The organism is Streptomyces kurssanovii (genome assembly GCF_040677245.1).
Lineage (GTDB): Bacteria > Actinomycetota > Actinomycetes > Streptomycetales > Streptomycetaceae > Streptomyces > Streptomyces kurssanovii.
On the sequence record NZ_JBFAQK010000069.1, the window covers coordinates 1 to 40,547 of the forward strand.

General features: G+C 71.1%; 41 protein-coding genes. 21 read left to right on the forward strand and 20 right to left on the reverse strand.

From position 1 onward, the window contains the following. The 3 genes from AB0K36_RS30620 to tkt form a co-directional block, all read right to left on the reverse strand. Positions 1-770 (reverse strand): glucose-6-phosphate dehydrogenase (locus AB0K36_RS30620; RefSeq protein WP_364600480.1); only part of this gene is annotated, 770 nt, incomplete at its 3' end. A gap of 5 nt (positions 771-775) precedes the next feature. Further along, complete coding sequence (tal, locus tag AB0K36_RS30625; RefSeq protein ID WP_189472421.1) at positions 776-1,894, reverse strand: transaldolase; 1,119 nt, start codon at positions 1,892-1,894, stop codon at positions 776-778. A 34-nt stretch (positions 1,895-1,928) separates the two neighbouring features. After that, the gene (gene tkt, locus AB0K36_RS30630) at positions 1,929-4,016 is read right to left on the reverse strand and encodes a transketolase (RefSeq protein WP_364600482.1); all 2,088 of its coding nucleotides are present in this window, start codon (positions 4,014-4,016) and stop codon (positions 1,929-1,931) included. A gap of 340 nt (positions 4,017-4,356) precedes the next feature. On the opposite strand from tkt, the gene AB0K36_RS30635 reads away from it, so the two are divergent. From AB0K36_RS30635 to AB0K36_RS30645, 3 genes are all read left to right on the forward strand, one after another. Next, entirely contained in the window at positions 4,357-5,310 is a 954-nt protein-coding gene (locus AB0K36_RS30635; RefSeq protein WP_435877968.1) for a heme o synthase, read from the forward strand. An 82-nt stretch (positions 5,311-5,392) separates the two neighbouring features. Beyond that, on the forward strand, positions 5,393-5,749 hold the full coding sequence (locus tag AB0K36_RS30640; protein ID WP_364600486.1) for a hypothetical protein: 357 nt from the start codon (positions 5,393-5,395) through the stop codon (positions 5,747-5,749). A gap of 66 nt (positions 5,750-5,815) precedes the next feature. Further along, positions 5,816-6,904 carry an amidohydrolase family protein gene (locus AB0K36_RS30645; protein WP_364600488.1) on the forward strand — a complete coding sequence of 363 codons (1,089 nt, stop codon included), beginning with the start codon at positions 5,816-5,818 and terminating at the stop codon, positions 6,902-6,904. Positions 6,905-7,559: 655 nt separating this feature from the next. Here AB0K36_RS30645 and AB0K36_RS30650 read toward each other — a convergent pair. The 4 genes from AB0K36_RS30650 to AB0K36_RS30665 are packed head-to-tail and all read right to left on the reverse strand — an operon-like array spanning position 7,560 to position 11,502. Continuing rightward, entirely contained in the window at positions 7,560-8,531 is a 972-nt protein-coding gene (locus AB0K36_RS30650; RefSeq protein ID WP_435877969.1) for a COX15/CtaA family protein, read from the reverse strand. A gap of 25 nt (positions 8,532-8,556) precedes the next feature. Beyond that, positions 8,557-9,735, reverse strand: coding sequence for a hypothetical protein (locus tag AB0K36_RS30655; RefSeq protein WP_364600492.1), 1,179 nt, complete (start codon positions 9,733-9,735; stop codon positions 8,557-8,559). A 58-nt stretch (positions 9,736-9,793) separates the two neighbouring features. Next, the gene (locus tag AB0K36_RS30660; RefSeq protein ID WP_364600494.1) at positions 9,794-10,579 is read right to left on the reverse strand and encodes an ABC transporter permease; all 786 of its coding nucleotides are present in this window, start codon (positions 10,577-10,579) and stop codon (positions 9,794-9,796) included. Then, positions 10,576-11,502 carry an ABC transporter ATP-binding protein gene (locus tag AB0K36_RS30665; RefSeq protein WP_364600496.1) on the reverse strand — a complete coding sequence of 309 codons (927 nt, stop codon included), beginning with the start codon at positions 11,500-11,502 and terminating at the stop codon, positions 10,576-10,578. The genes AB0K36_RS30660 and AB0K36_RS30665 overlap by 4 nt, the downstream gene beginning before the upstream one ends. Before the next feature lie 216 nt (positions 11,503-11,718). Here AB0K36_RS30665 and AB0K36_RS30670 point away from each other — a divergent pair, with 216 nt between their 5' ends. The 9 genes from AB0K36_RS30670 (at position 11,719) to AB0K36_RS30710 (ending at position 18,762) form a co-directional block, all read left to right on the forward strand. Continuing rightward, positions 11,719-12,501, forward strand: coding sequence for a helix-turn-helix transcriptional regulator (locus AB0K36_RS30670; RefSeq protein ID WP_364600498.1), 783 nt, complete (start codon positions 11,719-11,721; stop codon positions 12,499-12,501). After that, positions 12,498-13,919, forward strand: coding sequence for a Fe-S cluster assembly protein SufB (gene sufB / locus AB0K36_RS30675; RefSeq protein WP_005319002.1), 1,422 nt, complete (start codon positions 12,498-12,500; stop codon positions 13,917-13,919). Before AB0K36_RS30670 ends, sufB begins: the two co-directional genes overlap by 4 nt. A 62-nt stretch (positions 13,920-13,981) precedes the next feature. After that, positions 13,982-15,178: a Fe-S cluster assembly protein SufD gene (gene sufD / locus AB0K36_RS30680; protein WP_364600500.1), complete on the forward strand. Its 1,197-nt coding sequence runs from the start codon at positions 13,982-13,984 to the stop codon at positions 15,176-15,178. Then, complete coding sequence (locus AB0K36_RS30685) at positions 15,178-15,495, forward strand: non-heme iron oxygenase ferredoxin subunit (protein WP_005319006.1); 318 nt, start codon at positions 15,178-15,180, stop codon at positions 15,493-15,495. Before sufD ends, AB0K36_RS30685 begins: the two co-directional genes overlap by 1 nt. Positions 15,496-15,502: 7 nt before the next feature. Beyond that, the gene (sufC, locus tag AB0K36_RS30690) at positions 15,503-16,270 is read left to right on the forward strand and encodes a Fe-S cluster assembly ATPase SufC (protein WP_159693145.1); all 768 of its coding nucleotides are present in this window, start codon (positions 15,503-15,505) and stop codon (positions 16,268-16,270) included. Further along, the gene (locus tag AB0K36_RS30695; protein ID WP_159693147.1) at positions 16,267-17,523 is read left to right on the forward strand and encodes a cysteine desulfurase; all 1,257 of its coding nucleotides are present in this window, start codon (positions 16,267-16,269) and stop codon (positions 17,521-17,523) included. Before sufC ends, AB0K36_RS30695 begins: the two co-directional genes overlap by 4 nt. Positions 17,524-17,535: 12 nt before the next feature. After that, positions 17,536-18,009, forward strand: coding sequence for a Fe-S cluster assembly sulfur transfer protein SufU (gene sufU, locus AB0K36_RS30700; protein ID WP_005319012.1), 474 nt, complete (start codon positions 17,536-17,538; stop codon positions 18,007-18,009). Continuing rightward, entirely contained in the window at positions 18,006-18,344 is a 339-nt protein-coding gene (locus tag AB0K36_RS30705; RefSeq protein ID WP_005319013.1) for a metal-sulfur cluster assembly factor, read from the forward strand. The genes sufU and AB0K36_RS30705 overlap by 4 nt, the downstream gene beginning before the upstream one ends. A 52-nt stretch (positions 18,345-18,396) precedes the next feature. Continuing rightward, entirely contained in the window at positions 18,397-18,762 is a 366-nt protein-coding gene (locus AB0K36_RS30710) for a VOC family protein (RefSeq protein ID WP_364600504.1), read from the forward strand. Positions 18,763-18,775: 13 nt separating this feature from the next. On the opposite strand, the gene AB0K36_RS30715 is transcribed toward AB0K36_RS30710, so the two are convergent. After that, the gene (locus AB0K36_RS30715) at positions 18,776-19,855 is read right to left on the reverse strand and encodes a DUF7847 domain-containing protein (protein ID WP_364600506.1); all 1,080 of its coding nucleotides are present in this window, start codon (positions 19,853-19,855) and stop codon (positions 18,776-18,778) included. Between the two features lie 142 nt (positions 19,856-19,997). Between AB0K36_RS30715 and dapD the strand changes: the two genes are divergently transcribed. Both dapD and AB0K36_RS30725 read left to right on the forward strand, forming a co-directional pair. Further along, complete coding sequence (dapD, locus tag AB0K36_RS30720) at positions 19,998-20,990, forward strand: 2,3,4,5-tetrahydropyridine-2,6-dicarboxylate N-succinyltransferase (RefSeq protein ID WP_364600508.1); 993 nt, start codon at positions 19,998-20,000, stop codon at positions 20,988-20,990. 124 nt (positions 20,991-21,114) lie between these two features. Continuing rightward, complete coding sequence (locus AB0K36_RS30725) at positions 21,115-21,318, forward strand: hypothetical protein (RefSeq protein ID WP_364600510.1); 204 nt, start codon at positions 21,115-21,117, stop codon at positions 21,316-21,318. On the opposite strand, the gene dapA is transcribed toward AB0K36_RS30725, so the two are convergent. Then, positions 21,303-22,223, reverse strand: a complete 921-nt coding sequence (gene dapA, locus AB0K36_RS30730; protein ID WP_364600512.1) for a 4-hydroxy-tetrahydrodipicolinate synthase — start codon at positions 22,221-22,223, stop codon at positions 21,303-21,305. The genes AB0K36_RS30725 and dapA overlap by 16 nt on opposite strands. A gap of 133 nt (positions 22,224-22,356) precedes the next feature. Between dapA and AB0K36_RS30735 the strand changes: the two genes are divergently transcribed. Then, entirely contained in the window at positions 22,357-22,989 is a 633-nt protein-coding gene (locus tag AB0K36_RS30735) for a DUF4232 domain-containing protein (protein ID WP_364600513.1), read from the forward strand. 27 nt (positions 22,990-23,016) lie between these two features. Here the strand turns inward: AB0K36_RS30735 and AB0K36_RS30740 are convergent, their stop codons facing one another. Continuing rightward, the gene (locus AB0K36_RS30740) at positions 23,017-24,864 is read right to left on the reverse strand and encodes a DUF8508 domain-containing protein (protein WP_364600515.1); all 1,848 of its coding nucleotides are present in this window, start codon (positions 24,862-24,864) and stop codon (positions 23,017-23,019) included. Between the two features lie 287 nt (positions 24,865-25,151). Between AB0K36_RS30740 and AB0K36_RS30745 the strand changes: the two genes are divergently transcribed. The 3 genes from AB0K36_RS30745 (at position 25,152) to AB0K36_RS30755 (ending at position 28,777) form a co-directional block, all read left to right on the forward strand. Beyond that, the gene (locus tag AB0K36_RS30745; protein ID WP_364600517.1) at positions 25,152-26,600 is read left to right on the forward strand and encodes a hypothetical protein; all 1,449 of its coding nucleotides are present in this window, start codon (positions 25,152-25,154) and stop codon (positions 26,598-26,600) included. 347 nt (positions 26,601-26,947) lie between these two features. Next, positions 26,948-28,378, forward strand: coding sequence for an alkaline phosphatase PhoX (locus tag AB0K36_RS30750; protein WP_364600518.1), 1,431 nt, complete (start codon positions 26,948-26,950; stop codon positions 28,376-28,378). 168 nt (positions 28,379-28,546) lie between these two features. Continuing rightward, entirely contained in the window at positions 28,547-28,777 is a 231-nt protein-coding gene (locus AB0K36_RS30755; RefSeq protein WP_037775011.1) for a hypothetical protein, read from the forward strand. A 69-nt stretch (positions 28,778-28,846) separates the two neighbouring features. Here AB0K36_RS30755 and AB0K36_RS30760 read toward each other — a convergent pair whose 3' ends face one another. Genes AB0K36_RS30760 through AB0K36_RS30770 form a run of 3 tightly spaced genes read right to left on the reverse strand, consistent with a single transcriptional unit; the run spans position 28,847 to position 31,201 of the window. Further along, complete coding sequence (locus AB0K36_RS30760) at positions 28,847-30,058, reverse strand: TerD family protein (RefSeq protein ID WP_364600519.1); 1,212 nt, start codon at positions 30,056-30,058, stop codon at positions 28,847-28,849. Between the two features lie 45 nt (positions 30,059-30,103). Then, on the reverse strand, positions 30,104-30,322 hold the full coding sequence (locus tag AB0K36_RS30765; protein ID WP_364600521.1) for a hypothetical protein: 219 nt from the start codon (positions 30,320-30,322) through the stop codon (positions 30,104-30,106). 54 nt (positions 30,323-30,376) lie between these two features. After that, on the reverse strand, positions 30,377-31,201 hold the full coding sequence (locus AB0K36_RS30770; protein ID WP_364600523.1) for an NAD-dependent epimerase/dehydratase family protein: 825 nt from the start codon (positions 31,199-31,201) through the stop codon (positions 30,377-30,379). A 240-nt stretch (positions 31,202-31,441) separates the two neighbouring features. Between AB0K36_RS30770 and AB0K36_RS30775 the strand changes: the two genes are divergently transcribed. Both AB0K36_RS30775 and AB0K36_RS30780 read left to right on the forward strand, forming a co-directional pair. Continuing rightward, positions 31,442-32,386, forward strand: coding sequence for a 5-dehydro-4-deoxyglucarate dehydratase (locus AB0K36_RS30775; RefSeq protein ID WP_364600525.1), 945 nt, complete (start codon positions 31,442-31,444; stop codon positions 32,384-32,386). Next, on the forward strand, positions 32,383-33,519 hold the full coding sequence (locus tag AB0K36_RS30780) for a hypothetical protein (protein ID WP_364600527.1): 1,137 nt from the start codon (positions 32,383-32,385) through the stop codon (positions 33,517-33,519). Before AB0K36_RS30775 ends, AB0K36_RS30780 begins: the two co-directional genes overlap by 4 nt. Positions 33,520-33,540: 21 nt before the next feature. Here the strand turns inward: AB0K36_RS30780 and AB0K36_RS30785 are convergent, their stop codons facing one another. From AB0K36_RS30785 to AB0K36_RS30815, 7 genes are all read right to left on the reverse strand, one after another. Beyond that, the gene (locus tag AB0K36_RS30785) at positions 33,541-33,954 is read right to left on the reverse strand and encodes a hypothetical protein (RefSeq protein WP_364600539.1); all 414 of its coding nucleotides are present in this window, start codon (positions 33,952-33,954) and stop codon (positions 33,541-33,543) included. Between the two features lie 137 nt (positions 33,955-34,091). Then, on the reverse strand, positions 34,092-35,540 hold the full coding sequence (locus tag AB0K36_RS30790; RefSeq protein ID WP_364600529.1) for a peptidoglycan D,D-transpeptidase FtsI family protein: 1,449 nt from the start codon (positions 35,538-35,540) through the stop codon (positions 34,092-34,094). A 93-nt stretch (positions 35,541-35,633) separates the two neighbouring features. Further along, complete coding sequence (locus AB0K36_RS30795) at positions 35,634-36,290, reverse strand: response regulator transcription factor (RefSeq protein ID WP_189472366.1); 657 nt, start codon at positions 36,288-36,290, stop codon at positions 35,634-35,636. Beyond that, positions 36,287-37,552: a sensor histidine kinase gene (locus tag AB0K36_RS30800; RefSeq protein ID WP_364600531.1), complete on the reverse strand. Its 1,266-nt coding sequence runs from the start codon at positions 37,550-37,552 to the stop codon at positions 36,287-36,289. Before AB0K36_RS30800 ends, AB0K36_RS30795 begins: the two co-directional genes overlap by 4 nt. Further along, positions 37,549-38,523, reverse strand: a complete 975-nt coding sequence (locus AB0K36_RS30805) for a hypothetical protein (RefSeq protein ID WP_364600533.1) — start codon at positions 38,521-38,523, stop codon at positions 37,549-37,551. The genes AB0K36_RS30800 and AB0K36_RS30805 overlap by 4 nt, the downstream gene beginning before the upstream one ends. 118 nt (positions 38,524-38,641) lie before the next feature. Further along, positions 38,642-39,109: a GNAT family N-acetyltransferase gene (locus tag AB0K36_RS30810; RefSeq protein ID WP_364600535.1), complete on the reverse strand. Its 468-nt coding sequence runs from the start codon at positions 39,107-39,109 to the stop codon at positions 38,642-38,644. 2 nt (positions 39,110-39,111) lie between these two features. Beyond that, positions 39,112-39,882 (reverse strand): IclR family transcriptional regulator, encoded by a 771-nt coding sequence (locus AB0K36_RS30815; RefSeq protein ID WP_159693189.1) that lies wholly within the window; start codon positions 39,880-39,882, stop codon positions 39,112-39,114. Between the two features lie 127 nt (positions 39,883-40,009). Here AB0K36_RS30815 and AB0K36_RS30820 point away from each other — a divergent pair. After that, on the forward strand, positions 40,010-40,547 hold a 538-nt coding region (locus AB0K36_RS30820; protein WP_364600537.1), incomplete at its 3' end, for an aldehyde dehydrogenase family protein.

The following is a 40,547-nucleotide window of genomic DNA, read 5'->3' on the forward strand; positions in this document are numbered from 1 at the left end:
GCGGCGCCGATGCCGTCGTAGTAGCCGGCCCGGCCGCCGATGCCGATGTCCTCGGCCATCGTGATCTGCACATGGTCGACGTACGACCGGTTCCATATGGGCTCGAAGAGCGTGTTGGCGAACCGCAGCGCCAGGATGTTCTGGACGGTCTCCTTGCCCAGGTAGTGGTCGATGCGGAAGACCTCGTTCGGCGGAAAGACCTCGTGCACCACCTGGTTGAGCTCCTTGGCGGAGACCAGGTCGTGGCCGAACGGCTTCTCGATGACCGCGCGCCGCCAGGAGCCTTCCTTCTGGTCCGCCAGCCCGTGCTTCTTCAGCTGCTGGACGACCTTAGGGAAGAACTTCGGCGGCACGGAGAGGTAGAACGCGAAGTTGCCACCGGTGCCCTGCACCTTGTCGAGGTCCTCGATGGTGGACTTGAGCTGCTCGAACGCGTCGTCGTCGTCGAAGGTGCCCTGGACGAACCGCATCCCCTGGATGAGCTGCTGCCAGACCTCCTCACGGAACGGCGTGCGCGCGTGCTGCTCGACCGCGTCGTGGACCTCCTGCGCGAAGTCCTCGTGGGCCCACTCGCGCCGGGCGAAGCCGATGAGCGAGAAGCCCGGCGGCAGCAGCCCCCGGTTCGCGAGGTCGTAGACGGCTGGCATCAGCTTCTTGCGCGAAAGGTCGCCCGTGACGCCGAAGATGACCAGGCCCGACGGCCCCGCGATACGCGGGAGCCGTCGGTCTGCAGCATCACGGAGCGGGTTGGCTCCGCCAATACCGGACAAGTCGCTCAGCCCTCCGAGGGTGCGAGGCGCTTGAGCTCGGCCTCGGTCGACTTGAGCAGGTCGGTCCAGGACGCTTCGAACTTCTCGACGCCCTCGTCCTCGAGCTGCTGGACGACCTCGTCGTAGGAGATCCCGAGCTTCTCCACGGCCTCGAGCTCCGCGCGGGCCTGCTCGTAGGTGCCACGGACGGTGTCGCCGGTGATCTGCCCGTGGTCGCCGGTCGCGTTCAACGTCGCTTCCGGCATGGTGTTGACGGTGCCGGGGGCGACCAGCTCGTCCACGTACAGGGTGTCCTTGTACGCCTTGTCCTTGACGCCGGTCGAGGCCCACAGCGGGCGCTGCTTGTTGGCCTGCGCCTTGTCGAGGGCGGCCCAGCGGTCGGAGGAGAAGACCTCCTCGTACGCCTCGTAGGCGAGCCGGGCGTTGGCCAGGGCCGCCTTGCCACGGGCCTCCTTGGCCTCGGGGGTGCCCAGCGCGTCCAGCCGCTTGTCGATCTCGGTGTCCACGCGGGACACGAAGAACGAGGCCACCGAGCGGATCTTGGACAGGTCCAGGCCCGCGGCCTTCGCCTTCTCCAGACCGGCCAGGTAGGCGTCCATGACCTCGCGGTAGCGCTCCAGCGAGAAGATCAGCGTGACGTTGACGCTGATGCCGAGGCCGATGACCTCGGTGATCGCCGGCAGACCCGCCTTGGTGGCCGGGATCTTGATGAAGGTGTTCGGACGGTCCACCAGCCAGGCGAGCTGCTTGGCCTCCGCGATGGTCGCCTTGGTGCTGTGCGCGAGACGCGGGTCGACCTCGATGGAGACCCGGCCGTCCTGGCCGCCCGTCGAGTCGAACACGGGGCGCAGCACGTCGGCGGCGTCACGCACGTCCGCCGTCGTGATCATGCGGATGGCTTCCTCGACGGTCACCTTGCGGGCCGCGAGGTCCTCCAGCTGCTGGTCGTAGCCGTGGCCGTCCGAGATGGCCTTCTGGAAGATCGACGGGTTGGTCGTGACACCCACGACGTGCTGCTGGTCGATCAGCTCGGCGAGGTTGCCGGAGGTGATCCGGGTGCGGGACAGGTCGTCCAGCCAGATCGCGACGCCTTCGTCGGAGAGGCGCTTGAGTGCGTCTGTCATGAGAATTGCATCTCCTACTTGTCGTATACCGGCGTCAGCGCGCGGCGGCTTCGATCGATTCCCGCGCTGCGGCGGCCACGGCCTCGGCGGTGAAACCGAACTCGCGGAAGAGGACCTTGCCGTCCGCGGAAGCGCCGAAGTGCTCCAGCGAGACGATGCGTCCGGCGTCACCGACGTAACGGTGCCAGGTCAGACCGATGCCGGCCTCGACCGCGACTCGCGCCTTGAGCGACGGGGGAAGCACCGAGTCCCGGTACCCCTGGTCCTGCTCCTCGAACCACTCGACCGAGGGCATCGAGACCACGCGGGCCGGGATGCCGGCCGCCTGGAGCTGCTCGCGGGCGCCGACGGCCAGCTGGACCTCGGAGCCGGTGCCGATCAGCACCACCTGGGCGTCGCCGCCCTCTGCCTCGAAGAGCACGTAGCCGCCCTTGGCCGCGTCCTCGTTGCACTCGTAGGTCGGCACACCCTGGCGGGTCAGCGCGAGGCCGTGCGGGGCGCCCTTGCCGAACTCCTTGGTGTACCGCTTGAGGATCTCGCGCCAGGCGATCGCGGTCTCGTTGGCGTCGGCCGGGCGCACGATGTTCAGGCCCGGGATGGCGCGCAGCGAGGCCAGGTGCTCCACCGGCTGGTGGGTCGGGCCGTCCTCGCCGAGGCCGATCGAGTCGTGCGTCCACACGTAGGTGACCGGCAGGTGCATCAGGGCGGAGAGCCGTACGGCGTTGCGCATGTAGTCGGAGAACACCAGGAAGGTGCCGCCGTAGACGCGGGTGTTGCCGTGCAGGGCGATGCCGTTCATGACCGCGGCCATCGCGTGCTCGCGGATGCCGAAGTGGATCGTCCGGCCGTACGGGTCGGCCTCCGGCAGCGGGTTGCCCGCGGGGAGGAACGACGACGTCTTGTCGATCGTCGTGTTGTTCGAGCCGGCCAGGTCGGCGGAGCCGCCCCACAGCTCGGGCACGACCGCGCCGAGCGCCTGGAGCACCTTGCCGGACGCGGCACGGGTGGCGACGCCCTTGCCGGTCTCGAACTCCGGCAGCGCGTCCTCCCAGCCCTCGGGAAGCTCGCCCGAACGGATCCGGTCGAACTCGGCGGCGCGCTCCGGGTTGGCCGTACGCCACGCGGCGAACGTCTTCTCCCACTCGCCGCGGGCCTCGCGGCCGCGGTCAAGGGCGCCACGGGTGTGCCCGAGGACCTCGTCGGAGACCTCGAAGCTCTGCTCCGGGTCGAAGCCCAGGACGCGCTTGGTGGCCGCGACCTCCTCGGCGCCCAGCGCCGAGCCGTGCGCGGCCTCCGTGTTCTGAGCGTGCGGGGCGGGCCAGGCGATGATCGAGCGGGCCGCGATGAACGAGGGGCGCTCGGTCTCGGCCTGCGCGGCCTTCAGGGCGTTGTAGAGGCCGACCGGGTCGAGGTCGCCGTTCTCCAGCTGCTGGACGCGCTGGACGTGCCAGCCGTACGCCTCGTAGCGCTGGAGCGTGTCCTCGGAGACGGCCGTCTCCGTGTCGCCCTCGATCGAGATGTGGTTGTCGTCCCACAGCAGGACCAGATTGCCGAGCTTCTGGTGGCCGGCCAGCGAGGAGGCCTCGGCCGAGATGCCCTCCTGGAGGCAGCCGTCGCCGGCGATGCACCAGACCGTGTGGTCGAAGGGGGACGTACCGGGCTCGGCGTCCGGGTCGAACAGGCCGCGCTCGTAGCGGGCGGCCATGGCCATGCCCACGGCGTTGGCGACACCCTGGCCGAGCGGCCCCGTCGTCGTCTCGACGCCCGTGGTGTGCCCGTACTCCGGGTGGCCGGGGGTCTTCGAGCCCCAGGTGCGGAACGCCTTCAGATCGTCCAGCTCCAGGCCGTAGCCCGCCAGGTAGAGCTGGATGTAGAGCGTCAGCGACGAGTGGCCGGCGGACAGGACGAACCGGTCACGGCCGGTCCAGTCGGCGTCCGCGGGGTCGTGCCGCATCAGCTTCTGGAAGAGCACATACGCGGCGGGGGCCAGGCTCATGGCCGTACCCGGATGGCCGTTGCCGACCTTCTGTACGGAATCCATGGCCAGGACGCGGACGGTGTCGACTGCCCGCTGGTCCAACGCGGTCCACTCGAGGTCTGTGGTGGTCGGCTTGGTGCTCACCCTGAGTCAGGGCTCCTCTCCACATGTCGAATCCCGGTGACTGAGGCGTGTACCGGGCGCTGTCGAGCCTACCCTCGCAGCAACGCGCCCCTTTTCGGTCACGCGTCTTTCCCATTGGACACTGTCAGAGTGCGGGCGCCAGGTGTTCTCCGCCTGTCGGCGATGTATACGCCCGGCGTCGCGCCGGCGCTCAACACGAGTCGACCCCCGCGAAGATCGGCGTACGGGCAGCGTCTAGAGTGGCGTGGTACGCGCAAGTCTTACCGGGTCTTCACTCCGACCACCGCCCTTCGGGCGTGGGAGGCACTCCCAGGGACTTGCTGGGATTTCTCTGTCAGGGGTGTGCGTGACGGCCGTCGAGTCCCGACCCGCGGGGGTCGTCTTGGCTACCGGCCCGGGGGGCCATCGGCCGTTCGGGGCCCGCGCCAAGGCGTTCGTGGCACTGACCAAGCCGCGGATCATCGAGCTGCTGCTGATCACCACCGTTCCGGTGATGTTCCTCGCCGAGCAGGGCGTTCCCGACCTGTGGCTCGTGCTCGCCACGTGCCTCGGCGGGTACCTGTCCGCCGGCGGCGCCAACGCGCTCAACATGTACATCGACCGCGACATCGACGCGTTGATGGACCGCACCTCGCAGCGGCCGCTCGTCACCGGCATGGTGTCCCCGCGCGAAGGTCTCGTCTTCGGTCTGACCCTCGCCGTGGTCTCCACGCTCTGGTTCGGGCTGCTGGTCAACTGGCTGTCGGCCGCCCTGTCGCTCGGAGCGCTGCTCTTCTACGTCGTCGTCTACACGATGATCCTCAAGCGCCGCACCGCGCAGAACATCGTCTGGGGCGGCATCGCCGGCTGTATGCCGGTCCTGATCGGCTGGTCCTCCGTCACCAACTCGATGTCCTGGGCCGCCGTCGTCCTCTTCCTCGTCATCTTCTTCTGGACGCCGCCGCACTACTGGCCGCTGTCGATGAAGGTGAAGGACGACTACGCGAGGGTCGGCGTGCCGATGCTCCCGGTCGTCGCGGGCAACAAGGTCGTCGCCCGGCAGATCGTCCTCTACAGCTGGGTGATGGTCGCCGTCTCGCTGCTGCTGACCCCTCTCGGCTACACCGGCTGGTTCTACACCGCGGTCGCGCTCGTCTCCGGCGGCTGGTGGCTGTGGGAGGCGCACGCGCTGCAGAGCAGGGCCAAGGCGGGCGAGACCGGCGGCAAGCTCAAGGAGATGCGCCTCTTCCACTGGTCCATCACCTATGTGTCCCTGCTGTTCGTGGCCGTCGCGGTGGACCCCTTCCTGCGCTGACGGCAGCCGCCGCGCGCAAGGTGGCCGAGGCCACTCGGTTCTGCCGTCGCCAGTCGATCTACCCGCGAGTAGCATGCGGTTCATGGCAGAAACCAAGGTTGAAGAGACCGCGTCCTCACCGGCCGCCGACGCCCGCGCCGAGCGCAAGGCCGCGAAGCTCGCCAAGCAGATCAAGGCCTTCGCGGGCGCGCACGGCGGTGCCGAGGGCCAGCTCGCCTACATCGGCCAGATGGGCACCCGGATCGTGCTCGTCGGCGAGGACGGCGCCTGGGGAGACCTCGTGGCACCGAACAACGCCGTCGCCGTCAGCGCCGCGGAGAAGTCCGGGATCACGCTGCACGAGTCGTTCGACGGCGACTTCGCCGCCAAGGTCCGCACCGGCCCGTACGAGTGGAGCCGCATGGCCGGCATCCAGGTCGGCGGCCCTTCCAACGCCTGACCAACACCTCACGCGGTGCTCACCCGTTAGGACTGTGGAAGCACGGTCCTAGACAGGGAGCTCCCGATGATCGACGCCGCGTCGTCAGTGCGTCTGGTCGACCAGTACTGCCACGGGGTGCTCCGCACGGAACTGGGCCTCGGCACCTTCGAGACGTACCTGGGCCCCGCCGCCGGAGCCCCGCCGGCCTCCGGCACCACCTTCTTCGACACCCAGACAGGGTTCGCGGTCCGGCGCTGGTGCCCGCCGCTCCTGGGGCTCGAACCGCACTGCCCGCCCGCCCACTACCTGGCCCGCCGTCGCGAGCTCGGAGTGGTCGAGGCGGGCAGACGCCTTCTGCGGGGCACCGGGATCGCCACCTACCTCGTGGACACCGGCCTGCCCGGGGACCTCGCGGGCCCCGCCGAACTCGCCGCGGCCGGGGCGGCCCAGGCACGCGAGATCGTCCGCCTCGAACTGCTCGCCGAACAGGTGGCGGACACCTCGGGAACCGTCGAATCCTTCCTCGCGAACCTCGCGGAGGCCGTCCACGGGGCAGCCGGTTCGGCCGTCGCCTTCACCACCGTCGCCGCCGGGCGGCTGGCGGACCGGCCGGAGCCACCCGGTCCCGGCGAGGTGCGTGGAGCGGCCGGCCGCTGGCTCGCCGGCCGCCGGGTGGGCGACCGCCTCACCGATCCGGTCCTGCTGAGGCACCTGCTGTGGGCCTCCCTCGCCACCGGCCTGCCGCTGCAGCTGCACATCGGCGTACGGGACCCGATGCCGCTCGCCGGCTTCGCCGCGGCGACCGCAGGCCTCGGCACGGACCTGGTCCTGCTGCACGGCTACCCCCACCATCGCAGCGCCGCGCAGCTCGCCGGCGCGTACCCGCACGTCTACGCCGACCTCGGCCCCGCCCTCGCGCAGACCGGGGCGAGGGCGGCGGCGGTCCTGGCGGAGATCCTCGAACTCGCGCCCTTCGGCAAGCTCCTCTTCTCCAGCGGCGCGCGGGGCCTGCCGGAGCTTCATGTCGTCGGAGCGCGGTCCTTCCGCGACGCGCTCGGCCGGGTGCTCGGCGGCTGGGTCGCGGACGGCGCGTGGTCGCGGGGCGACGCGGAGCGGGTGGCGACGATGCTGGCGGCGGGGAACGCGGGGCGGGTGTACGGCCTGCGCGCCTGACGCCGTGCCTGTCCCCTCCCCGCCCCTTCCCGCTGTACCGATGTGCGGCTCCACCGCGTGGGGGCTCCGCCCGGACCCGTTCACCGGAACCGGGCTCCACCCGGACCCGTCCTCCGCGTCCGGGCTCCACCCGGCCGTCCTCCGGGCCCGGGCTCTGCCGTGACCCGGCACCGCCCTGCGCACGGGCCCGGACCCGGCACCGCGCTGCGCACGGGGTTCGGGGGCTCCTCCCCCTACGCCTGGCGGCGTGGGGGGACCCCCACCGGACCCCCGCGCCTCAAACTCCCCCTACGCCCTGACGGGCGTGGGAGGGACCCTCAGTGAGGCTGGATTTGCCCGGCAACGCCGGAGCCGCCGGCGGGTGCCATCCCCCCGACGCCGACGCCGACGCCGCCGCCGGCGAGGCTGATTCCTGGCGGCGAAAGCTCCGCCGCCAGGGCAGGGCTGGAGTGCCGCGCAGCGGCATTTCAGCCCGCCCGGGGGCACCTCCCACGCCCGCCAGGCCGTAGGGAGAGATTGAGGGCACCGCGCGAAGCGCGGTACTCCGCCCGCAGGGCGGTACGGGGCCCGAGGCCTGCCCGACACGCGGCGGGGCCGCGTGTCGGCACAGCGGGAAGGGGCGGGGAGGGGAACAGCTCCGCGCAGCGGCGGGGCGTCAGGCCGAGGTCAGGGCGTCCGCGTCCCGCGGCGTCGTGGTCGGCAGCGGCAGTGCTTCCCGCTCCCGCAGGCTCAGCGCCAGCCTCAGCACGGCGATCCACATCAGGGAGGAGCCGAGCATGTGCGCGCCGACCAGCAGCTCAGGCACCCCGGTGAAGTACTGGACGTAGCCGAGCACGCCCTGGAGCAGCACCACCAGCAGCAGGTCACGCGCGCGGGCGCGGGTGTCGTCGGGGGCGTCGACCACGCGCAGGACGAGCCACATCGCGACGGCCAGCGCACAGACCACCCACGCGGCGATCGCGTGGACGTGCGCGGCGGCGGCCCAGTCCCACGGCATGCGCGGGACGTCGCTGCTGTCGCCCGCGTGCTTGCCGGAGCCGGTCACCGTGGTGCCGAGGGCGATCAGGACCGCGGAGACCGCGACGATCGCCCAGGACAGCTTGCGGACCGGCCTCGGGACCCGCGGCCGCGGCGCGCCGTCGCCTTCCCGGGTGCGCACCCACGTCACGGTCGCGACCGTGAGCAGCGCGTTGGCCAGCAGGAAGTGGCCGGCCACGGTCCACGGGTTGAGGCCCGCCCACACCGTGACGCCGCCGATGACGGCGTTCCCCATGACGATCCAGAACTGTGCCCAGGCCAGCCTCGTCAGACCGCGCCGCCGCGGCTTCACGGCGCGCACCGCGATGATCGCCCAGCCGACGGCCGCCGACAGGACGTACGTCAGCATCCGGTTGCCGAACTCGATCGCGCCGTGGATGCCCTGCTCAGGCGTGGCGAAGAGGCTGTCGTCCGTGCACTTGGGCCACGTGTCGCAGCCCAGGCCGGAGCCGGTGAGCCGTACGGCGCCGCCGGTGACGATGATGACGACGGTCATCACGATGGCTGAGAGCGCGGCGCGCCGCAGGATTTTGGGCGACGGTGTCCAGCGCTGGGCGATATGGGCGAGGGGGGTCTGCACGGCCCCTATCGTAAGCGGGCCCTTGTGCACGGTTTCACGAGGGGTCGGCGGAGGGCACGGGGGAGGGGGACGGCGGGGGCGTCGACGCCTTCGTCGACGGCCCCGTGGACGAAGGCGCCGACGTCATGCGGAAGCGGGAGCCGTCGAGGTGGCCCTCCTCGTCCCACCACAGTGCGAAACGCCAGCACGTGGGCCCGGGCGGCGCGTCGGGCGAGTGGAGGAAGGCGTCCGTCAGGTCCGCGGCCACCGCCTCCGCCGTGCAGTCGGTGACGGCGTCCATGCCGCGCCAGGGGTACGCCAGCGACTCCCAGGAGCCGTCGGCCCGGAGCACGTCGAACCGCCACACGGCCCGCCAGGAGTTGGCGCGCAGGATCCTGTCCACCTCGGCCCGGTCCAGTCCGAGGCCCTGCGCGACCGCCTCCGGCGCCACGCCGTCGATCCGTGCGGACAGGACCGCGAGCGGCAGCAGCCGCCGCGGGAGCAGTTCACGTTTGTGCAGCTGGGTGAGACCGCCCTCGAACGGGCAGCGGCGCAGGCGGCGTTCGAGCTGGTCACCGAGGTGCTCGAGCATCGCGGCGTGGGCGCGCTCCGCCGGGTCGGGCGGCTGCCAGAGCGCGTGGAACTCCCGTTCCGCCCGTACGGCCCATTCCGCCGCGTCCACCGGCCTGCCGAGTTCCTCGAGGCGGTCGCCGAGGAAGACGTGCGCCTGGGCGAGGCCCTCGCGGTTGACCGGGTCGGAGAGATCGAGCCGCTCCCACACGGCGATCGCCCGGTGGGTGGCCTCCACCGCGGCGAGTCCGGCCAGGCGGTCCTCGGCGCACGGCTGTTCGCCGTGCGGCCGGAAGGCGTAGCGGGGCAGGCCCAGTTCGTCGCTGAGCGGCTCGGCGAGGTACACCGACTGGCTGATCAGCGCCCGCGCGTACCAGCGGGCGTGCTCGTCGTCGTGGCGGGCTGGCTCGGCGCAGTACCGGACGGCCTTCTCGACGGCGCTCAGCGCGTCGGCGCGCCGGCCGGTGTCGAAGTGGTGCCGGGCCAGGTCCGCGTACCGCAGGCTCAGCCGTGCGGAGAGGGCGAGGTCGCCCTCGGCGTGCGGGACGAGGGCGGAGATCAGCTCGGTGAGCATCCGCATCCGCGTCCCGGACGAGGACACGGGCCTGCCGGTCCTGACCTTCGCCCACTCCGCGTCCAGCCGCAGCGCGGCAGCTCGCTCCATCCAGGCCTCCCACCGTGCGCTCCGTGCGGGTCTCGGCAGGGTCGGCCCGGCGCGCGTGTCACTCCCAGCGGAAGGTCCGGGCGGCCGCGCCCAGTCCGAGCACCGCCCAGAGGGCGAGGATGCCCAGATTGCCCCACGGCATGCCCGCTCCGTGTCCCAGGACGTCACGAAGTCCGTCGGAGAGCGCGGAGATGGGCAGCAGACCCAGCACCGACGCGACGCCGTCGGGGAACCTGTCCAGCGGCACGATCACCCCGCCGCCGACGAGCAGCAGCAGGAAGACGAGATTGGCCGCCGCGAGGGTCACCTCGGCCTTGAGCGTGCCGGCCATGAGCAGGCCGAGGCCGGAGAAGGCGGCGGTGCCGAGGACGAGGAGCAGCAGCACGGCGAGCGGGCCGCCCTGCGGCGACCAGCCGAGCGCCAACGCGATGACGGTCAGCAGGACCACCTGGAGGATCTCCGTGACCAGGACGGAGAGCGTCTTGGCGGTCATCAGGGCCCAGCGGGGGATCGGTGAGGCCCCGAGCCGCTTGAGCACGCCGTAGCGGCGCTCGAACCCGGTGGCGATGGCCTGGCCGGTGAAGGCGGTGGACATCACGGCCAGCGCGAGGACACCGGGGGCGAGGAAGTCGACGGCCCGTCCCTCCCCGCCACTCGTCTCCGTCGGCACGGCGACGATGTCGACGGTGGAGAACAGCACGAGCAGCAGTGACGGGATGACGACGGTGAGCAGCAGCTGCTCACCGTTGCGCAGCAGCATCTTCGTCTCGAAGGCGGCCTGCGAGACGATCATGCGGCCCAGCGGTGCGGCGCCCGGCGCCGGTGTGTACGTGCCGGCGCTCATCCGCGCAGCTCCTTGCCCGTCAGCTCGAGGAACACGTCCTCGAGGGTGTGCCGCTCCACCGAGATGCCGTGCGGCAGTACGCCGTGCTGGGCGCACCATGAGGTGACCGTCGCCAGTAGCTGCGGATCGACCTCGCCGGTGATCCGGTACTCGCCCGGGGTGAGCTCCGCCGCCGCCGAGCCGTCGGGCAGCGCCTTCAGCAGGGAGCCGACGTCGAGGCCCGGGCGCCCGGTGAAGCGCAGGGTGTTCTCCGCGCCGCCGCGGCACAGCTCCTCCGCACTGCCCTGGGCGACCACCCGGCCGGCGTCGATGATCGCGATGTGGTCGGCGAGTTCCTCGGCCTCGTCCATGAAGTGCGTGGTCAGCACGGTGGTGACGCCGTCGGCGCGCAGTTCGCGGACGAGCTCCCAGGTGGCGCGGCGGGCCTGCGGGTCGAGACCGGCGGTGGGTTCGTCGAGGAAGACCAGCTCGGGGCGGCCGACGACGGCCATGGCGAGCGCGAGGCGCTGCTGCTGGCCGCCGGAGAGCCGCCGGTACGTCGTGCGGCCGCAGCCGCCGAGGCCGAGGCGTTCGATCAGGGCGTCCACGTCCAGAGGGCGGGCGTGCAGGGAGGCCATGTGGCGGAGCATCTCGTCGGCCCGGGCACCGGAGTACACACCACCCGACTGGAGCATCACGCCGATGCGGGGCCGCAGCCGGGCGGCGTCGGCGACCGGGTCGAGGCCGAGGACCCGCACGGTGCCGGCGTCGGCGCGGCGGTAGCCCTCGCAGGTCTCGATCGTGGTGGTCTTGCCGGCCCCGTTGGGACCGAGGACGGCGGTCACGGAGCCCGGTGCGACATCGAGGTCCAGGCCGTCCACGGCGGCCTTGGGTCCGTACCGCTTGACCAGGCCCCGGATCCGGACGGCAGGCTCGCTCAGCATGCCGGGAAGTCTAGGCGGGGGCCGGACGTCACCGGCCCGCGGGTCCCGGGGCGCCCGTCCGCACGGGCCGGCGGCCCAGGGGCCCTCACCAGGGCTTCAGTCCTCCGGTTGATCATTTCCGCAGGTCAGCTTAGGTATGCCTAAGTGATGTACGGCACCGGGTGGTGATCGGGACGCCGCTTGTCACTCTCTGAGGAATTACGCAACAATGGCGTTGTGAAAAACGTCGGCGAGGCTCCCCAGGAGGAACTCGCGACCGGTGAGCGTTCGACGCGCAACCGTGTCGCGCGCTCCATCCTGGACCACGGACCGTCCACCGTGGCCGATCTCGCAGGGCGTCTGGGGCTGACCCAGGCAGCCGTCCGCCGGCACCTCGACTCCCTCGTCGCGGAGAACGTCGTGGAGGCGCGCGAGCAGCGTGTCTACGGCGCTCGCACCCGCGGCAGGCCCGCCAAGGTGTTCGCCCTGACCGACTGCGGCCGGGACGCCTTCGACCAGTCGTACGACACGCTGGCCGTCGACGCCCTGAAATGGATCGAGGAGAACGCCGGAGGAGAGGCGGCCGTCGCCGCCTTCGCCCGGGACCGGATCGAGGCGCAGGCCGTGGCCTACCGCGCGGCCGTGGAGGCCGCGGCGCCCGAGGAGCGTACGGAAGCGCTGGCCAAGGCCCTGAGCGCCGACGGGTACGCTGCTACGGCCCGCAGCGCGCCGGTCGGCGAGCAGCTCTGCCAGCACCACTGCCCGGTCGCCCACGCGGCCGAGAAGTATCCGCAGCTGTGCGAGGCGGAGACCGAGGTCTTCTCGCGGCTCCTCGGGACACACGTGCAGCGGCTCGCCACCATCGCCCACGGCGACGGTGTCTGCACCACGTTCATCCCTCGAGGGGCGCCCCAGGGCGGCACCTCGCCGCCACCGGGCGACCCGCCAGGTGACAGCACCACACAGACCCGCACCACACCATCAGCTTCTGCAAGCACGGCCGGGAGGAACCCCGCATGACTCTCCCCACGGAGACTGCCCACCCCGAACTCGAGGGTCTGGGTAAGTACGAATTCGGCTGGGCCGACTCCGACGCGGCGGGTGCCGCGGCCAAGCGCGGTCTCTCCGAGGACGTCGTCCGCGACATCTCCGCGAAGAAGAACGAGCCGGAGTGGATGCTGAAGCTGCGGCTGAAGGGTCTGCGCCTCTTCGACAAGAAGCCCATGCCCAGCTGGGGCTCCGACCTCTCCGGCATCGACTTCGACAACATCAAGTACTTCGTGCGCTCCACCGAGGCCCAGGCCGCCTCGTGGGAGGAGCTGCCCGAGGACATCAAGAACACCTACGACAAGCTCGGCATCCCGGAGGCGGAGAAGCAGCGCCTGGTCGCCGGTGTCGCCGCGCAGTACGAGTCCGAGGTCGTCTACCACCAGATCCGCGAGGACCTGGAGGAGCAGGGCGTCATCTTCCTCGACACGGACACCGCGCTGAAGGAGCACCCGGAGCTCTTCCAGGAGTACTTCGGCACCGTCATCCCGGTCGGCGACAACAAGTTCGCGTCGCTGAACACCGCCGTGTGGTCCGGCGGGTCGTTCATCTACGTCCCCAAGGGCGTCCACGTGGACATCCCGCTGCAGGCCTACTTCCGTATCAACACGGAGAACATGGGCCAGTTCGAGCGGACGCTGATCATCGTCGACGAGGACGCCTACGTCCACTACGTCGAGGGCTGCACCGCCCCGATCTACTCCTCGGACTCGCTGCACAGCGCCGTGGTCGAGATCATCGTCAAGAAGGGCGGCCGCTGCCGCTACACGACCATCCAGAACTGGTCGAACAACGTCTACAACCTGGTCACCAAGCGCGCCGTGGCGTACGAGGGCGCGACCATGGAGTGGGTCGACGGCAACATCGGCTCCAAGGTGACCATGAAGTACCCGGCCGTCTACCTGATGGGCGAGCACGCCAAGGGCGAGACCCTGTCCATCGCCTTCGCGGGCGAGGGCCAGCACCAGGACGCCGGCGCCAAGATGGTCCACATGGCCCCGAACACCTCGTCCAACATCGTCTCCAAGTCGGTGGCGCGAGGCGGCGGCCGTACGTCCTACCGCGGTCTGATCGAGATCGGCGAGGGCGCGCCGGGCGCGAAGTCCAACGTGCTCTGCGACGCGCTGCTCGTCGACACGATCTCCCGCTCGGACACCTACCCGTACGTCGACGTCCGCGAGGACGACGTCTCCATGGGTCACGAGGCGACCGTCTCCAAGGTCTCCGAGGACCAGCTCTTCTACCTGATGAGCCGCGGCATGACCGAGTTCGAGGCGATGGCGATGATCGTGCGCGGCTTCGTCGAGCCGATCGCCAAGGAACTCCCCATGGAGTACGCGCTGGAGCTCAACCGGCTGATCGAGCTGCAGATGGAGGGCTCGGTGGGCTGACGCCTCCCGGGACCGCAAGCAGCGACCGACTTCTGACGTAGGAAGAGAGCAAGACGACAGCCATGGCTGAGGCTCAGAACATCCCGGTGGGCTCCACCACCGCCGGCTCGATCGCGGTGGCCGCCGAGTCGACCGTCGCCACCCGTATGAGTGCGCCCCCGTCCTTCGACGTGGCGGACTTCCCGGTCCCGCACGGCCGCGAGGAGGAGTGGCGGTTCACGCCGCTGGAGCGCCTCGCCGGTCTGCACGACGGCACCGCCGTCGCGACCGGCACGGGGATCAAGGTCGACATCGACGCCCCCGAAGGCGTCACCGTCGAGACGGTAGGCCGCGACGACGCGCGGCTCGGCAAGGCGGGCACCCCGGTGGACCGGGTCGCCGCCCAGGCGTACTCGTCCTTCGAGCAGGCCACGGTCGTGACCGTGCCGAAGGAGACGCAGCTCGCCGAGCCGATCCGCATCGCGGTGCACGGCGAGGGCGGCACGGCCTTCGGCCACCAGGTCGTCGAGCTCGGCGCCTTCGCGGAGGCGGTCGTGGTCATCGACCACACCGGCGACGCCGTGCTCGCGGCGAACGTCGACTACGTCCTGGGCGACGGGGCCAAGCTGACCGTCGTCCTGGTCCAGGACTGGGACGACAAGGCCGTCCACATCGCCCAGCACAACGCGCTGGTCGGCCGGGACGCCTCCTTCAAGTCGGTCGTGGTCACCTTCGGCGGCGACGTCGTGCGGCTCCACCCGCGGGTCTCCTACGCCGGCACCGGCGGTGAGGCCGAGCTCTTCGGTCTGTACTTCACCGACAAGGGCCAGCACCAGGAGCACCGCCTCCTCGTCGACCACAACAAGCCGCACTGCAAGTCCAACGCCGTCTACAAGGGCGCGCTGCAGGGCGACGACGCGCACGCGGTGTGGATCGGCGACGTGCTCATCCGCGCCGTCGCCGAGGGCACCGACACCTACGAGATGAACCGCAACCTGGTCCTCACGGACGGTGCGCGGGTCGACTCGGTGCCGAACCTCGAGATCGAGACCGGCGAGATCGCCGGCGCCGGTCACGCGTCGGCCACCGGCCGCTTCGACGACGAGCAGCTGTTCTACCTGATGGCCCGCGGCATCCCGGAGGCCGAGGCCCGGCGCCTGGTCGTCCGAGGCTTCTTCGCCGAGCTGGTCCAGCAGATCGGTCTGCCGGACGTCGAGGAGCGCCTGCTCGCCAAGATCGACGCCGAGCTGGAGGCGTCGGTACTGGAGGCGTCCGCCTGATGGCCTTCGTCAAAGCCTGTGCGCTGAGCGAGCTGGAGGAGGACACCCCCAAGCGGGTGGAACTCGACGGCACGCCGGTGTCCGTGGTGCGGACGGAGGGTGAGGTGTTCGCCATCCACGACATCTGCTCGCACGCCAACGTCTCCCTCTCGGAGGGCGAGGTGGAGGACTGCCAGATCGAGTGCTGGTTGCACGGCAGCGCCTTCGACCTCCGTACCGGCAAGCCGTCGGGCCTTCCCGCGACGCGCCCCGTCCCCGTATACCCCGTCAAGATCGAAGGGGACGATGTGCTCGTCTCCGTCACCCAGGAGTCCTGAGTCACCCATGGCAACGCTTGAAATCCGCGACCTGCACGTTTCCGTCGAGGCCGACAACGCCACGAAGGAGATCCTCAAGGGCGTCGACCTGACCGTGAAGCAGGGCGAGACCCACGCCATCATGGGCCCCAACGGCTCCGGCAAGTCGACCCTCGCCTACTCGCTGGCAGGCCACCCCAAGTACACGATCACCAGCGGCACCGTCACCCTGGACGGCGAGGACGTCCTGGAGATGAGCGTCGACGAGCGCGCCCGCGCCGGCGTCTTCCTCGCCATGCAGTACCCGGTCGAGATCCCCGGCGTCTCGGTCTCCAACTTCCTGCGCACCTCCGCCACCGCCATCCGCGGCGAGGCCCCCAAGCTGCGTACCTGGGTGAAGGAGGTCAAGGAGGCCATGGAGCGCCTCAACATGGACCCCGCCTTCGCCGAGCGCAACGTCAACGAGGGCTTCTCCGGCGGTGAGAAGAAGCGCCACGAGATCCTCCAGCTCGAGCTGCTCAAGCCGAAGATCGCGGTCCTCGACGAGACCGACTCCGGCCTGGACGTCGACGCGCTGCGGATCGTCTCCGAGGGCGTCAACCGCGTCCGCGAGAGCGGCGAGGTCGGCACCCTGCTGATCACGCACTACACGCGCATCCTGCGCTACATCAAGCCCGACCACGTGCACGTCTTCGCGAACGGCCGCATCGTCGAGTCGGGCGGCCCCGAGCTCGCCGACAAGCTGGAGAACGAGGGCTACGAGGCATACACCACCAAGGGAGGCGTCACCGCGTGATCACACTGCCGGGCCTCCTGGACACAGAGGCGATCCGTAAGGACTTCCCGATCCTCGATCGGGTGCTCCACGACGGCAAGAAGCTCGTCTACCTGGACAACGCGGCGACCTCCCAGACGCCGCGCCAGGTGATCGACGTACTCAGCGAGTACTACGAGCAGCACAACGCCAACGTCCACCGCGGCGTGCACGTGCTCGCCGAGGAGGCCACGGCGCTGTACGAGGGCGCCCGCGACAAGGTCGCCGCCTTCATCAACGCGCCGAGCCGTGACGAGGTGATCTTCACCAAGAACGCCTCGGAGTCGCTCAACCTCGTCGCCAACATGCTGGGCTGGGCCGACGAGCCCTACCGCGTGGACAGCGACACCGAGGTCGTCATCACGGAGATGGAGCACCACTCCAACATCGTCCCGTGGCAGCTGCTGTCGCAGCGCACGGGCGCGAAGCTGAAGTGGTTCGGCCTCACCGACGACGGCAGGCTCGACCTGTCGAACATCGAAGAGGTCATCACCGAGAAGACGAAGATCGTCTCCTTCACGCTGGTCTCCAACATCATGGGCACGGTCAACCCGGTCGAGGCGATCGTCCGCCGGGCGCAGGACGTCGGCGCGCTGGTGCTGATCGACGCCTCGCAGGCCGCTCCGCACATGGTGCTGGACGTGCAGGCGCTGCAGGCCGACTTCGTGGCCTTCACCGGCCACAAGATGTGCGGCCCGACCGGTATCGGTGTGCTGTGGGGCCGGCAGGAGCTCCTGGAGGACCTGCCGCCGTTCCTGGGCGGCGGCGAGATGATCGAGACCGTCTCGATGCACTCGTCCACCTACGCTCCCGCGCCGCACAAGTTCGAGGCGGGTACGCCCCCGATCGCCCAGGCCGTCGGTCTCGGCGCGGCCGTGGACTACCTGAGCTCGATCGGCATGGACAAGATCGCCCAGCATGAGCACGCGCTCACCGAGTACGCGGTGAAGCGGCTGCTGGAGGTCCCCGACCTGCGGATCATCGGCCCCGCGACGGCCGAGGACCGCGGTGCGGCGATCTCCTTCACGCTCGGTGACATCCACCCGCACGACGTGGGCCAGGTCCTCGACGAGCAGGGCATCGCGGTGCGCGTGGGCCACCACTGCGCGCGCCCCGTCTGCCTTCGGTACGGAATTCCTGCGACCACGCGGGCGTCGTTCTATCTGTACTCCACGCCGGCAGAGGTCGATGCTCTGGTCGACGGCCTGGAGCACGTCCGTAACTTCTTCGGGTAGAGGCGGCGACTTGTGAAGCTGGATTCGATGTACCAGGACGTCATCCTGGACCACTACAAGCACCCCCACGGGCGGGGCTTGCGGGACGGCGACGCCGAGGTGCACCACGTCAACCCGACGTGCGGCGACGAGATCACCCTCCGTGTGAAGTACGACGGATCGCGTATCGAGGACGTGTCCTACGAGGGCCAGGGCTGTTCCATCAGCCAGGCCAGCGCCTCCGTCCTGAACGAACTTCTGGTCGGCAAGGAGCTCGCGGAGGCGCAGAAGATCCAGGGCACCTTCCTGGAGCTGATGCAGTCCAAGGGGCAGATCGAGCCGGACGACGCGATGGAGGAGGTGCTGGAGGACGCGGTCGCGTTCGCCGGCGTCTCCAAGTACCCCGCCCGTGTGAAATGCGCGCTGCTGAGCTGGATGGCGTGGAAGGACGCGACGGCCCAGGCGATGGGCGAAGACCGCGACAAGGCTGCGAGGAAGACCGCATGAGCGAGAACGAGACGACTCTCACGAAGCCGGCGTCCGAGGAGGAGGTCCGCGAGGCGCTGTACGACGTCGTCGACCCCGAGCTGGGCATCGACGTCGTCAACCTCGGCCTCATCTACGGCATCCACATCGACGACTCCAACGTCGCGACGCTGGACATGACGCTGACCTCGGCGGCCTGTCCGCTGACCGACGTGATCGAGGACCAGGCGAAGGCCGCGACCGACGGCATCGTCAACGAGCTGAAGATCAACTGGGTCTGGATGCCGCCGTGGGGCCCCGACAAGATCACGGACGACGGCCGGGAGCAGCTCCGAGCGCTCGGGTTCAACGTCTGACGCCTCCGGCAACGGACTGCGACGGCCATGCCCGCCAGGCACACTGGCGGGCATGGCCGTTTCTCTGTACCAGATCGCGATCGACTGCCAGGACGCCCCGAAACTCGCCCGCTTCTGGGCGGAGGTGCTCGACTGGCAGATCCTCTACGAGGACCCGGAAGAGATCGTCATCGGCGCCGGGCCGAGCGCGCTGCCCGGCATGGTGTTCCTCACCGTGCCGGAGCGCAAGGCCGCGAAGAACCGGCTCCACCTCGACCTGAGCCCCGACGACCGGGACGCCGAGGTGGAGCGGATCATCGGTCTGGGCGCCCGCAAGGTCGACGTCGGGCAGGGCGAGGACGCCACCTGGGTCGTCCTGGCCGACCCCGAGGACAACGAGTTCTGTGTGCTGAGGCCGAAGAAGACGCTGCTCGACTAGGCCCTGTCCGGGCCTAGTACGCGGCAGGGGGCGCCGTGGCCGCCTCCGCGAGGGACGGGGCGAGGTTCTCGGTGCGGATGCGCCGGTCGACGTAGAGCAGGCTCACCACCAGCTGCGGGAACGCGGCCGTGAGGGCCTGCCCGATCAGCACGGTGACGAGGAAGAAGACCATCGAGGTGATGACGACGGTCAGAGCGGCACCACTCGTCGACACGTCCTCCGTGAAGCCCGGGCCGAGGAGGTTGAGGAACGAGAACGGCAGCTGGATCACGTAGGCCGCCACCGCCGCCATGCCGTAGGCCAGCAGCGATATCCCGAAGATCCGCCACCAGTCGCCGCGGACCAGCCGGGAGGAGCGGGTCAGCGCCGCGACGGCTCCCTGCCCCTCGAAGACGGCGGCGGCCGGCGCGAGGGAGAACTTCACCCAGAGCCATACCGCCAGGGGGCCCGTGGCCAGCGCACCGAGGAAGCCGATCAGGATCAGCCAGCCGAAACCACCGGCGTCCGAGGACAGCGTGATGAGGGTGATGACGGTGGCCACGAAGGCCGTCCCGATCAGCACCATGGGGACCGCCACGATCAGCGAGGTGAGCAGGACGGCGCCGAGCACCGACCAGACCCGTCGCATGCTGCGGCGCCACACCCGGCCGAACGTCGAGGGGTGGCCCAGCACCGCGTCCTGGAGGACTGCGGGGCAGCTCGCGTAGACGAGTGCGTTGGCGACGAGCACCACGAAGAGACCGAAGAGGTAGACCGCTCCGAAGGTGAAGACGACGGGTGCGACGTCGTCCCAGCCGGGCGCGGCATCGGCGTCCAGCACATGCTCGAGCGTGTTCGCGTGCGCCGAGTAGGCGATGCCGATCGCCGCGGCGATGGCCGCGAGCGCCAGACCGTAGGCGGCGAACGCCACGCCGAGCAGCTGCTTCCAGTGCCGGCCGATCGTCGCGAACGCCCCGCCCAGGATGTCGCCGAGACCGAGCGGGCGGAGCGGTACGACGCCCGGCTTGGGCGGCGGCGGCATCCAGCCGCCCCAGCCGGGAGGCCCGGACGGGCCGGCCGGTCCTGGGTACGGCGGCGTGCTTCCGTATGACATCGGTCGTCCCCCCGAATGTTCTGCGTCCATCTGTACGTGTCCTGCCGGCCGGGGCGTCGCCGCGGCCCGGTCGGCACACCGTAGCGCCCGGCAACTGAGACCGGTTGGCCCGGGTGCCACCAGGGCGGTTAGGTTTTCTGTCATGACCGACACGTCTTCCGCACCCCGTACCACCGGCGCCGTCGCCGCCGGCCTCGCCACCGTCACCGACGACGGCGTTGTTCTCGACACCTGGTTCCCCGCCCCCGAGCTCGTCGCCGAACCCGGTCCGGCCGGTACCGAGCGGCTGACCGCGGAGCGGGCCGTGGAGCTCCTCGGCGCCCCCGCCGCGAAGGCCGTCGGCCCCGACGCGCGACGCGGTGTCGAGGTCGTCGCCGTGCGCACCGTCATCGCCTCGCTCGACGACAAGCCGCTGGACGCCCACGACGCCTATCTGCGTCTGCACCTTCTCTCCCACCGGCTCGTGAAGCCGCACGGACAGAGCCTGGAGGGCCTCTTCGGCCTCCTCGCCAACGTCGCGTGGACCAGCCTCGGGCCCGTCGCCGTCGACCAGGTCGAGACCGTGCGGCTGAACGCCCGCGCCGAGGGCCTGCACCTCCAGGTCACCTCGATCGACAAGTTCCCGCGGATGACGGACTACGTCGCACCCAAGGGCGTGCGCATCGCCGACGCGGACCGGGTCCGTCTCGGCGCGCACCTCGCCGAGGGCACCACCGTGATGCACGAGGGCTTCGTCAACTTCAACGCCGGCACCCTCGGCACCTCGATGGTCGAGGGCCGCATCTCCGCCGGCGTCGTCGTCGGCGACGGCTCGGACATCGGCGGCGGCGCCTCCACCATGGGCACGCTGTCCGGCGGCGGCAACGTGATCATCGCCATCGGCGAGCGCTGCCTCATCGGCGCGGAGGCGGGCGTCGGTATCGCGCTCGGCGACGAGTGCGTCGTCGAGGCCGGCCTGTACGTCACGGCCGGCACCCGCGTCACCATGCCCGACGGGCAGATCGTCAAGGCCCGTGAGCTGTCCGGCGCGAGCAACATCCTCTTCCGCCGCAACTCGGTCACCGGCACCGTGGAGGCCCGCCCGAACAACGCGGTCTGGGGCGGCCTCAACGACGTGCTGCACAGCCACAACTGAGCGGTGGTTCCTCGCTCTCGATCGTGTGACTCCGCGTAACTTCGGCCCGCGCAGGCCGATAAGCAGTCCGGATACGCGGAGCCACCCGACCGATCTGCCTGAACGGGCAAGGCGAGGAACCGACATGAAGACCAAGCTGACCACCCTCGGCCTGTGTGCCCTGTTCGCGGCACTGTCCGCGCACGGGGCCGCACACGCCGACGAGACGCACACCGACGCGCACAACGGCCACCGGGTCTCCCTGATCTCGACAGGGCAGATCGACGACCCTCTCGAGGACGTGCTGGAGCACGCCGCGATTCTCGGCAGCACCTACGTCCGCGACTGAGGGACCCCGTCGAGCCGCCGGCCGGTCAGCTCCTCGTACGCCGCCAGCAGCCCGTCGACCGCCCCGCGTGCGGCGGGCTGCAGTGGTTCGCGGACCGGCCCGGCGGGCAGGCCGAGCGCGCCGAGCAGTGCCTTCGCGGTCACCGTGCCCGGCAGGCCGGACGCCATCATCAACTCGACGAGCGGCAGCGTGGCCTGGTGCAGCGCCGTGGCGGCCGCGTTGTCACCGGCGTCGTAGGCGTCCAGGACGGCCCGCAGCTGCGGGGCCGCGACATTGGCCACCGTGGAGACGAACCCCGCGCCGCCCACCGCGTACAGCGGCAGATTGAGCTCCTCGCTCCCCGAGTAGTACGCGAGGCCGCCGCCCGCGATGACCTTCGAGCTGCCGAGCAGGTCGTAGGCGCAGTCCTTGACGGCCACGATCCGCGGATGTTCCGCGAGCCGCAGCATCGTGTCCGGCTCGACGCGGGTGCCCGTGCGGCCGGGGATGTCGTACAGCATCAGCGGGATGCCCACGGCGTCGGCCACCCTCCGGAAGTGCGCGGCCACGGCCTCCTGCGGGGGGCGGCTGTAGTACGGAGTCACCACGAGCAGCCCGGCCGCGCCCGCCGCCTCCGCGGCCCGCGCCAGCTCGACGGTGTGCCGGGTGTCGGGGGTGCCGACGCCCGCGACGACGACGGCCCGGTCGCCGACCGCCTGGACGACCGCCCGCACGAGCGCCGCCTTCTCGTCGTCGGAAGTGGTCGGTGACTCACCGGTCGTGCCGGACAGCACCAGGCCGTCGCAGCCGGCATCGACCAGGCCGGCGGCCAGCCTCTGCGCCCCGTCGGGATCGAGGGCACCGTCGGCGGTGAAGGGCGTGACCATGGCGCACAGGGCGCGGCCGAAGGGGGGAGAGGAGGTCATGCGAGCAGTCTGCGGCGGCCCGGGGCCCGGCTCCAGCGAAATCTGCTTCCGGTAACCGTGAAGCAGCGCTTCAGGGTCGGAAGGGCCTGGCATGATCGGCGGGGGGACGGGGCGGCCCACGGGAGGGGACGGGATGTCGAGGACGATCGGACGGGCGGCGGGCGTGGTGGCCGCTGTGACGGCCGCCGGAGTGCTGGCCGGCTGCGGCGTGACGAGCGACGCCGGTGGGTCCGGGGACCGGGACCACAGGGTGAAGGCCGACCGGCTGGATCCCTCCGCGTTCCCGCGGTACGGCGCGCCTTCTCCGGCGGTGGTCCCTTCGGTGGCGCCCACCCCGGCCACGTGCCCCCGCTCGGGGGCCGTGGTGACCACGGGCGTCGTCGACACGGCCATGGGCCGGCGGGCCACCGTCGTCGAGCTGACCAACTGCGGCACCCGGCCCTACGACGTCGACGGCTACCCCCGGATCGGCGCCCTCGACGCGGACCGTGAGGCGCTGGAGCTGACCATCACCCACGATCACCCGTACACCGACGCCGGCCGGGATCAGGGGCCGAAGCCGCTGACGCTCCTGCCGGGGCAGAGCGTGAAGTCGGTCCTCAACTGGAACAACCGGGTGACCTCCTTCGACCCGGTCACCGAAGGCGCCTACCTGGTGGTGACACCGAAGGAGGGCGAGAGGCCGCAGACGCTGCCGTTCCGCCTGGACATCGGTACGTCCGGGGAACTGGACGTCACCGCGTGGGCGCGGGACCTGCTCGGCTGAGCCGCAGGTCCCGCGCGTCACACGCGCCTACGGGCGGAAGCGCAGCACCTGCGGGTCGTGGTCGCTGTTCTGGTCCGAGAACTCCGCGTTGATGTGCACGCTGTCGTAGCTGAAGTCGCGGATCGACGGGCTCGTGAGGATCTGGTCCAGCACCTGGCTGTTGCCCTGGTACACGTACGAGTAACGCTCCGACCGGGGAAGGGACTTGATCGCCGGGTAGAGGGCGCCGCCGTCCGTCAGGGCCTTGGTCGTCTGCGAGAACTCGAAGTCGTTGATGTCGCCCAGCACGACGACGTCCGCCTTGTGGTCGGCGTCGAGGACGTCCTTGACGAAGGCGTTCACGGCCTGAGCCTGCTTCAGCCGCTGCACCTCGGAGGAACGGTTCGGCGGCTGGTGGTGCGAGACCAGCGACTCGTCGCCGCCCTTCGAACCGAAGTGGTTGGCGACCACGAAGACCGTACGGCCCCGGAAGGTGAACTCGCCCGCCAGCGGCTTGCGGCTGTCGTCCCAGGCGTCGTTCGCCGGGTCGATACGGCCCGGGGACAAGGTCAGCGCGGCCCGGCCCTGCTCCCGTACGACCCCGGTCGCGGTCGTCGCGTCGCCGCCCGCGCGGTCGGTGAAGGAGACACGCTCCGGGTTGAAGAGGAACACCTGGCGGATGTTGCCGCCCGGCTGGCCGCCGTCCTCGTTGTTCACCGGGTCGACGGAGCGCCACTCGTACGCGGGACCGCCGGCCGCGACGATCGCGTCCGTGAACTTCTTGACCGTCTGGGCGGCCGACACGGTGCCGTCGTTCGTGGCGCCGCTGTCGTCCTGGATCTCCTCCAGAGCGAGGATGTCGGGCGAGGCCAGGTTCTCCACGACGGCCCTCGCCAGCGCGTCGAACTTCTCCTGCGGGTCGGACGGGTCCAGGTTCTCCACGTTGTACGTGGCCACGGCCAGTTCACCGTTGCGCTGCTGACGGGTCCGCTCACGCGTCAGACCGCGGTCCTCGACCGTGCCGAGGGTGCGGGCGGTCAGCGTGTAGCCGCCGTACTGGTTGAAGTCCAGCGGGCCCTCCGTGGTGCCCGCGAGCACGTCGCCCACGTTCGCCTTCGGGAAGGGCTGCTGCGCCAGCGGGATCAGCGACTGGATCTGAAGACGGCCGGTGTTCTGCGACTCGTAGGAGCCGTAGACCGTGCCGCCGCGCCGGTTGTCGTTCTCCCACGGCTTCACCGTCACCCACAGCTCGGCATGCGGATCGGTCGCACCGACCACACGCGAAGTGCCGACGCGGATGTTCGTGCCCTCCAGCGACTCGTAGTAGTCCAGGGCGTACGTACGCGGGGCCAGGGTCAGGCCGTTGATGCTGCCGTCCGCCGCCGGGTCGCCCTGCGGGGCGTACTCCGAGGGCACCGACCAGGCGGAGACGGTCACGGGAGCGGGCACCTCGTTGCCGGAGGACACCACGGTGACGGTCGGCTTCGATATCTCCGTCAGCGACTGGTTGCCGGACGACGCGCCCCCGGGGACGTACTCCGTGACCGTGCCGGAGACGGTGACCCGGTCGCCCACCGCGACCTTCGGCGCCGAGCCGGTGAAGACGAAGACGCCCTCGCTGGTCGCCGCGTCACCGTCGGCCTCAGGGTCCTGGAACCAGAAACCCCGCGAGCCGTAGGTCCGTACACCCGTGACGATGCCCGGCACATCGGCGACCTGCTTCCCCTCCAGCGGGGACATGCGGGTGTTGCCCTGGATGTCGTGGATACGCACCTGTGCGGCACCGGCCGTGGTGTCGTCGGCGGCGTTCGCGGATCCGGCGAGCAGACCGGCGGCCAGCGCGGCGGCCACGACGGTCGCCACGGCGGTAGTTCTCGGTACGACGGAGGAAGGCATCAAGGTTCTCCGGAGGTGAGGGATGAGGGGTGCACGGGGCCCCATAGGGCCCGGGCAGGTTCTACGCGCGTCAATCTCTTGGCTGAACAGGCCACTTGTCAAGGGTCGGCCGGTGTACTGAGACCTAAGTCCACATGAACCCGCGCCTCGGCGAAGGCGCGGCCGGCGGACCGGCCGACGGGATCCGGCGGGCGCGGCGAAACCGCACGAAATACGTCTACGCTGGGGGCCGTCCAGTCGCCCACAAGGCCGCCCGGAACCGGTACGCCGTGGAGGAGACCCACCAGATGCCCCAAGACCGTCCCACCCTGCCGCCGGTACGGCTGAACTCGGACGCGCAGCTGGCGCGGGACGCGCTCGCCACCCCGCTGCTCTCCCGGGCCGTCAGGCTCGCCCGCTGGGCGGGCCCGCAGACCCGGGTCGGCGTCGGCGGCGAACTCGTCGACGAGCAACTGCCCGCGGCGGCGGAGGCGCTGGGACTGGACGGCGGGGACGAGGACGGCCGGGCCTGCGCGAGCGAGGCGTGGCGCGTCGCCGTCGACACGGGCCTCGTGGACGCCGAGGACCCCGCCGACGACTCCGACACCGCGGGCGCCGCCGCAGGGGCCAACCTCGCACTCGTCACCGGCGGTTCACCGCAGGACGTCCTCGGCCTGTGGCTCGACGCCCTGGACGTCGTCTTCGCCGACGCCATCGCGCCCGTCCTCGACGACATCTCCGCGGTCGTCGGCGACGACGGGGAGATCGACCTCGAAGCGCTCGACTGGGACCCCGAAGGCGAAGCCGCGTTCCTCGAAGGGGTCCTCGGCAACCTCTACCTGCTCACCGTCTCCGACAGGGCCGCCGAGGAGGAACCCGTCCCGCTGCCCGTGCTCGCCGCGTCGATGATCGTCCCCGACGACATGGGAGAACCGACCGACGACGTCCTGGAACAGGTCTCGGAGGCGATGATGCGCCTCGACGACCAGTTCCGCGTACTCGAGCCGGTCGGGCTCGTCCGGTACCGGCCCGTGGACGAGGCGTTGATGGTCGAGGAGAACGCCGCGGAAGGACCCGGGCCGCTCGTCGACGACGAGGACGTCACCCGCTACGGCATGGTCCGGCTCACCCCCCTCGGCCTCTACGGCATCAGGGCCCGCCTGCTGGAGGCCGGAGTCGAGGCACCCGCGGTCGGCGACCTCGCCGACAAGGGCGCGGACGTACTGCTCGACGGGCTCGCCCGGTACCCCGAGCTCGCCGCCAGGGCGGAGACCGAGCAGTGGCTCGCCCGGCGCGCCCCCGCCGACGCCGCGCGCGAACTCCTCACCGCCGCGCGCGGCGACGACCAGGGCGCGCCGCTGCGCCGCCTCCACTGCCAGCAGGCACTCACCCTGGTCGGGCGGCAGGCCGAGCCCGCGGTGCGCGACGTGCTCGACGACCCCCGACTCGGCGGCCTCGCCCGCGTCTGGCTCGCCGAACACGGGGCGCCGGACGTGCCGGCGCCGCCGGAGTCCATGATCTTCTGGCTGGCGATCGACACGATCGCCGCGCAGCTCGCGGCGGGCGGTGAGGCCGCGGAGCTCCAGGACCTGGTCGAGGAGCTGGTCGGCCGCCACACAGGGTTCTTCGACGCGGCGTGGCGGGTGGAGCACCCGGCGACGGCGGACGTGCTGGAGGCGATGGGGAGGCTGCACCGGGACAAGGCGACGGCGAAAGAGGCGCGGAAGGCGGCCTTCAAGTCCCGCTCGGCCCACTGACGTTCGCGGCCATAGGGCACGTGCCGGCCCGGTCCGTGAGCGTGACGCCCTCGAGGGCGCGTCGGGCGTGACGTCTCCGGGCGCGGCCGGGCCTGGTGGGGCGCCCTTGGGGGGCACCTCGTCCGGTGGCGCTGACGTCCCCGGGGGCGCTTCGGGCGTTGCCCGGCCCGGGGGAGACGGCCTTGGGTGTGGCCGGGTCCGGGGGCGACGGCCTTGGGTGGGCCGGGTCCGGGGCGGGACGCCCCCACGCGACCACGGGGTGTCGTGCAACGTTCAAGCGCCGTTCGTGGGCGCACGCGAGGGTGTGGCCCGGATCAGCCGGCCGAATGCGCCTCTCAGGAGAATCGATGCCGCTCACTCGCAGGGAATTCACCAAGCAGTCCGCTCTCACCGCCGCGGGCGTGGCCCTCACCGGTGCCGTCGGGGCGCTCGCCACCGCCCCCGGCGCACTCGCGGAGGACACAGAGCGCCATGGGAACGAGGCTCCGGGCTACGGGCCGCTGATCCCGGACCGCGCCGGCATGCTCGCGTTGCCCGCCGGGTTCACGTACCGCGTTCTGACACGCAGTGGTGTCACCCAGCTGGAGACGGGCGAGTTCACGCCCGGCAAGCACGACGGAACCGCGACGTTCGAGGGACCGCGCGGTGTGACGCTGCTCGTCGTCAACCACGAGCTCAAGGGAGAGCGGGCCAAGGTCGCGCACCCCGTACCGCTCACCGAGGGTCTGGTCTACGACCCGGCCGCGCCCGGCGGCTGCACCGTCGTGGAGAGCCACCGCAGCGGCGAGGTCGCCCAGTGGGTCGGCATCGCGGGCACGGTGCAGAACTGCGCCGGCGGGACGACGCCGTGGGGCACCTGGCTGACCTGCGAGGAGACCGAGGACAAGGCGGGCAGGAACGGCCTGACCAAGGACCACGGCTACGTCTTCGAGGTCGATCCGTACGACCGCCGCGCCAACCGTGACCCCCGGCCCGTCAAGGCGCTCGGCCGGTACGCCCACGAGGCCGTCGTGGTGGACCCGAAGCGCGGTCACCTGTACCTCACGGAGGACGCCGACACCCCGAACGGCCTGCTCTACCGCTGGGTGCCGCCGCACGGTTTCAAGCACGGCCGCGGCCGGCTGGGCACGCTCGCCGACGACGCGGGCGTGCTCCAGGCCGCCAAGTGCTTCGACTCCGGCGGCCGGTTCGTCGACGACCTGGCCCGCGCCACGAGGATCGGCACGGTGTACGGCGTGGACTGGGCGGAGGTCCCGGACCGTGACGCGCGGGCGGTCTCGGTGCGCAGGCAGTTCGGCGACGGCGAGGTCACCCGGGGCCGCAAGCTCGAGGGCATGTGGTGGGGCGACGGCGGCGTCTACATCGTCTCGTCGTACGCCCGGGAGGAGAGCCCCGAGCAGCACGACGGCCAGGTCTGGTTCTACGACCCGCGCCGGCGGACCCTGACGCTGAAGGTGCTGCTCGGTGTGAACCCCGACCCGTCCAAGGACGGCGCCTACGACGGCCCGGACAACATCACCGTCTCCCCGTACGGCGGGCTGATCATCGCCGAGGACGGGGAGGGTGTGCAGCACCTGATCGGCGCCACGGACGGCGGCCGTACGTATCCGATCGCCCGTAACGAGTTCAACGTCGGCACCGACGACGACCCGGACTACAGCGAGTTCGCCGGTGTCGTCTTCTCGCCCGACGGCCGGACGCTGTACGCCAGCATCCAGACGCCGGGCATCATGTTCGCGATCACCGGCCCCTGGAAGCGCCAGGGCGGCCGCCACTGAGGCTTCCGCGGCTCCGGCGGCGGTGAATCGGCACACTTTCCGCGGCCCCGCAGACGGCGCTTTCCCCAGGGTTTCGCTGATCGAACGGGGTCCGGCGGCGGGCCCGTCCCGGAAGTGACAGCGCTCGGGCGTGGCGTGGCGGGGTGCCGGGGGCGCATACTGAACGTAATGACAAAGTCAGCCGGTTCCCGGCGCCACCTGCCGTCCAGCCCCTTCAACCGTCCGTCCCTGGAAGAGCCGCCGATCGAATGCTTTGAAGCGGGCGACAGGGTGTCCCACGATCAGTTCGGTCTCGGAAGAGTCCTCGCCGTGGAAGGTGACAACGCCGCTGTGCTCGTCGACTTCTCCGGCCGCCAGGGCCGCATCCTCAGTCCGTTCTCCAAACTGGCCAAACTCTGAGCACGCTTTTCAGCTTTTTCCCCGCCGGGGGTGTCCGCCGCACAGCGACGGGCACCCCCGGCGGACTTTTCAGAGCGCCTGCGCGGCGGGCTTGACCATGCCCCGCACGGTGCGCGACTTCACGAAGTCGCCCATGGCGGTCATCTCCCACTCGCCGGAGAACTGCTTGATCAGCTTGGCCATCATCACGCCCGTCTGCGGCTCCGCGGTGGTCAGGTCGAAGCGGACGAGCTCCTCCCCGGTCGTGGCGTCCATCAGCCGGCAGTAGGCCTTGGCCACCTCGGTGAACTTCTGGCCGGAGAAGGAGTTGACCGTGAAGACGAGGCCGGTCGCGTCGGCGGGAAGCCGGCCGAGGTCCACGACGATGACCTCGTCGTCGCCCGCGCCCTCACCGGTGAGATTGTCGCCGGAGTGCTTGATCGAGCCGCTCAGGATGGAGAGCTTGCCGAAGTAGCAGCTGTCCAGGTGGTTGCGGTTCGGGCCGTAGGCGATGACGGAGGCGTCGAGGTCGATGTCCTTGCCGCGGAACGCAGGCTCCCAGCCGAGGCCCATCTTGACCTGGGAGAGCAGCGGACGGCCGCCCTTGACCAGGGACACCGTCTGGTTCTTCTGCAGGCTGACCCGGCCCTTGTCCAGGTTGATCTTGCCGCTGGGGGCGGCGGGCGCGGCCGGCGGGGCGGCGGGCGGAGGCGGGGTCGCGGCGACGCGCGGGTCGGCGGGCGGGGCCGCGGTGACGGGCGGGGCGGTCACCTGAGGGGCGGCCGGGGCGGCCGCGGGCTCCTCGTCGACCGAGACGCCGAAGTCCGTGGCGATGCCCGCCAGGCCGTTCGCGTAACCCTGGCCGACCGCGCGGGCCTTCCAGACGCCGCCGCGCAGATAGATCTCGACGACCACCAGCGCGGTCTCCGCGCCGAGCTGCGGCGGGGTGAAGGTGGCGAGGGCGCTGCCGTCGTCGGCGTTGCGGATGGTGGCGGTGGGCTCGACGCCCTGGAAGGTCTGGCCCGCCGCGTCCGGGCTCGCCGTGACGACGATCTTCTCGATGCCGGGCGGTACGGCCGCGGTGTCGACCACGATCGCGTCGGGCGCGGTGCCGCCGCCGGAGCGGTAGCTCACGCCCGGGCCCTGGGGCTGGTTGTAGAAGATGAAGTCGTCGTCGGAGCGCACCTTGCCGTCGGCGGTGAGCAGCAGGCCCGATACGTCGAGCCGCACCGGAGCGGCGACGTCCACCGCCACGCGCGCGGCGGTCAGGGGGATGTTCGAGCCGGGGGTCATAGCTGTCATGACTGGGGTAACGAGCGAGTCCGCTTTACCGTTCCCTTACCGTTGTCACCCGTTACGGGGATGATTTCTGGCCACGCGCTCATTGCCGAACTTGTACGCGCCCGTCCACCGCGCCATGACGAGTTGCGCGTCCCCCGAGCCCACCTCCGCCAGGAACTTCTCCGCGCGCGGGCCGCGCAGGGTCCCCGCCGCGCGGCCGCGATGACTGATGGTGACCGTACCGTCACCGAGCTGTGTGTACGTGAATCCGAAGGGTCTCGCCATGGGCGCCATCGTGGCGGAACCCGGTCCGAGCGGCATGCGGTTTTTCCCCGGGCGTCAGTAGGGCCACTGCGGCGGGTCGGTCGTGAAGTGGCCGCCCAGGTGCGCGTGGTCCGGGTTGTCCGGGTCCAGTTCCCCGTATTCGGCGACGAGCTTCTCCGCGTACTGCTCCGAGTCGTCCTGCGGTTCGTAGCCGAGCGCCCGGGCGCTGGTCAGGTCCCACCACAGGCGGGTGTTCGCGGAGGAGCCGTGGACGATGGTGTGACCGACGTTCTCGGCGGTGAGGGCCGCGTGGAAGAGGCGGGCGCCGTCGCCGGGGCTCATCCAGACGGAGAGCATCCGTACGGACGTCGGTTCCATGAAGCATGAACCGATGCGCACGGACACGGTCTCCAGGCCGTGCCGGTCCCAGTACAGCTGGGCCAGGTCCTCTCCGAAGCACTTGGACAGGCCGTAGAAGGTGTCGGGGCGGTGGCGGGTCTCGACCGGGATCAGCGCCTCGGGAGGGAAGGGGGCGTCGCCCTCGGGGCGCGGGACGAAGCCGACCGCGTGGTTGCTGGAGGCGAAGACGATCCGCTTCACCCCTTCCTCCCGTGCGGCCTCGTAGAGGTTGTACGTGCCCTCGATGTTGGCCCGGAGGATCTTGTCGAACGACGCTTCGAGGGAGATGCCCGCGAGGTGGACGACCGCGTCGACGCCCCGTACGGCCTCACGCACGGCTGCCTTGTCGGCGAGGTCGGCGGTGATCGCGTCCGGCTCGCCCTCGATGGGGGTGACGTCGAAGAGGCGGAGCTCGTAGCCGTACGCGGGCAGCAGGCCGCGCATCAGGGTGCCGAGTCCGCCGGCTGCGCCGGTGAGCAGGACGGTACGGGCAGCGGGCATGGGCGGATCTCCTTGAGTGCGCTCAAGTGTATGGATGATATTCACATGCGTGGACACGCTAAGGAGTGACCCCGGCAGCGTCAAGTGTCGCGCGGGGCGGGCGATTCTGTGCCTGGAATGCAGGTTTCCGTCTTGACCGGTGCGAGGGGGCTGCCATAGCGTGGATCGCGTTCAGAAATATGGACGTCGATCAGAATTGTGCACGGGCTCGGAGCCCGGAGCACGGCCCAGGGAGCGCCCGTGACCTCAGATCCGCTCGCAGCCCGGCTCACCCGGGTCAAGGGACCGTTGTTCTTCCCCGTCACCGCGTACGGACCGGACGGCGACCTCGACCTCGAAGCATTCCGCGCGCATGTGAGAAAGGGCGTCGACGCCGGCGCGGCCGCCGTCTTCGCCTGCTGCGGGACGGGGGAGTTCCACGCCCTGACGCCCGAGGAGTTCCGCGATTGCGTCGTGGTGGCCGTCGAGGAGACGGCCGGGCAGGTGCCCGTCCTCGCGGGAGCCGGCTACGGCACCGCCCTCGCCGAGCGGTACGCGAAGATCGCCGAGGAGGCGGGCGCGGACGGACTGCTCGCCATGCCGCCCTACCTCGTCGTCGCCGACCAGGCGGGCCTCCTGAACCACTACACCCGGCTCGCCGCCGCCACCTCGCTCGACGTCATCGTCTACCAGCGTGACAACGCGATCTTCTCGCCCCGCACCGTGGTCGAACTGGCCGGCGTCGAGAAGATCATCGGGCTCAAGGACGGCCACGGCGACCTGGACCTCATGCAGCGGATCGTCAGCGCCGTACGCCGTGAACTCCCGGAACGCGACTTCCTCTACTTCAACGGACTGCCCACAGCCGAGCTCACCGGGCCGGCCTACCGCGGCATCGGCATCACCCTGTACTCCTCAGCCGTCTTCGCCTTCGCCCCCGACATCGCACTCGCCTTCTACCGGGCCCTCGACGGCGGCGACGACAAGACGGTCGACCGTCTCCTCGACGGCTTCTTCGTACCGCTCGTGGAACTGCGCAACGAGGGCCGCGGATACGCCGTGTCCCTCGTCAAGGCGGGCGTACGGCTCGAAGGTCTGGACGTCGGCCAGGTACGGCCGCCGCTGACCGAGCCGGCGGACCGGCACGTCAAGGCGCTCGCGGCGCTGATCGAACAGGGCAGGGCGCTGCTGGAGGACGGCGAATGAAGGCCTCCGCGTTCCTGTACCCGTGGGACGTCGTGGGAGACCCGGACGCCGCCGTCCGCATCGCGGACCTCGGCGTCCGGCAGGTCACCCTCGCCTCCGCCTACCACTCCACGCGCGCCCTGACGCCGCGTCACCCGGCCCACCGGATCGTCACCGCCGAACACGCCGCCGTGTACTACCCGCCGGACGAAGGCCGCTGGGCGGGGCACGGCCTCAGGCCGTACACGGCGGGGGAGTGGGCGCCGGGCGACGCCTACGGCGAGGCGGCCGCCGCGCTGGCGGACGCCGGCCTCGACGTCCACACCTGGGTCGTCCTCGCCCACAACTCCCGTACGGGGGCAGAACATCCGCGGACCTCGGTCGTCAACGCCTACGGTGACCGCTACCCCTGGGCGCCCTGCATCGCGCAACCCGAGGTGCGGGAGTACCTCGTGTCGCTCGCGGCGGAGGCCGCCGTCCGCCCCGGCGCCGACGGCACGGAACTGGAGTCCTGCGGCTGGTACGGGGTGTCCCACCTGCACGCCCACGACAAGATCGCGGGCGTCGCCCTGGACGACCCGGCGCAGTACCTGATGTCCCTCTGCTTCTGCACGGCCTGCCGGGACGGCTACCAGGGCCTGGGCGTGGACCCCGGCCGGCTCGCGGAGTCGGTGCGCGACGCGCTGGAACCGCTGTGGCGGGGCGGGGCGGCACAGTCACTGGACGCGGAAGTGGCCCTGCCCGTACTGGAGTTCCGTACCCGCACGGCCCGGACGCTCCAGGAGGACGCCGTCGCGGCGGTGCGGGCGGCGGCCCCGGCGGGCTTCCAGGTCCTGCTGCACGCCGACCCGGTGGCGCACCATTGCGGCGCCAACGCCGGAGTGGACCCGGCGCACATCCTGGGAGTCGCCGACGGCGTGGTCGTGCCGTGCACCGGCGGGCCGCGGCTGCTGGGCCCGTTCGCGGAACACGCGACGGACCGTAGCGTGCTCGCCGCGAACTTCACCGTCGTGACGGGTATGGGGGGCGCGCCCACCACGCTGGCCGCGGACGCGAAGCAGGCGGTGGACCTCGGCGCGACCGAACTCCGCCTCTACCACGCGGGCCTGGCGTCCGACGCGGACCTGGCGGCGGTCCGTTCGGCGCTGTCTTAGGGGGCCGGCGCGGACAGTGGTTCACTGCGGGGCACCGAGCGGGAGCGGGTCCTGCCGCGGGGCCCCGCGGCCGCGTTCGAAACGCAGCGCCAGACCGGTGGCCACCGCGCCGAGCCCTTCCCACAGGCCCACACCGAGGAAGCCGGAAGGGGCGCGGCCGCCGACCACCGCCAGGGTGAAGACGGTGCACGTCAGCAGCCGGAACGGGACCGTCCAACGGAAGAAGGGCTTCCAGTCGGCGAGGGACGCCAGAACGTAGTAGACGCCCATATTGACCGCGGCCATCGAGGAGGCGGTGACAAAGACCGGAGTGTGGTCCCCGTCCGCGCGTCGGGAGCCGGGTACGGGGTCGAAGCCCATGGTGGCGAGCAGAGCATCAGGGGCGATGAGACCGAGGACACCGAGCACGGCCGCGAGGACGCCGAAGACCGCCATGGTCCAGCCGGAAGGGGAGCGGGGCAGGAAGCGCACACGATTCTCCAGGGCACCGAACGGATGCAGAAGGCCCCTGCATACCGCGCTCCCCGCCCCGCCGCCCAGAGTTCTTCACCGGCCGGTCCGGCGCCGCTTCCTCACTTCAGTGCCGCCTCCATCATCTTCCGCGCCACCGGCGCCGCCAGCCCGTTGCCGCTGACCTCGGAACGCTCCGCGCCCGAGTCCTCGATGAGCACGGCCACGGCGACGGCCTTACCGGTGTCCGGATCCTTGGCGTACGAGGTGAACCAGGCGTACGGCGTCTTGCTGTTGTTCTCGCCGTGCTGTGCCGTGCCGGTCTTGCCGCCGACCTCGAGTCCCGGGATCCGCGCGTTGGAGCCCGTGCCGTGCTCGACCACCGTCACCATCGCGCTGCGCAGTTGCTCCGCCGTCCCGGCCGACATGATCCGCTGTGAGGCGCCGTCCTCGAAGGACTCGAGGGTGTCGCCGTCCGCGTCCACCACCTTGGAGACCATATGAGGTGACGCCATGACCCCGTCGTTGGCGATGGCCGCGGACACCAGCGACATCTGCAGCGGAGTCGCCGTCACATCGAACTGGCCGATGCCGGTCAGCGCGGTCGACGACGCGTTCATCCCGGACGGGTACACGCTCGCAGAGGCCCGTACCGGCACATCCTGCTTCTCGTCGTTGAAGCCGAACTTCTCCGCCGTCGCCCGCACCTTGTCCTGTCCCAGGTCGACGGCCATCTTGCCGAAGACGTTGTTGCACGAGTACCGCAGCGCGGTCCGGATCGTGGCGTTCTCGCAGGGTGCGGACGGGTTCTCGTTCTCGAGGTCCGTGACCGTGCCGGGCAGCCGGTAGGGGTCCGGGCTGTCGGTCCGCTCGTCGACGGACGCGTACAGGCCGTCCTCCAGCGCGGCCGCCGCGACGACCAGCTTGAACGTCGAACCCGGCGGCAGCGGCTGCCGCAGCGCCCGGTTGACCAGCGGCTTGTCCTCGTCGTCGAGCAGCTTCTGCCAGGCGTCGCCGTCCAGGGTGCCGCTGATCGTCGACGGGTCGTACGACGGGGTGCTGACCATGCCGAGGATCTCGCCGGTCTCCGGGTCCATCGCGACCGCGGCTCCCTTCGTGTCGCCGAGCGCCTCGAAGCCGGCCTTCTGCACCGCGGGGTCGATCGTCGTCACCACGTCACCGGGGTCCTGCTGCTTGCCCGTGAGCGTGTCCAGCGGGTTCTTCAGCTTGAGGTCGGTCCCGTCGAGGATGCCGGAGTAGATCCCCTCGAGCTGGGTCGCCCCGTACGCCTGCGAGCTGTAGCCGGTGACGGCCGAGTACAGCGCGCCGTCGGTGTAGGAGCGTTTGTACGCGAGATCGCCTCCTTGAGTGCGCTGCGAGCCCGTGACCGAGGAGCCGGCCACGATGATGTCGCCCAGCGGATGCGCGTACTGCGCGATGATCTTCCGCCGGTTCCGGTCGTTGTCCGTGAGGGCCGTCACCTCGTACGCCTGCACCCACGTCGCCCGCCCCAGAAGGGCGAGGACCAGCAGCAGACTGAAGACGGCGGCACGCCTGATCGTCTTGTTCATCCCGTACGAGGGACGAGCGGCGCGGCACGGTTCGTTCCGCTGCGTCCGTTTTCTCAGGACTTCCTCATCTGCGGCGGGGAAGACCGGCGCCGGTCAACGGGGCGAGATGAATCCCGACTCGTACGCCGCGATCACCGCCTGTGTACGGTCCCGTGCGCCGATCTTGCCCAGGACCGCCGCGACGTGGGTCTTCGTCGTCGCCGGGCCTACGCCCATCCGGCCGGCGATCTCCGCGTTCGTCAGCCCGGTGGCCATCAGCCGCAGCACCTCCGCCTCCCGTCCCGTCAGCCGAGCCGCCCACGGTGGAGCGGTCGCGGCCGGCCGGCGGCCGTACTCGGCGGCGAGCGAGCGCACGGCCGAGGGGAACAGCAGCGAGTCGCTGCGCGCGACCAGCCGGACCGCCTGGACCAGCTCCTCGGCCGCCGCCCGCTTCAGCAGGAACCCGGCCGCCCCGGCGCGCAGCGCGTCGTACACGTACGAATCGTTCTCGAACGTCGTCACGACGACGATCCGAGGCGGCTCGTCCATCGTGGACAGGATCTGCTCGGTGGCGCGGATGCCGTCGATCTCCGGCATCCGCACGTCCATCAGCACCACGTCGGGGCGCAGCTGCCGCACCACGGACACGGCCTCCGCGCCCGTCGCCGCCTCTCCGACGACCTCCAGGTCCGGTTCCGCGTCGAGGATCACGCGCAGCGCGGTGCGCACCATCCGCTCGTCGTCGGCGAGGGCGACCCGCACCGTGCTCATCGGCGGCCCGCCAGCGGCAGCCGGGCCGACAGCCGCCACACGCCGTCGTCCGGCCCGGCCGCCGCCTGCCCGCCGAGCAGCGCGGCGCGTTCGGCGACGCCGCGCAGCCCGCGGCCACCGCCGGGGCGTCGCACCGGGGCCCGGTCGGGCACGGGATTCTCCATCCTGATCTCCAACTCCTCGTCTCCTGCGGCGATCCACAGCGTCACCGGTGAAGCCCCGGCATGGCGAAGGGCGTTGCTCAGCCCCTCCTGGACGATCCGGTACGCCTCGCGGGAGACCGGCGCCGCCACGGCCGTGAGCGTGCCCTTCGTGTGCAGGGTGACGGCCACACCGCTGCGGGACAGCAGTCCCTCCAGGGCCGCCAGCGTGGGCCCGTCGAGCCGGCCGTCGCCGTCGCCGTCCTGGCGCAGCAGGCCGAGCACGGCGTCCAGCTCACCCACCGTGCGGCGGGTGGTCTCCTCGATCGCGGCCAGCGCTTCCCGGACGAACTCCACATCGGCGGCCCGGCCGCTTTCCAGCACCTTGCGGGCCGCTCCCGCCTGGAGGGTGACGGCGGACAGCGCGTGGCCCACGGAGTCGTGCAGTTCACGGGCGAGGCGGTTGCGCTCCGCCAGCTCGGTCGCCCGCCGCTCGGCCGCGGCCAGCCGGTCGGCGGGGGTCGGGCCGAGCAGCACCGGCGCCTGGCGGGCCAGCAGCGCCCCGGTGGCCGCGGACACGGCCGCGAGCGCCAGCAGCATCCCGGTTCCGGCGGCCACCAGCAGCACCGACCACCAGGCGTCGTGCGGCACCCCCAGGTAGTCCCGTACCCCCGGGAACACCGGGGAGAGGATCAGTCCGACGGCGAACGGCGGCAGCGCGAGGGACGCCCCGCTGATCAGCGCACCCACCCCGAGGTGCAGGGTGAACCAGCCCGCGGTGCGTACCCGGGCGGCCCGGGTACGTGCCTGCCCGTCCGCGAGCCGCTCGCCGGGAACGCCGCACAGCGTGCGGGCGACGACCACCGACAGCGGCCTGGCCATGGGGAACAGCCCGGCGACAGCGGTGAGCGGCAACGCCACGGCGTACGCGCCGAACTGGAGCGCCAGGGAGCCCGCGAAGAAGTTCGACGCGTCCGTCAGCGGACCCACGACCACCGTGCCCACCAGCCAGAACGGCATCAACAACGCGCCGCCGAGCACCAGATGGACCCAGCGCAGCCGGGCCCGGCGGCCGAACAGCGCCCGGCCGGCGGACCGCAGCACCCGGCCGGGTCGGGTCATGCGCCGCGCCTGCGCAGCAGGGAGGCGACGGCGCAGGTGAGCAGCAGACCCGAGATCATCTCCCCAGCGTAGGTGAGCATCAGCAGCGCCGGGGTCTGCTTTCCCTCGTCCGACTCGGGCATGAGCGCGCCGAGAATCATCCAGCCTGCCCAGGCGCCCAGCGCGCTCGACCCGACCCAGGCCGCGGCCAGCGGCCCGCGCACCGACAGGGCGGGGCGCAGCCGGAAGGCGAGCAGCAGCACACCGGCGACCGCCAGCACCGCGAAGCCGACGCGGACGCCCTCCAACAGGTAGAAGGCCGTGGTGCGTTGCAGCACGCGGTCGGCGGGGAGCGCGGTGGTCCCGCCGGCGGCCCACATCGCGTGCATGACCGCGGGGAACAGGGCGAGCAGCGAGCCGGCGACGGCGGTCCCCCGCATGAACGTGCCCGTCGCGCCGGTCGGCAGCTCCCACACCCGGCCGCGCCACAGGTGACCCCAGCGCTTCCCGGCGTACAGCACGAACAGCGTGCCCAGGGCCAGTCCTTGGAGGATGAAGCCGCCGTACACGACGCCGAACACCCAGTCGTGCAGGAAGGGCTCCTCGGCGGCCGGTGCCTCGCTGCCGCCGACGGCCGTGCCGATCAGCTGCACCGGGAACCCGACCATGATCGGCGCGAGCAGCCCGGTGGCGGCCCACATCGGCACCGCCAGCAGCCACGCGGGTACCCGCTGCCCCCACGGCCGGGTGAGCAGCAGCGCCAGCACCACGACGGACGCGTCCATCAGTACGGTGACGCTGTTGGCGACGGCCATCACCAGACGGTGGTCCAGGAGGGCGCTGCCCTCGGGGATGCCGACACGGCTGCCCGCGATCCAGGCGATCTTGAGCCCCAGGTACGGCAAGCAGGCCACGATCGCGACGGCACGCAGCGCGGCCGTGAGAGGGCGGTGTCGCAGTGAGAGGCCGGTCCCGGCCGAGGTCGTTGTCATGCCCCCAACGCTCCCGCGCCCGCCGGTCCTGCCACCTCCTGCTGCGTGACGATCCGTCTCCACCGCGCGGGGGAGCGGCGCCGCCGTGAGGGCTTGCCCGGCCGCGAGGGACGGGGGCTCACGCCAGTGTCAGGACCACCTCGTCCGTCTCCTCGCCCCGCGCGTTGGCGAACCCCCGGTCGTGGCCCGTCACCACGAACCCGCACTTGCGCAGCACCCGGAGCGAGCCCGCGTTGTCCGCCGCCGCACGCGCGTGCAGCGGACGGGCCGGTACGGCCTCCAGCAGCGCGCGCAGCGCCAGCGTGGCGATGCCGCGCCCCCAGCGCGCGCGGTCGATGACGTAGGTGACCTCCCGTTCCTCCGGCGGCCCGTACACGGCGGTGTGGCCGACGACCTCTCCGTCGGCGACGACCGTCCGTATCACCGCGTCCGACACCCTGATACGCGCCCAGTGGGCGTCGAACGCCGCCCGGTCCGTCGGGTCCTCGCTGGTGAAGGCGGCCATCCGGTTGGACTCAGGGTCACTCATGTGCCGGAAGAACACCGGGAGATCACTGTCCTGGACCTCACGCAGAACCACATCCACGGTCAGAGCCTCCGGGTCGCCAGGGTGAGCCGGTCGCGGGCGTCGAACAACGCGTCCTTGATCATCTGCTCGTGCGCCGGCGTGAGCCTCGCGACCGGCACCGAGCAGCTGATCGCGTCGCGCGCCGGAGTGCGGTACGGGATGGCGATGCCGAAGCAGCGCAGCCCGAGTGTGTTCTCCTCGCGGTCCACGGCGTAGCCCTGCTCGCGGATGAGGTGCAGCTCCTCGATGAGCTTCTCGCGGTCGGTGATGGTGTGCTCGGTCAGCGGTGCGAGGGTCTCCGGCAGCAACTTGCGCACCTGCTCGTCGCTGTAGGTCGCGAGCAGCGCCTTGCCGAGCGAGGTGGAGTGCGCGGGCAGCCGCCGCCCCACGCGCGTGAAGGGGCGCAGGTAGTGCTGGGACTGCCGGGTCGCGAGGTAGACGACGTTCGTGCCGTCGAGGCGGGCGAGGTGGATGGTCTCCGTGGTGTCGTCGGAGAGCCGGTCCAGGGTGGGCCTGGCGGCCGCCACGACCTCGTCGCCGTCGATGTACGACGTCCCGACCAGCAGGGCGCGCACCCCGATGCCGTACCGCGTGCCCGTCGCGTCCGTCTCCACCCAGCCGAGCTCCACGAGGGTGCGCAGCAGCATGTACAGGCTGGACTTGGGGTAACCGACGGCTTCCTGGACCGCGGCGAGCGAGTGCATGCCGGGCCGCCCGGCGAAGTATTCGAGCAACTCCACGGTCCGCACTGCGGACTTGACCTGTGCCCCACCGGAATCGGCAACTGACATTGCTGTACGCCCCTTCTTGACCGTGCGGAACGCCCGGAAATAGAGTCCCCAGCATATTCACCACCAGGAACGCTGTTCAGAATACCGAACAACTCCGGTGGGTGGCAGAGACCGGAAGGAAGCCGCCGTGGCAGCAGCACCAGTCTGGAGTGTCGACCCCCGTAGCGGGAAGCGGCGGGAGCGGGTCGGGGTGGAGGCGTCTGTGGGGGAGGTGGACGTTGTGGTGCGGGCCGCGTGGGAGGCGCGGGGTTCGTTGGCGGATCGTGGGGTGCGGGCGGGGTTCTTGCGGGGGGCGGCGGATCTGCTGGAGGAGTCGTCGGCTTCTTTGGTGGAGGTGGCGGACGGGGAGACGGCGCTGGGTGGGGTGCGGTTGCGGGGTGAGTTGGCGCGGACGTGTTTTCAGTTGCGGGCGTTCGCGGAGGTGGTGGAGGAGGGGTCGTTCCTGGGGGTGATCATTGATCATCCTGATGCGGGGGCGACGCCGCCGGTGCCGGATCTGCGGCGTTGGAAGGTGCCGTTGGGTGTGGTGGCGGTGTATGCGGCGTCGAATTTTCCGTTCGCGTTCTCGGTGGCGGGTGGGGACACGGCCAGTGCGTTGGCGGCGGGGTGTCCGGTGGTGGTGAAGGCGCATCCGGATCATCCGGGGTTGTCGGAGCGGGTGGCGG

What these genes read in the sequence shown, in the direction of transcription:
- tal (WP_189472421.1), bottom strand. Translation starts at nt 1,894, where the DNA reads ATGACAGACGCACTCAAGCGCCTCTCCGACGAAGGCGTCGCGATCTGG.
- AB0K36_RS30640 (WP_364600486.1), top strand. Translation starts at nt 5,393, where the DNA reads ATGGCAGAAACCAAGGTTGAAGAGACCGCGTCCTCACCGGCCGCCGAC.
- AB0K36_RS30645 (WP_364600488.1), top strand. Translation starts at nt 5,816, where the DNA reads ATGATCGACGCCGCGTCGTCAGTGCGTCTGGTCGACCAGTACTGCCAC.
- AB0K36_RS30655 (WP_364600492.1), bottom strand. Translation starts at nt 9,735, where the DNA reads ATGGAGCGAGCTGCCGCGCTGCGGCTGGACGCGGAGTGGGCGAAGGTC.
- AB0K36_RS30660 (WP_364600494.1), bottom strand. Translation starts at nt 10,579, where the DNA reads ATGAGCGCCGGCACGTACACACCGGCGCCGGGCGCCGCACCGCTGGGC.
- AB0K36_RS30665 (WP_364600496.1), bottom strand. Translation starts at nt 11,502, where the DNA reads ATGCTGAGCGAGCCTGCCGTCCGGATCCGGGGCCTGGTCAAGCGGTAC.
- sufB (WP_005319002.1), top strand. Translation starts at nt 12,498, where the DNA reads ATGACTCTCCCCACGGAGACTGCCCACCCCGAACTCGAGGGTCTGGGT.
- sufD (WP_364600500.1), top strand. Translation starts at nt 13,982, where the DNA reads ATGGCTGAGGCTCAGAACATCCCGGTGGGCTCCACCACCGCCGGCTCG.
- AB0K36_RS30685 (WP_005319006.1), top strand. Translation starts at nt 15,178, where the DNA reads ATGGCCTTCGTCAAAGCCTGTGCGCTGAGCGAGCTGGAGGAGGACACC.
- sufC (WP_159693145.1), top strand. Translation starts at nt 15,503, where the DNA reads ATGGCAACGCTTGAAATCCGCGACCTGCACGTTTCCGTCGAGGCCGAC.
- AB0K36_RS30705 (WP_005319013.1), top strand. Translation starts at nt 18,006, where the DNA reads ATGAGCGAGAACGAGACGACTCTCACGAAGCCGGCGTCCGAGGAGGAG.
- AB0K36_RS30710 (WP_364600504.1), top strand. Translation starts at nt 18,397, where the DNA reads ATGGCCGTTTCTCTGTACCAGATCGCGATCGACTGCCAGGACGCCCCG.
- AB0K36_RS30715 (WP_364600506.1), bottom strand. Translation starts at nt 19,855, where the DNA reads ATGTCATACGGAAGCACGCCGCCGTACCCAGGACCGGCCGGCCCGTCC.
- dapD (WP_364600508.1), top strand. Translation starts at nt 19,998, where the DNA reads ATGACCGACACGTCTTCCGCACCCCGTACCACCGGCGCCGTCGCCGCC.
- AB0K36_RS30725 (WP_364600510.1), top strand. Translation starts at nt 21,115, where the DNA reads ATGAAGACCAAGCTGACCACCCTCGGCCTGTGTGCCCTGTTCGCGGCA.
- dapA (WP_364600512.1), bottom strand. Translation starts at nt 22,223, where the DNA reads ATGACCTCCTCTCCCCCCTTCGGCCGCGCCCTGTGCGCCATGGTCACG.
- AB0K36_RS30735 (WP_364600513.1), top strand. Translation starts at nt 22,357, where the DNA reads ATGTCGAGGACGATCGGACGGGCGGCGGGCGTGGTGGCCGCTGTGACG.
- AB0K36_RS30740 (WP_364600515.1), bottom strand. Translation starts at nt 24,864, where the DNA reads ATGCCTTCCTCCGTCGTACCGAGAACTACCGCCGTGGCGACCGTCGTG.
- AB0K36_RS30745 (WP_364600517.1), top strand. Translation starts at nt 25,152, where the DNA reads ATGCCCCAAGACCGTCCCACCCTGCCGCCGGTACGGCTGAACTCGGAC.
- AB0K36_RS30750 (WP_364600518.1), top strand. Translation starts at nt 26,948, where the DNA reads ATGCCGCTCACTCGCAGGGAATTCACCAAGCAGTCCGCTCTCACCGCC.
- AB0K36_RS30755 (WP_037775011.1), top strand. Translation starts at nt 28,547, where the DNA reads ATGACAAAGTCAGCCGGTTCCCGGCGCCACCTGCCGTCCAGCCCCTTC.
- AB0K36_RS30760 (WP_364600519.1), bottom strand. Translation starts at nt 30,058, where the DNA reads ATGACAGCTATGACCCCCGGCTCGAACATCCCCCTGACCGCCGCGCGC.
- AB0K36_RS30765 (WP_364600521.1), bottom strand. Translation starts at nt 30,322, where the DNA reads ATGGCGAGACCCTTCGGATTCACGTACACACAGCTCGGTGACGGTACG.
- AB0K36_RS30770 (WP_364600523.1), bottom strand. Translation starts at nt 31,201, where the DNA reads ATGCCCGCTGCCCGTACCGTCCTGCTCACCGGCGCAGCCGGCGGACTC.
- AB0K36_RS30780 (WP_364600527.1), top strand. Translation starts at nt 32,383, where the DNA reads ATGAAGGCCTCCGCGTTCCTGTACCCGTGGGACGTCGTGGGAGACCCG.
- AB0K36_RS30785 (WP_364600539.1), bottom strand. Translation starts at nt 33,954, where the DNA reads ATGGCGGTCTTCGGCGTCCTCGCGGCCGTGCTCGGTGTCCTCGGTCTC.
- AB0K36_RS30790 (WP_364600529.1), bottom strand. Translation starts at nt 35,540, where the DNA reads ATGAACAAGACGATCAGGCGTGCCGCCGTCTTCAGTCTGCTGCTGGTC.
- AB0K36_RS30795 (WP_189472366.1), bottom strand. Translation starts at nt 36,290, where the DNA reads ATGAGCACGGTGCGGGTCGCCCTCGCCGACGACGAGCGGATGGTGCGC.
- AB0K36_RS30800 (WP_364600531.1), bottom strand. Translation starts at nt 37,552, where the DNA reads ATGACCCGACCCGGCCGGGTGCTGCGGTCCGCCGGCCGGGCGCTGTTC.
- AB0K36_RS30805 (WP_364600533.1), bottom strand. Translation starts at nt 38,523, where the DNA reads ATGACAACGACCTCGGCCGGGACCGGCCTCTCACTGCGACACCGCCCT.
- AB0K36_RS30815 (WP_159693189.1), bottom strand. Translation starts at nt 39,882, where the DNA reads ATGTCAGTTGCCGATTCCGGTGGGGCACAGGTCAAGTCCGCAGTGCGG.